This is a genomic window from Methylotuvimicrobium alcaliphilum 20Z (assembly GCF_000968535.2).
Lineage (GTDB): Bacteria > Pseudomonadota > Gammaproteobacteria > Methylococcales > Methylomonadaceae > Methylotuvimicrobium > Methylotuvimicrobium alcaliphilum.
On the sequence record NC_016112.1, the window covers coordinates 862,876 to 920,546 of the forward strand.

At 48.5% G+C, this 57,671-nt stretch carries 47 protein-coding genes (2 of these 47 only partly in view); 27 read left to right on the plus strand and 20 right to left on the minus strand.

Annotated features, from left to right (window positions below; translation table 11 throughout):
• The 7 genes from rmuC to MEALZ_RS03845 all read left to right on the plus strand — a co-directional run.
• Positions 1-1,409 carry the 3' portion of a DNA recombination protein RmuC gene (rmuC, locus tag MEALZ_RS03815; RefSeq protein ID WP_014147284.1) on the plus strand. The gene continues 394 nt to the left of window position 1, outside the view, so only the last 1,409 of its 1,803 coding nucleotides appear in the window; its start codon lies off the left edge, out of view; its stop codon occupies positions 1,407-1,409.
• 80 nt (positions 1,410-1,489) lie between these two features.
• On the plus strand, positions 1,490-3,352 hold the full coding sequence (gene zorA, locus MEALZ_RS03820) for an anti-phage ZorAB system protein ZorA (RefSeq protein WP_162472912.1): 1,863 nt from the start codon (positions 1,490-1,492) through the stop codon (positions 3,350-3,352).
• Complete coding sequence (locus tag MEALZ_RS03825) at positions 3,349-4,107, plus strand: OmpA/MotB family protein (RefSeq protein ID WP_014147286.1); 759 nt, start codon at positions 3,349-3,351, stop codon at positions 4,105-4,107. Before zorA ends, MEALZ_RS03825 begins: the two co-directional genes overlap by 4 nt.
• 1 nt (position 4,108) lies before the next feature.
• Positions 4,109-5,605, plus strand: a complete 1,497-nt coding sequence (locus MEALZ_RS03830; protein ID WP_014147287.1) for an EH signature domain-containing protein — start codon at positions 4,109-4,111, stop codon at positions 5,603-5,605.
• 8 nt (positions 5,606-5,613) lie between these two features.
• The gene (locus MEALZ_RS03835) at positions 5,614-8,625 is read left to right on the plus strand and encodes a DEAD/DEAH box helicase (RefSeq protein WP_014147288.1); all 3,012 of its coding nucleotides are present in this window, start codon (positions 5,614-5,616) and stop codon (positions 8,623-8,625) included.
• 53 nt (positions 8,626-8,678) lie between these two features.
• Positions 8,679-9,569, plus strand: coding sequence for a hypothetical protein (locus MEALZ_RS03840; protein WP_014147289.1), 891 nt, complete (start codon positions 8,679-8,681; stop codon positions 9,567-9,569).
• Between the two features lie 313 nt (positions 9,570-9,882).
• The gene (locus MEALZ_RS03845; RefSeq protein WP_014147290.1) at positions 9,883-10,545 is read left to right on the plus strand and encodes a metallophosphatase domain-containing protein; all 663 of its coding nucleotides are present in this window, start codon (positions 9,883-9,885) and stop codon (positions 10,543-10,545) included.
• A 220-nt stretch (positions 10,546-10,765) separates the two neighbouring features.
• Here the strand turns inward: MEALZ_RS03845 and MEALZ_RS03850 are convergent, their stop codons facing one another.
• The 6 genes from MEALZ_RS03850 to MEALZ_RS03875 form a co-directional block, all read right to left on the minus strand.
• On the minus strand, positions 10,766-12,034 hold the full coding sequence (locus MEALZ_RS03850; protein ID WP_223842347.1) for a type II toxin-antitoxin system HipA family toxin: 1,269 nt from the start codon (positions 12,032-12,034) through the stop codon (positions 10,766-10,768).
• Positions 12,021-12,359: a helix-turn-helix transcriptional regulator gene (locus tag MEALZ_RS03855; RefSeq protein ID WP_014147292.1), complete on the minus strand. Its 339-nt coding sequence runs from the start codon at positions 12,357-12,359 to the stop codon at positions 12,021-12,023. Before MEALZ_RS03855 ends, MEALZ_RS03850 begins: the two co-directional genes overlap by 14 nt.
• Before the next feature lie 1,032 nt (positions 12,360-13,391).
• Positions 13,392-13,802: an HNH endonuclease gene (locus MEALZ_RS03860; RefSeq protein ID WP_014147293.1), complete on the minus strand. Its 411-nt coding sequence runs from the start codon at positions 13,800-13,802 to the stop codon at positions 13,392-13,394.
• Between the two features lie 533 nt (positions 13,803-14,335).
• Positions 14,336-14,620: a tyrosine-type recombinase/integrase gene (locus MEALZ_RS03865; protein WP_332881503.1), complete on the minus strand. Its 285-nt coding sequence runs from the start codon at positions 14,618-14,620 to the stop codon at positions 14,336-14,338.
• Between the two features lie 209 nt (positions 14,621-14,829).
• A complete protein-coding gene (locus MEALZ_RS03870) occupies positions 14,830-16,083 on the minus strand; it encodes a glutamate-5-semialdehyde dehydrogenase (protein ID WP_014147297.1) in 1,254 nt (417 codons plus the stop codon).
• Between the two features lie 432 nt (positions 16,084-16,515).
• Positions 16,516-16,818, minus strand: a complete 303-nt coding sequence (locus tag MEALZ_RS03875; protein WP_014147298.1) for a DUF5710 domain-containing protein — start codon at positions 16,816-16,818, stop codon at positions 16,516-16,518.
• Between the two features lie 1,120 nt (positions 16,819-17,938).
• Between MEALZ_RS03875 and MEALZ_RS03890 the strand changes: the two genes are divergently transcribed.
• From MEALZ_RS03890 to MEALZ_RS03905, 4 genes are all read left to right on the plus strand, one after another.
• Positions 17,939-19,969, plus strand: coding sequence for an HDOD domain-containing protein (locus MEALZ_RS03890; RefSeq protein WP_014147300.1), 2,031 nt, complete (start codon positions 17,939-17,941; stop codon positions 19,967-19,969).
• Between the two features lie 64 nt (positions 19,970-20,033).
• Positions 20,034-20,804 (plus strand): ceramidase domain-containing protein, encoded by a 771-nt coding sequence (locus MEALZ_RS03895; protein ID WP_014147301.1) that lies wholly within the window; start codon positions 20,034-20,036, stop codon positions 20,802-20,804.
• A gap of 116 nt (positions 20,805-20,920) precedes the next feature.
• Positions 20,921-22,057 (plus strand): lytic murein transglycosylase B, encoded by a 1,137-nt coding sequence (mltB, locus tag MEALZ_RS03900; RefSeq protein WP_014147302.1) that lies wholly within the window; start codon positions 20,921-20,923, stop codon positions 22,055-22,057.
• Between the two features lie 301 nt (positions 22,058-22,358).
• Positions 22,359-23,171 carry a DUF3530 family protein gene (locus tag MEALZ_RS03905; protein WP_014147303.1) on the plus strand — a complete coding sequence of 271 codons (813 nt, stop codon included), beginning with the start codon at positions 22,359-22,361 and terminating at the stop codon, positions 23,169-23,171.
• A gap of 966 nt (positions 23,172-24,137) precedes the next feature.
• Here MEALZ_RS03905 and MEALZ_RS03910 read toward each other — a convergent pair.
• The 3 genes from MEALZ_RS03910 to MEALZ_RS22570 all read right to left on the minus strand — a co-directional run bounded on the left by MEALZ_RS03910 (position 24,138) and on the right by MEALZ_RS22570 (position 27,559).
• A complete protein-coding gene (locus tag MEALZ_RS03910) occupies positions 24,138-25,289 on the minus strand; it encodes a hypothetical protein (protein ID WP_014147305.1) in 1,152 nt (383 codons plus the stop codon).
• 308 nt (positions 25,290-25,597) lie between these two features.
• A complete protein-coding gene (locus MEALZ_RS03915; protein ID WP_014147306.1) occupies positions 25,598-26,344 on the minus strand; it encodes a hypothetical protein in 747 nt (248 codons plus the stop codon).
• Between the two features lie 945 nt (positions 26,345-27,289).
• On the minus strand, positions 27,290-27,559 hold the full coding sequence (locus MEALZ_RS22570) for a hypothetical protein (protein WP_162472913.1): 270 nt from the start codon (positions 27,557-27,559) through the stop codon (positions 27,290-27,292).
• A 124-nt stretch (positions 27,560-27,683) separates the two neighbouring features.
• Between MEALZ_RS22570 and MEALZ_RS03920 the strand changes: the two genes are divergently transcribed.
• From MEALZ_RS03920 to MEALZ_RS03935, 4 genes are all read left to right on the plus strand, one after another.
• Complete coding sequence (locus MEALZ_RS03920; RefSeq protein ID WP_014147307.1) at positions 27,684-28,187, plus strand: TlpA family protein disulfide reductase; 504 nt, start codon at positions 27,684-27,686, stop codon at positions 28,185-28,187.
• Positions 28,188-28,442: 255 nt separating this feature from the next.
• Complete coding sequence (locus MEALZ_RS03925; protein WP_014147308.1) at positions 28,443-28,667, plus strand: DUF4266 domain-containing protein; 225 nt, start codon at positions 28,443-28,445, stop codon at positions 28,665-28,667.
• The gene (locus MEALZ_RS03930) at positions 28,654-31,344 is read left to right on the plus strand and encodes a DUF3570 domain-containing protein (RefSeq protein WP_048481321.1); all 2,691 of its coding nucleotides are present in this window, start codon (positions 28,654-28,656) and stop codon (positions 31,342-31,344) included. Before MEALZ_RS03925 ends, MEALZ_RS03930 begins: the two co-directional genes overlap by 14 nt.
• A gap of 602 nt (positions 31,345-31,946) precedes the next feature.
• A complete protein-coding gene (locus MEALZ_RS03935; protein ID WP_014147310.1) occupies positions 31,947-32,825 on the plus strand; it encodes an FAD:protein FMN transferase in 879 nt (292 codons plus the stop codon).
• A gap of 307 nt (positions 32,826-33,132) precedes the next feature.
• Here MEALZ_RS03935 and mltF read toward each other — a convergent pair whose 3' ends face one another.
• The 4 genes from mltF to MEALZ_RS03960 are packed head-to-tail and all read right to left on the minus strand — an operon-like array spanning position 33,133 to position 40,527.
• The gene (gene mltF / locus MEALZ_RS03945; RefSeq protein ID WP_014147311.1) at positions 33,133-34,497 is read right to left on the minus strand and encodes a membrane-bound lytic murein transglycosylase MltF; all 1,365 of its coding nucleotides are present in this window, start codon (positions 34,495-34,497) and stop codon (positions 33,133-33,135) included.
• 20 nt (positions 34,498-34,517) lie between these two features.
• A complete protein-coding gene (locus tag MEALZ_RS03950) occupies positions 34,518-38,261 on the minus strand; it encodes a translocation/assembly module TamB domain-containing protein (RefSeq protein WP_014147312.1) in 3,744 nt (1,247 codons plus the stop codon).
• Positions 38,258-40,081: an autotransporter assembly complex protein TamA gene (locus MEALZ_RS03955; protein WP_014147313.1), complete on the minus strand. Its 1,824-nt coding sequence runs from the start codon at positions 40,079-40,081 to the stop codon at positions 38,258-38,260. The genes MEALZ_RS03950 and MEALZ_RS03955 overlap by 4 nt, the downstream gene beginning before the upstream one ends.
• A 44-nt stretch (positions 40,082-40,125) precedes the next feature.
• Entirely contained in the window at positions 40,126-40,527 is a 402-nt protein-coding gene (locus MEALZ_RS03960; RefSeq protein ID WP_014147314.1) for a hypothetical protein, read from the minus strand.
• 599 nt (positions 40,528-41,126) lie between these two features.
• Here MEALZ_RS03960 and MEALZ_RS03965 point away from each other — a divergent pair.
• The 7 genes from MEALZ_RS03965 (at position 41,127) to MEALZ_RS03995 (ending at position 46,406) form a co-directional block, all read left to right on the plus strand.
• Complete coding sequence (locus tag MEALZ_RS03965) at positions 41,127-41,732, plus strand: S1 family peptidase (protein WP_017842439.1); 606 nt, start codon at positions 41,127-41,129, stop codon at positions 41,730-41,732.
• 106 nt (positions 41,733-41,838) lie between these two features.
• Entirely contained in the window at positions 41,839-43,080 is a 1,242-nt protein-coding gene (gene zigA / locus MEALZ_RS03970; protein WP_014147316.1) for a zinc metallochaperone GTPase ZigA, read from the plus strand.
• Between the two features lie 12 nt (positions 43,081-43,092).
• Complete coding sequence (locus MEALZ_RS03975) at positions 43,093-43,761, plus strand: DUF1826 domain-containing protein (RefSeq protein WP_014147317.1); 669 nt, start codon at positions 43,093-43,095, stop codon at positions 43,759-43,761.
• A gap of 184 nt (positions 43,762-43,945) precedes the next feature.
• On the plus strand, positions 43,946-44,185 hold the full coding sequence (locus MEALZ_RS03980) for a hypothetical protein (protein WP_014147318.1): 240 nt from the start codon (positions 43,946-43,948) through the stop codon (positions 44,183-44,185).
• Complete coding sequence (gene hisI, locus MEALZ_RS03985; RefSeq protein WP_014147319.1) at positions 44,182-44,628, plus strand: phosphoribosyl-AMP cyclohydrolase; 447 nt, start codon at positions 44,182-44,184, stop codon at positions 44,626-44,628. The genes MEALZ_RS03980 and hisI overlap by 4 nt, the downstream gene beginning before the upstream one ends.
• Positions 44,625-45,623 (plus strand): CobW family GTP-binding protein, encoded by a 999-nt coding sequence (locus MEALZ_RS03990; RefSeq protein ID WP_014147320.1) that lies wholly within the window; start codon positions 44,625-44,627, stop codon positions 45,621-45,623. The genes hisI and MEALZ_RS03990 overlap by 4 nt, the downstream gene beginning before the upstream one ends.
• Positions 45,624-45,629: 6 nt before the next feature.
• A complete protein-coding gene (locus MEALZ_RS03995; RefSeq protein ID WP_014147321.1) occupies positions 45,630-46,406 on the plus strand; it encodes a ZIP family metal transporter in 777 nt (258 codons plus the stop codon).
• Between the two features lie 17 nt (positions 46,407-46,423).
• On the opposite strand, the gene MEALZ_RS04000 is transcribed toward MEALZ_RS03995, so the two are convergent.
• Together MEALZ_RS04000 and MEALZ_RS04005 are read right to left on the minus strand one after the other, a co-directional pair.
• Complete coding sequence (locus tag MEALZ_RS04000; RefSeq protein ID WP_014147322.1) at positions 46,424-46,837, minus strand: type II toxin-antitoxin system VapC family toxin; 414 nt, start codon at positions 46,835-46,837, stop codon at positions 46,424-46,426.
• 13 nt (positions 46,838-46,850) lie between these two features.
• Complete coding sequence (locus tag MEALZ_RS04005; protein ID WP_014147323.1) at positions 46,851-47,078, minus strand: type II toxin-antitoxin system Phd/YefM family antitoxin; 228 nt, start codon at positions 47,076-47,078, stop codon at positions 46,851-46,853.
• Between the two features lie 109 nt (positions 47,079-47,187).
• On the opposite strand from MEALZ_RS04005, the gene MEALZ_RS04010 reads away from it, so the two are divergent.
• The 3 genes from MEALZ_RS04010 to folE2 are packed head-to-tail and all read left to right on the plus strand — an operon-like array spanning position 47,188 to position 50,695.
• Entirely contained in the window at positions 47,188-48,861 is a 1,674-nt protein-coding gene (locus tag MEALZ_RS04010; RefSeq protein ID WP_014147324.1) for a formylmethanofuran dehydrogenase subunit A, read from the plus strand.
• Positions 48,862-48,863: 2 nt separating this feature from the next.
• Positions 48,864-49,826: a CobW family GTP-binding protein gene (locus MEALZ_RS04015; RefSeq protein ID WP_014147325.1), complete on the plus strand. Its 963-nt coding sequence runs from the start codon at positions 48,864-48,866 to the stop codon at positions 49,824-49,826.
• 56 nt (positions 49,827-49,882) lie between these two features.
• Entirely contained in the window at positions 49,883-50,695 is an 813-nt protein-coding gene (folE2, locus tag MEALZ_RS04020) for a GTP cyclohydrolase FolE2 (protein ID WP_014147326.1), read from the plus strand.
• A gap of 357 nt (positions 50,696-51,052) precedes the next feature.
• Here the strand turns inward: folE2 and MEALZ_RS04025 are convergent, their stop codons facing one another.
• The 5 genes from MEALZ_RS04025 to MEALZ_RS04045 form a co-directional block, all read right to left on the minus strand.
• Entirely contained in the window at positions 51,053-51,742 is a 690-nt protein-coding gene (locus tag MEALZ_RS04025; protein ID WP_014147327.1) for a hypothetical protein, read from the minus strand.
• A 350-nt stretch (positions 51,743-52,092) separates the two neighbouring features.
• Positions 52,093-52,812 carry an arginyltransferase gene (locus MEALZ_RS04030; RefSeq protein ID WP_014147328.1) on the minus strand — a complete coding sequence of 240 codons (720 nt, stop codon included), beginning with the start codon at positions 52,810-52,812 and terminating at the stop codon, positions 52,093-52,095.
• Positions 52,800-53,492, minus strand: a complete 693-nt coding sequence (aat, locus tag MEALZ_RS04035) for a leucyl/phenylalanyl-tRNA--protein transferase (RefSeq protein WP_014147329.1) — start codon at positions 53,490-53,492, stop codon at positions 52,800-52,802. The genes MEALZ_RS04030 and aat overlap by 13 nt, the downstream gene beginning before the upstream one ends.
• Positions 53,493-53,780: 288 nt before the next feature.
• Positions 53,781-54,734, minus strand: coding sequence for a thioredoxin-disulfide reductase (trxB, locus tag MEALZ_RS04040; RefSeq protein ID WP_014147330.1), 954 nt, complete (start codon positions 54,732-54,734; stop codon positions 53,781-53,783).
• Positions 54,735-54,879: 145 nt separating this feature from the next.
• Positions 54,880-55,527 carry a DUF2959 domain-containing protein gene (locus MEALZ_RS04045; RefSeq protein WP_046061357.1) on the minus strand — a complete coding sequence of 216 codons (648 nt, stop codon included), beginning with the start codon at positions 55,525-55,527 and terminating at the stop codon, positions 54,880-54,882.
• A gap of 151 nt (positions 55,528-55,678) precedes the next feature.
• Here MEALZ_RS04045 and MEALZ_RS04050 point away from each other — a divergent pair, with 151 nt between their 5' ends.
• Together MEALZ_RS04050 and MEALZ_RS04055 are read left to right on the plus strand one after the other, a co-directional pair.
• Complete coding sequence (locus MEALZ_RS04050; RefSeq protein WP_014147332.1) at positions 55,679-57,259, plus strand: peptide chain release factor 3; 1,581 nt, start codon at positions 55,679-55,681, stop codon at positions 57,257-57,259.
• Positions 57,260-57,421: 162 nt separating this feature from the next.
• Positions 57,422-57,671, plus strand: partial view of a hypothetical protein gene (locus MEALZ_RS04055; protein WP_162472915.1) — the start only. It continues 584 nt past the right edge of the window; only the first 250 of its 834 coding nucleotides appear in the window; the start codon lies at positions 57,422-57,424; its stop codon lies beyond the right edge, outside the window.

The following is a 57,671-nucleotide window of genomic DNA, read 5'->3' on the forward strand; positions in this document are numbered from 1 at the left end:
TTCTGGCTTCCAGCGAGTCGTTGAACAAAAAACAAGATGAATTTAGGGAAAAAACGTTGGAAAAATTGGACGCTTTTGAAGAAAGCATCAAGACCGATGCGAAAGAGAACCGTCAAGAACTCAATGCCGGCTTAAAGTCGTTTGAGGAAAAGTCCGCGCAATCGATCCGACAGTTAAGCGAACAACTGCAGGCGCGGTTTTCCGAGTTCAATAAACAGCAGGAGTCCTTCGGAGAGAAAACCATCGGCCGATTGAACGGATTTCAAGAAGGCATTCAAAACGACGCAAAAGACAATCGCAAAGAGCTCAAAGAGGCCTTGAAATCGTTCGAAGACAAGTTCGGCGAAGGCCTCAAGGATTTCAACGAACAGCTTCGCTTACGCTTTGCCGACCTGAATAAACAACAACAAGAATCCGCGCAACAGGCCAAAACCAGCATCGCGGAAATCAGAGAAACGATCGAAAAACAACTGAAATCGATCCGCGAAGACAACACGACGCAGTTGAATGAGATGCGCAGAACCGTCGATGAGAAATTGCATGAAACACTGGAAAAACGCCTGGGCGAATCCTTCAAGCATGTCAGCGACCGTTTGGAGCAAGTTCATAAGGGGCTGGGCGAAATGCAGAATCTGGCCGTCGGCGTCGGCGATCTGAAAAAAGTGCTGTCGAACGTCAAAACGCGCGGCATTTTGGGCGAATATCAATTGGGCAACATACTCGAACAGATTTTGTCGCCGGATCAATACGACATCAATGTCGCGACCAAAAAAGGCAGTCAAGCCAACGTCGAATTTGCCGTCAAGTTGCCCGGCAAGGCCGACGACAAGACGGTCTGGTTGCCGATCGACTCCAAGTTTCCGTTGGAAAGCTATCAATCTTTGTTACTCGCTTTCGAGGAAGGCGATACGGTCAAGATTAACTTGGCGCAAAAGCAACTACTGAACGCGGTCGAGAGCTTCGCCAAGGATATCAGCAGTAAATATATCGACCCGCCGAATACCACCGATTTCGCGATTATGTTCCTGCCGGTGGAAAGTCTTTATGCCGAAATTCTACGGCACCCTGAACTATTTGAAAAACTGCAACGGACCTACCGAATCACGATTACCGGCCCGACCACGCTATCGGCCTTATTGAACAGTCTGCACATGGGCTTTAGAACCCTGGCCGTACAAAAACGCAGCAGTGAAGTGTGGAAAGTGTTGGCGGAGGTGAAGACCGAATTTTTGAAATATGCCGATCAATTAGAAAAGGTGAAGAAGCATCTGCACACCGCCTCCAATTCATTGGAAACCTTGCAAACCACGCGGGCCAACGCGATGGAAAGAAAACTACGCAACGTGGAGACGTTGGAGATAGATCAGGATGTCGAAACACTTGTATTGATTGGAAACGATTCAGAATAAAGGATACCTTAGAAATGAATAAAACCACTTTTGATTTATCGAGTTTACTGCCCAAATTTTCATTCCTTTTTAACGGTGGTATGACTGAAGGTGAAGGTTTAAGTGCTTTTTTTGTGCTGTTACTTTTGATTATTGCGGGTTTGTTTTTTGGATATGCGGTTTATGGCTATTTTTCCGCAGCTAAAAAGATTCGGTTCTATAAAGACTTGTTGGCAAATGTCGATCAAAATGAGTTGGCAGGTAAGCAAAGAGATATACGCAATAAAGCATTGGAACATGAGGGGTATGGTCGACTATGGCGTGAGTTTGATGAGTCTCTGGTTAAATCAAGCGATGGTAAACGCCTTTTCAATACACTGGATGCGGCTCATTTTTTTAATGTATCGACTTTGGCGGGTAGGCTTACGCAAAATCGATTATTGGCCGCCGTTCCAGGATTTTTGACGGCTATCGGCGTAGTGGGCACTTTTGTCGGCTTGCAGTTGGCGTTATCGCAGTTACAACTACAACAAAATGCCGGTGTCGAGGAGCTTCGCGATGGCATCGGCAGTTTGATCAATGGCGCTTCAATTGCTTTTATGACTTCGATCTGGGGGATAGGAACCAGTTTATTGTTTAATTTTGGTGAAAAACTTTTGGAAAGAGGCGTACGGAAAGATATTTATCAATTGCAAAACCAGATCGACTATTTATTTCCAAGAATCAATGCAGAACAATCGTTGGTAGCGATAGCCGATCACAGTCGTTCATCAGACGAAACTTTACAGGGGTTAGCCGAAAAAATTGGCGACCGTTTGCAAGAGGCTTTGATTCAAACGACGTCGTCTATTCAAGTCGGTTTGGAAAATAGTTTGAATCAGATCATGGCGCCGGCGATTCAATCGTTAGTGGATAATGCCAATAAGGGATCTGAACAGGCATTGGAAAGCCTGTTGACCAAGTTCATAGACGGTGTCGGCGAAGCAGGTAAGTCTCAAAAAGATATGATGGAAGAGGCATCGAAAAGCGTCGGTAGTGCCGTAAACGAGATGGGAAGCCAAATGCAGAATTTTGTCGGGCAATTGGAACAACATCAGAAAAATAGTCAACAGTTGGCCAGTGCTCAGGTTGAGCAGATTAAAACGCAACTTCAACAGATTACCGATGCGAGTCAACAGACCTTGGCCCAGACTGCGGAAAATACGCAGGATATTTTTCTGGGTTTGCAACAACGGCTCCAGCAACAATACGATGAGCAACAAAAGACCGATCGACAGCGGCAAGAGGTTTTCGAACAGGGGGTGGAGAATTCCAAACAAAATCAGCAACAAATCATGGATAGAATTGAGCAAATGCTTACCGTGCAAAATGCCGCTTCAGCTCAAATCCATGAGCAACTGGAATTATTGTTGGCATCATTCAAACAAGTCACTTCCGAAAATTCGGCGGCAAGTAAAAGTCTGATGCAATCGAGCCAGCAAATGACCAGTGTCTCGAATCAATTAGGCCTGCTTTCAACCAATGTCAAACAAGCGGCCGAGGCTATTTCGGAACCTGTTTTACAATTGCTGGAAGCCAATCGACAAGTCAGCGCCGAAAATAAAGCGGTATTGGAGCAAAGCCAAGTTATATTTGCCGATTTAAGTCGTTTAAATGTGCAGTTCGACGAGGTCGGCAAGACCCTATTGCAAGCCAGTAAGCATGCGGAAACCGGATTCAACGCATTGGATCAGCATTTGGAAGCGTTTAAAAATGGACTAAAAACGCATATCCAGGATTTGGAAGATGAATTGTCAAAATTGCTTAATAGTTATTCCGAGCAGGTTCAAGATCAAACTTATGCTCGCTTGAATCAATGGAACGAGCAAACCCGGGAATATGCCACCACCATGAAAGATGTCGTTGAGTCCATAGCTTCTGTTGTGGATGAAATTGAAACCAAAGCATCAGGAAACTATGCATGAAACTAGGAGCGCGTTCTCATTCCGAAAATGTCGATGAAGAAAATCCTTACTGGATTTCTTTTTCCGATATTATGGCCGGCCTTTTGGTTATTTTTATCATGGCGTCTTTGGCGTTGATTCTGGAATTGATTCAGGTTCAGGAAAAACTGAAACAAACACAAATTGAAGTCACGGAGGCGATAAAAGAGATTGCGAAAGCGGAACAAGTCAGGCGGGATATTCTTTATGAGATCAAAGAGGAATTGATGCAAAAAAATATTCTGGTAGAGGTTAGCGACAACGATAGTGTGCTGAGGATTCCGGATCAACAGCTCAGCTTTAAAACCAATGAATACACGATTCCGCCGGAAAAATCATCGCAATTGATCGTAAAAGCGATCGGCAATGCTTTGCATCGTTCCATTACCAAGGAAAGCAGATTTCAATATTTGGATACGGTTTTTGTCGAGGGCCATACCGACAGTCGGCGATCTCCAAGACATATGGGCAATTGGGGACTTTCGACATTCCGGGCCATTTCAATCTGGAATTTCTGGAATGAACAACTCGATCATGAAGATCCGCTCGCCGGTTTGAAAAATCATGATGGCAAACCGTTGTTTTCGGTGAGCGGTTATGCCGAGACGCGTCCGGTCAATTTGCTGGAAAGAACCGAAGCCGAGTTGCAACAAAATCGCCGAATCGATATCCGTTTTACCGTCAAACGGCCTACGATCCATCAATATGAACAAGTCAATGCGTTGATGGCCGAATGATATGTTAAAACTGCCTGCAATGAATTTTAGCTTGCCTGAATGGGAGCCTAAGCGCGATTTCGCTCCGTATGAAAGCCTGACGGAATCATTGATGCAGATGAGCCGAAAGACGGGATTTCAATCAAAAGCGTTTTTAAAGAGTTGCAATGCTATTTTTACAAAAGCAAAGCAGGGAAAAGTATCGGAAATCCCCGGGTTGATCCGAAAACCATTGGATGTCAGAGCGTTGACGACGTTGTGGTTATCGGAGCTATTTTTCGAGATGTGTCCGGTAACTCAAGAATTGATCAATGCCCTGTATCATCCAAGACCGTTTTTGAGCAAATTAGTTATCCAGCAACTATTGCGTTTATTTTTTCAGCGCTTCGAGCAAGCCGGTGATCTAAATGCGTTGCTTCATTGTTTACATCAGGAGCTCGGTCGCAGTGCCAAACAATTAAAATCAAGCAGTTTAGGGAAGCTCATCAAACATAAAACTAAAATAATCAACGTTGAAGGGCCTTCCTGGGTGGCTAAAACTGCCATTTCCAAAAAGACGGATCTCGATATTTTTATCGAATCGATCGGCTTAAAAAGTTTTGCCGAATCCCGTTTTTATTCGCTTTGCCAAAATCATTATTACCTTGAGCAATTACGAAAGCTCGAACCTTGGCACCCCGATCCTTTATTACAGGAAATTATCAAACCATCTGTGTATGAATCTCCCTATAATCAAACCGAAATGCTGGGGCATGAAATTTTAAGGATATTGATTGATCGATCGCCGAAAGAAAAGGTTGATGAGCAATGGCAAGGCATTATTTTGACGATTGCAGGCGATCCCAGAATGTCAAAAAGTTCACCACGCTATCAACGTTGGTGGACTGCGTTAAGTACACAGCAAATACAGAAAGTCAGGGGCTGGTTGTCACGGTTTGATCTGCTGTTGTTTTTAAAGGTTCTGGAAGATTACGCTGATATGAATGGAAAAGAAGACATGAACCGGATGTTTCCAGCCAGAAAAAAATTTTTGGAAGGGTTGTTTGATTTGGGATTGGTAGAAGATAGTCGATTATTTATCAATAAGAATGCCGAGTACTATTTGAAGAAAAATTATAAAAAAGATGAATTACCTTATTACTCAATTGTTGCCGACCCTAATAGGTCAATGATTTACCTAAAAGTTAAAGGCAAGCATATGATTGAAGGGACGCATAATTTTAAGCTATGGATTTATGAAGATCTTCCGCCTGATAGCCAAATATTTAATCTTGAGGAAAAATATTTTGCACCGAAAGAATTGACTACAAAGCTTGAGTCTAATTTTTACAAATACTTTAATGGTTTAAGTATAAAGTCACCTGTATCAATAACTCATAATGGTGATTGGCAATATAAGGCAATTGACGCTTTTGAATCTTTCGGTGTAAGAATTAACCCTGAAAAAGTTCTCACTGAAAAAATGTATTTACAATATAAAAGAAAAGTCGGATTACAGAGTAATTTCAGAATGTTGTGAAAAATTGAATGAGTTTAAAAAATCTAATAAAAAAAGTTCTAATCAATGGCTCGACTACCTCATTTTCGGTTTTGCCTGACAGTGAAGGCCTCAATCTTTTTATCGAATACGAGCTATTTAAAGACTGTGCAGTAGGAAACGCGGATTTACTGCTTTTGAATCAATATGCCTGCTTGCAAATGCTGGTTGAAGAAGGATTGGCGGAGTCGATTCGAAATGGTTTTGTGATACCCAGTGAAAATGCAGTATGTTTGGATGAGGGTGTCAGATATTTACTGAAACTTCCTCCCGTATTTGAAGGCAGAGTGTCTACACGAGTAGAAGGCCAATCTTCTCAGGCCGCTTTTGCTGTGCGTTTGGTTTTGAACTATTTAGGCGAAGATATCTATCAGTATGAATTAGTCGGACCGTGTTTAAAACTGAGTGAAAAAGAAATTTTTTTATTGAATCAGGCGCAATGGTCGGCATTCAAGTGCGTGGCGATGCATCAGCAACTGTCAACGGCCGATAAAAGCGAACAACAAAATCTGTTATTGATTCATCGATTACAACAAGCTCAAAAGGCGGGCCTCGATATCGATTTATCGCATTTCAACAAGCTGTATATTCTGCACCCGGAACAAGTCGGTGTGGCAGCCGAGCAAGATGATAATGGTGATTTGATTCTGACGCCCACTTTCGGCGCAGGTATAGATCCGCGCGATACCTCCATTCGTTTAGGACAATTAAAAGGCGCAAATGATGTCGCTTCTTTGCGCATTCGTGATGATATCGTCTTGCTTGATGAAGATAGATTTAAAGCTACGCAGGAAATATTGACCAACCGGCGCATTGCAAAAGATCAAGTGAAACATTTTTTGGCAACGCCTTCCGCATTTTTGAATGCCGCCTTGGTGGATTTGGATACCGGCTTTTCATTACGGGTTAAGGGGGCGACGGCATTTCATCATGGCTATTTTGGAGATACCGACGAATCGGGGATTGATTGGTTCGGATCCTTGGCCGAAAAAACCATTCATGCGCCACTCGCCGATCAATTGCATGATCTTGAAGAAGTCGAGGCGTTCGAGAAAAAGTTTCATGACGCGAAGGCTCATGGTGCGGATTCAATGGTTTTTAACGGACAAAACATTGATATTTCCAATCCGCAAGCGATCGAACAACAGATTAGACAGTTGAAAAAGGAATTTAGCCGGACAACTCGGCAGCACGAAAGTCCAGCCCCCATCGAAACTGAAGCGCCAATGGAAAGAGCGGTCGTCGATATTGTAACTAATGATGAGATTTTGGAGTTTGGCGGTCTGGCGCTGCTGAACCGGGCCGAACAATCGATATTTACCGAAAAAATTGATTTTACTGTTTACCGTCGTCAACCTTATCCACATCAAGAAGACGGGGTTCGTTGGCTATTGGGGTTGATGCAATGTGCCTTGAAACCATCCGGTTCTAAAATTGAAGGCGCTTTATTGGCTGACGACATGGGTTTAGGTAAAACCTATATGTCGTTAGTGGCTTTGTCTGAGTTTTATAGGTTAACCGAGTCATCAGGAGACACAAGAAGACCGGTATTGATTGTTGCCCCTCTCAGTTTGGTTGAGAACTGGATCGATGAAACGGATAAGACCTTCATGAAAAGCCCATTCAAGGATGTCGTTGTGTTGCAGTCGGGCAAAGACCTTAAAAAATACAAAATACAAGGAGCTTCAACCGAAACCAAGCAGGCCGTTACTGACGATTCGTCATTGGATTCCGAAAGTATCAGATATTCATTGAAAGTCGGTAAGTATTATGGAAACGATCGCCTTGATCTACCGCAACGTTTGGTTGTGACAACTTATCAAACACTCAGAGATTACCAGTTTTCTTTGTGCCGTATCGATTGGCAACTGGTGATATTCGATGAGGCGCAAAACATCAAAAATCCGAATGCCTTGCAAACCCGTGCTGGCAAGGGCCTAAAAGCACGATTTAAATTATTGGCGACAGGGACGCCGGTGGAGAATTCGCTTTCTGACTTTTGGTGTCTTATGGATACGGCTCAACCGGGTCTTTTGGGTTCTTACCAAGAATTCAGAACGCAGTTTATCAAGCCGATTAATCAAGTCGGTGACAATGAAGACGCGGCCAGGGTCAGGCTGGAAGTCGGCAAAAAACTGAGGCAGCAAGTGGGCACTTTTATGTTGAGGCGAATGAAGGAGGATCAATTAGACGGCTTGCCTGAAAAGAGAATATTCGTTGGTGCCGGCAATAACAATCAATCGGGTTGGCAATACGAGCCCCGTTTGGCTTCAGTTATGAAGAATGGACAGTTAAATGCTTATGACCAAGTGCTTGCCGATATTCAATCGATCAAGAGTAATGGCGGGGACGCCCGAGGCGCAATTCTGCAAGCGTTACAGGAGTTACGGGCAATTTCTCTTCACCCTGTATTGATGCAAAAGTCTGAACATCCGAATGATCTTGAACCGAAAAAGTTTTCTTCTCAATCGGAAAAGATTTTGTGCGCTCTGCAAGTCTTAAATGAAATTCAAAAGAGGCAAGAAAAGGTCATTATTTTTATCATCAACAAAAATCTGCAGCGCTTACTCAAGCTTTGTTTGTCCCAGTTGTATCGCGTTCCCGTCAATGTCATCAATGGCGATACCAAGGCGGTTGTTAGTACCAAAGGCGCCGAAACCAGAAAACAATTGATTGAACAGTTCGAGGCTCAAAAAGGATTTGGTATTATTATCATGTCCCCCATTGCAGCCGGCGTCGGTTTAACGGTCGTAGGCGCAAATAATGTCATTCATCTTGAAAGACATTGGAATCCGGCAAAAGAGGCTCAGGCAACCGATCGTGTTTATCGAATCGGGCAGCAAAAGAACGTCAATATTTACATTCCAGTTTTGTTGCATCCTAAGCATACTTCCTTCGATCTAAATTTAAATAGCCTATTGCAGAATAAAATCGACCTGAAAGATGCAGTCGTTACGCCTCAGGTAGTCACGCCGGATGAGATGTTCAGTGTTTTTCAATAATCTTTATTCAACCCTCCATGCTCTCGTAATGTTCATGAATTTACTTGCTTTTCATGTCTAAACTCCGCAACTTCAACTGGCGTCAAGAATCCGTATATCTGATTGATACCCAGGATAAGCAAGTTTGGCGAGAACAAAAGGCCAAGAGTTTTAGCGACTGGCTGAAAACCCGTGCCGAGAAGGAGGGCGTGCGGATTTCAGTGCTTTGGCGCTATCTGAGGGTTGGGCGTTTTGCCGTCGAATTGCAAACGGGCGGATGGGAAAACGTAAAGACACCGCTGGATATTCCGGAAGGCATTAATGCCGACTCTATCGAATTGTTGGAAAAAATCAATCGAGTTGCGACCGAGAGCGATTTCAACGGTTTGGCTGAGGCGCTGTACCAAAAAAAAATCAAACGACCGCAACTCCTCAAAACCTGGCAGATTTACCGTGAAGCCATTCCGGAAGGTCAAACCGCGAGAGGGCGGGGTACCCAGCGTCCCGTTGTAGACGAAAAGAATCGGTATAAGCAACAGTTATCATTCAAACATAATGTATTACGCCGGCTTGAAGCTACCGATCCTGTTGAATTGGGCTATGAAAGTGGCGCTGCTTTGCGGATTTTTAATCCACTCAGCGAAGGTCAAAAGAACTCTGGTTACGATGCCATCATGGTCGTATTCAATGAGCACCGAGTCATAGACGTGGCTGTTATTGTAATTCAGGTAGAAGAGGCGGTTGATCGCGAAATGGAAGACCACTTTTCGAAGGAAAGGACTTGGCTGATCGCTCAAGAGTCAATCTTGGCCAAAGCTGCCAAAGGTTCTCGAAATACTTACCCGGATCAGTGGGGCATCATGGTTGCGGCGGCGAACGAATTGCGCATCGAACGGAAACCACCTCAGAATTCAGCGCCAATGGCATTTTCTGTCAGCGAGTTGCTGCTAGATTTCGTGAAATGACAAGAGCAGTTCATAAATGTTCCTGATTAGCAAGATGCTTCAGCTTGCCGAAGTCAACTGTCCGAGCAGTGGCCAGTCGTAGCCACTTCTGCGGGACGGGTTATTTAACCCGTCCCCAACGTTTCGGTTTGCCCTAAACAATTCGGCTGACTTCGGCCAAAGCCAAAACGTTTAGGACGGGGTTGCAAACCCCGTCCTGCTAGGGATATGCTGGTTTTTGGGCTTTAGCTGAAGAAACTTGCTAATCAGGTAAATGTTTGCGGAAGATCGTTTTTAGGTTAATATGTCTAGCAACAAGACATAAGGAGAGACAATGGCACCGATCGACAATCAAAATAAACCCGCTTTACGCCTGGTTTGCCTGTCAGACCTGCATGATGCGCAGCAAACAGTGTCGGTGCCGGATGGCGATGTACTGATCGTCGCCGGCGATATCTGTTTAGAAGGAAGGCTAGCCGAGGTCAAACGTTTCGACGATTGGTTAGGTACGCTGCCGCATCGGTGCAAACTCGTGATTGCCGGAAATCATGACTGGCCGTTTGAAATAGTGGGGAAGGGCGCGGCAATAAATCTGCTCAAAAACGCCATTTATCTTGAAGACGCAGGCATTGAAATCAATGGCGTGAACTTTTGGGGATCGCCCTGGCAGCCGGAGTTTTGTGATTGGGCGTTCAATCTACCGCGCGGTCCTCGATTAGCCGAGATTTGGGATGGCATTCCGAGTAATACCGACGTATTGATAACGCATACGCCGCCCTATGGTATTTTGGATGAGGTGTTTGGTGAACATGTCGGCTGCGAAGCGTTGGCTGTCGCTGTTCAACGCGTTCGGCCAAAATTTCATGTTTTTGGCCACATTCATGAATGTCATGGCGTGTTAAAGCAAGGTGAAACGACCTATGTCAACGCCAGCCTGCATGATGAAAGATTTTGTCTCAGACATCAACCGATCGTCCTCGATTTGCAGGACCCATGATTCGATCAAGGTTTTATGATCGCGGCCGGCCTGCTGCCGCAACTGGAACAGTTGGGGGAATGTTTTTGAGGCTCACGGATTCAATACAACAAGACTTGTGGCTCATGAATTTAAAAAAATGAGCCACAAAATGATCGGTTCATTTGACGAGTATTCCAAGTGTCGCTACCCATGCGATTATCAAAGAATTGAGCATCCAAAACCGATGGGCGAATGCGTATTACTCTTCAAACACTGACGGGTTCAGAAACTGCCGTTTCCAAAATAGTTTTCGATCAATCTCACTGAGCTTGGCCTCATCGCACACGTTGTTCCAATTTGCTTCAATGGCTTCGCGATGCCTATCGAAAATGGCTTTCGCTTCATCCTGCGGGAGTTGAAAGTGGGGTGCTGCCGTAAGGCACGACTTGAGTTTGCTCAGATTGTTGTTCCCGGAAATGAGCATGGCTTGTGAGGCTTCATTACCGGTACGGTTTTGCGGGCAAATATCGTAAGCAGGTGTAAGGCTGAGTGTTTTGCCGTTCCAAAAGGCCGCGTGATTGCGTGCGTGGTCATCGGTATTGCCGCACAAGATGTTAAAGACGAGACGAGAAAACAGCTCTTCGAGCGTTTTTTTGGGGTTGTCGAAGCGATGTCGTATGATTTCTGCAAACGTTTCATAGCTCGCGTAACGCACCATCATGTCGTCGAGGCCAAACAGCGTTAAGGCGGAAACCATGGCTTTGCGCGTCCAGCCATGGTCGGTTTTTTCGCGATCAAACCGTTCGATCAGAAGGATGTCCTTGTTTGCGGCTTGAACAAGCTTTACGGGGGCAGCTTTCACCCCGGCTGCGACCGCCAGCCGCATGGCGATGAATTCAGCCTTTACGACACTGTAGAGGTCGGAACTCGATGAAAATTTGGCGATGTATTTTGTTCCTTGGTCTTCGATCAAGGCCTTGGGGCGTGCGCCACCGATAGAGCTTCCATGGAAGAGCGCTTGATCCAGCTCCGGCGTGAGCGGAATACCTTGCTCGACTCGTTCGGCGGATTTAAGCAATTCTTCCAGCGGGACATTTCTTGCGGAGCGGGGGATGTATTCACTTGGCGAGCGCTGGAAATCCAGAGCGCCGATACGATCAGAGCCCGATTCCAGTAAATAGGTCAGTTCGCCAAGCGCATCGGTATCCGTATCTTTGCCTTTCCGTCCAAGCTTTATATTGATGATGACGCGTCGTCCCCATGCGTCCGGAGCGGCATCACGAATACAGCCAGGCATGCTCAGCCCATCCGGTAGTGGCAATATCCCCTTCTTGAGCGGTAGCTCCGGCAGGTAGATGGGAATAGCCGGGGCCGTATCCTTGACGCGCTCCAGATAGCTTTTGCCGTAGTTGAAATGAATATTGCCCTGATCGTCGGCTTCAAGCTTGCCCGCGACGACCGGCTCGGTTGCCTCAGGCAACCATATCCAGACATAGGCTTCTTTATCGGCGTGATTAGAAGTCATCATCAACGACTTTTACTTTCTTCCGCACAGACCTCGGGAGAAGCGCGAGCTTGTCCTCGGTTTGACGAATATGCCCATTGAGCGTCGTCGCTTCGATATCAAAAAGTTTGATGCCGACTAGGGCGGCAACTTCAAAAGTTGCCCCGAGTTCGCACTTGGGATCTCCTTTTTCAATGCGCTGCAAAAGTCCGCGCGAGATACCGGCGCGTTCGGCAACCTCTTGTGCGGTCATCTTACGCTCTATTCGTGCGGCGCGGATGAGCTTGCCCAGAAGCGTCATCGCTTCACGGCTATAGCGGGAATAGGTGCGTGCCGATACTTTGGCCATAGTTTAACTGTTGGTTTATAAATGGATCGCAGGGCTATCTTGTGATCGGCATGCGAATCACATTAGCAGTTCCCAAGCGCTTCGGCAAGTAAGAAAAGGTTTATATATGACTCATAATAATGCTTTATGTTTTATATATAGATCATAGTTTTGGATTTTTCAAGGGCTCACGCTACGAGCCAAGTAACAAAAAACCGCATATGGAAAACATTAAGAAACAGGTCTGCTCTTTTTAGGTGTTAACGGACCTGAATATTTGTATGTACGGGCGAATTCATCACACTGCGTCACCCGAGGATATTGCTCAGCTATCAGCCTGGCTACAACATCACGCAGGTACGGAAAATTCTTTGTATCGTTGAGTTGGAAGCCAGGTCGTTGAAGGCGGTCAATTTATTCTGGAGATTGGCGCCATCCTAGTAAAAAGGCACGAAAACAGCAAAACGACCCTTTCAAAACTGACCGCTCACGGCCATTATGTGAAGTTTCCTTTTATGTGCAGCGGTTTTGCTTAACCATGATGAAAGCTGGCTGTAAATACTCTATCGCGCTCGCAATCTTTGCATAATTTCCATGATTTAAAACAAGCTTTCAAATACACTAAAAGGGAGCAATATCAGCTTTTATTCCAGTCGATGTCATCTGGCCATTTGAATTATCATTTTTTATCGACATGACGGATAAATTCCGCATGATTGTTTTCCTGTTTAGAACTAATTTAAGTAAAAAAAGTTATCTGTTGTACTGAGGGTTGTTTTCTGAATTGAACAACAGATAATCTCTCCCTGAAGTTTGCAAAAATTATGACCAACTTTTTATCTGGATGCCTTGCTAAATCCGCTTGATTCCTAATGTCAGTTATTCGAAACTAAGAAACTGTGCATAAAAGGAAACTTCACATAACGGCCAACTTCCGACCTTCGAGGTTGATTTCTGAATGACCGGTTTATGTTATAAATTGCTCGTTTAATGCTGCAAATATCCGAACGTAAAAGCGAGTAGCGGTTTTTGTAATCCGAGTTAATTTGTTTGTTAGCCAAAGTGCTTTTCCTTATGACAATTGGGACAAAGAGCTTCCGCATTTTCAACTGTGTCATCGCCACCATTGGATAGGAACACTTTATGATGGACCTCTAGGTAAGGCTTATCATCTTTACGTCTTTTAAAAGGGGCTGGTTTTCCACATGACTCACACTTTCCTTTTGCCCTTATTAGCACTTCAGCTACCACATCCGGATTTCTTTTAAAAACAGTTACTATAGTTTCCATCTTAGATGGTGTTTTGTGCGAAGATGCCAATCGGTTTTGTCGTTGTGTGGCATCACTATCCAGGCTTTGCTTAACTTGAAGCTCAAACTGTGACGAGTAATGCTCATAGGAAAAACAAAAGCTCTTAAATTGATGTTTTTCCATAAAGGCTATAACGGTATCGAACTCATCCAAGCTGTTTACGATGAATTTGTTCCATACGCCATTGCCTAATAAAAGCTTTAGTTCGACACTCCCATCGCCTCTTGCACTTACAATAGTGTAATCGCCTATCTTGGTGTCATTGTATCGATATTGCGGACGTACAAAATATCAAAGTCACCAACATAGAATGTGTTCAACTTATTTAGTATTTCTAGGAATAGTTGAGATTTTTGCTTATTGTTTTCCAGCCAGTTTTTAGCTTTGGGTTTATCGTCAATATTTCTTGATCTTGGTGATGGCATATAGTTTTCCTGCCTGTATAGGCGTTGGTGACAATAAATCCGGCCGCTAAAGTTCTAGTTTCAGCCATTGCATCAAATCAATCAACAGTTCGCAAAGGGTCGATACCGACCATAATATTTAATTATCGCTAAAAATCCCATATTTCGGACAAAAAATCCGGTCAACGAGCCGCGCATTACAATAGGAGTAATTATTCAGATCCCCTGCGGTATTTGGATGCTTTTTCATCCGGATTTCTTGGAAGGTTTCGGTCAATAGTTTTAAGCGCTGTTTTTTGCCGCATTCAACATGGCCGCCGTTGCACGACTGGCCGACTCTCTGACGGGGCCGAGATCGAGTCGCGCATAAATCGCGGTGGATCGGGTGCTTTTATGATTGAGGCTTTTGCCAATCGTCAACAGACTGGCTCCGGTTTTCGCTTGCCAACTGCCTAACGTGCGGCGCAGATCATGAATCCGTAAATCGGCGCGCCCTGCGCGTTCAAGCAATCGTTGCCCAGCTTTTTGTGCAGAGCAGACATTTCTACAGAAGCGATTTTGGATAATTTGCGTTTAAATAAAAAAAGAGCTTTAGATCGTTTCGATCTAAGCTCTTTTTTTGGTCAACCTAAAACAATAGTCATATACCTTTCGCGCTTCAAATTGTAGTAGTGTCTGAAGAGGGGTGGTTGCGGCAAAGGTTTTACGAGTATTGAGCTGGCTTAGATCCTATATAGACGGCCCTCGGTGCCGAATTTGATCTACGCTGGTATAGGTTAATTCCTCAAATGGCCATTGCCATAGGCTACCCACTTATAGGTTGTCAGTTCATCCGGCCCGACCGGGCCGCGGGCGTGTAGTTTGTCGGTGCTGATGCCGACTACCGATCCCAAGCCGTAATCGCCGCCGCCCGATAATCTTGTGGAAGCATTGATCAATACCGAGGCCGAGTCAACCTGATGCTCGAATTGTTGAGCCATGTTTAGGCTTTGCGTAACAATGGCATCGGTATGTCCCGATCCATAGTGATTGATATGATCGATCGCTTCATTAATGCCGTTAACGATTTTTATTGAAAGTATCGGCGCCAGATATTCGCTATGCCAATCTTCTTCTGTCGCAGGGGCAATACTTGGTAAGAGCTTTTGTGTCTTTTCGCAGCCGCGTAGCTCGATATTGTTTGCGTCAAATGCTGCCTGAAGCAGCGGTAGCATTTGTTCCGCGCATTTTTGGTCGATCAATAAGGTTTCAAGTGCGTTACAGACTTGAACGCTTTGGCATTTCGAATTGATCGCTAGATCGACCGATTGAGCAGGGGCCGCGTCTGCCGCGATATAAAGATGACAGATGCCGTCGTAATGTTTGATGACAGGAATTCGGGTGCCTTCGGCGATACGTTTGATCAAGTCTTTGCCGCCGCGCGGAATCAATACGTCTATATAATCATCCATCTTGAGCAGTTCTCCAACAGCCTCATGACCGGGCGTGCGGATAATCTGTATCGCATGTTCCGGAAGACCGGCGGCTACAGCGCCTTCAATCATCGCATCTGCCAGGAGCATGTTAGTTTGCAGTGCTTCCGAACCGCCTCGCAAGATGACGGCATTACCGCTTTTGATACAAACTCCGGCGGCATCGGTGGTGACATTAGGCCGCGATTCGTAAATGATGCCGATGACGCCAAGCGGAACCGATTTTTTAAACACCTGAAGTCCGGCGGGATTGGTATGGCCTTCAAGTACGCGATTTAACGGGTCCGGCCGTCGAGCGACTTTATTTAGCCTCGATATCATATATTGAAAAACTTTGTCGTCGATCGTCAAACGTTTGACCAGTGCATTCGACTGTCCAACTTGCCGAGCTTTTTCGACTTCTTCGGCATTGACTTCCAGAACCCGGTGTTTAGCTGATTGAAGCGAGTCGACCATTTTTGAAAGCGCAAGATTACGCAGTGACTCGGATGTCGATGATAATTGACGTGCCGCAAGACGGCTTTGTTTGGCAATGGCTTGAACGGAACTGCTATTCACAATGGATCCATGGTTACTTTTTAAAGCCTGAAGGTTAGCAGTAAATCGATAGCGGCACAAAATCGGTCAATTTGATTACGAGCTTCGAGTGGCTTTATTTGTTGTTGTCTTCCGAGTTTCTTTGTTCGGTGGCGACAAGTGAAAAGAATGACAAAGTTCAGTGTTGCGGGAGGTTGTGCCTTTTACACTTCAAATTTCGGCGATGCTTAAGGAGGCGCCGGGGTGATCGGTCCCTCACTTAACGCTAGGTGAGAGACTGGCATAGAGTCTATATGGATGTATTCATCCAGCACCTAAATTCCATAGCCCATTGGCTATGGTTAATGTCTTAGATAATTTAGGTGCTGGGTTCACGGCGTCCTTTGACGGTCATCCCGGTGCCGAATTTTGATTTTTCGATGAGTATATTTTGTTTATTTTCACAAGATAAGTTTATTCCCATGGCGGCTCATCACCGCTATAGGCTACAAAGTCTTTATCTGTTGCATAGGTAATAACGCCCGGGCCGACGTTATTAGTTGTGTGGCTTCTTTTGATGGATGAAGCCGATTCAGCATCGGAAGCCAAAGTCGACTTGGGTGTTTCGTCTTGTGATTGCCATTGCGCAAAAAGTGATATGTCCTTATTGCCTGGGACATACCATTTCTTTTGAGCAGGATCCCATCTTGCGCCGAGCGCTTTAGCCGCATCTTTTTGCGCATACGGCACATTCAGGTAAGTTTTTGATTCGGCCATTTATTAGCGGTAAGAACTTAATGCGTTGCTTTATGCGAAGCTTGTCGGTTTAAAGTTGATTAAATTAAAGAAACGATCGCGTAGATTTGCATACGATTTTTGTATAGGCGACCAAATGCCTGGTAAGACACGAAGGCAAAATGCTGCGATGTTTTCCCCTTCGGCCTCTTTAACCACAAAAATAAAATAAATAACGGTTAACACATAAATAAACTCTGACATATTTTCGTCCTGATAGCATTGATTGTTGTTGTAATTTTCCGTCTGAAAATGATGATTCGGAATGTGCTTTCATTTCTTGTTGGCGAGTGAATATAGCAGAAGTTACTCAAAAAAGGTAAGCGAATGTAATTCAGTTCATCGGGAAAATCAGAGCGGAGGGCGAAATATACCTTTCGCATTTCAAATTTCGGCAGTGCCAAAGGAGGCGCCTGGGTGTCCGGTCGATTTTCGCTCCTGCAAAATCGACATTCACGCCATCCATGGCGCTCATAAAGGCTTTGCCAGCATGGAGCTGGCATAGAGCCTACATGGACGTATTCACGGCGTCCTTTAGCGGACCCCAGGTGCCGAATTTTGATCTACGACGGGTATATTACTGGACAATTGCTTTATATTTGGATGTCTTTTGCTTGATACGTTTCATAGTTCTCAAATATCTGCTTGAAAATCATATAACCTTTATCCTAATTCTGTCGGTTGGATCCGGGGGGGCTTCCGAGTCGTTCAAGAGATCGCAGTTCGTGGTGTACTTAAATCAAGGCATAATGAGTTTGAGAAATGTATAGGTGTTAATGCCGGATCAAAACGCATTTCGACAAGCTTAGGATTTAGTCATAAATAACTTCCTTATTATTTATTCAGGGTAGCTAGGATGGGTAACTGGATTGACATGTGTTGGTGGCTGTCAAGTGAGTTGCCGAATCCGTTCCTAAGTACATAGGTTCAGAAAGTTATTTGTCACGAAATCCTTAGTACGAACAGAAGGTGTTAAAACTATTGAATTTTATGTTCTAGGGTAGAGGTTATGGGCAATTGCGCATTGCCGGCTTAATGTTTTTCACATAATCTACCTGCATTCTGCAATTTTTAACGATAATCGATATAAGCAGCCACTATTATGGATAACAATACCGCTTCAGCAAGCGAAGATTTGCTTGGCTATCCCGCAGGGATTGCCAAGGCGGCTCGCGCGGTTCTAAAAAAGGAAGTCAGGCATTTGCAGTTGATCCCGGCTGCAGCGATTAAATTACTTAAACTTACCAACGATGAAAACACCCGGGCAAAAGATCTATCGAAAGTGATCGAGACGGAGCCGGCGTTGGCGGCTAAAGTGCTAAGGATAGTTAATTCGGCGGCATTTTGTCTGCCTAAAAAAATCACTTCGATCAAGCATGCGGTCAATATGCTTGGGTTTTCAGCCGTTAGGCAGGCTGCTTTGGATCAGTTATTTTATAATCGGCTAATCCGGCATAAATCGAAGCAATCGTTCAATCAGATGTTTTTTTGGCAACATTGTTTGTTCGTCGCATCGATGAGTAAGGCGATTGCCGTAACCTTGAAACATCCCGATCCGGATATGATCTACACAGGCGGTTTGTTGCACGATGTCGGCAAAGTCGTATTGGAAAGTTATGGGCGTGTGTCGTATAGCGATTATTTAACGGCATACGATAAAAGCGATCAATCGCTGATGGAAAGCGAGAAAACTTTTTTCGGCTTAACGCATACCGAAATCGGTTTAGTTTTCTGCTCGACCTGGAACTTACCGCCTGCGATTACCGCAATGATCGGCTTTCATCACGAAATGCCGCCTACCGATTCCCCGTATGCTCAATTTAAAACCGAGACCGCGATTATTTCATTTGCCAATTATATTGCATGGGTTCAGGGGGTGGGGTCTAGCGAAAAAATTTGTAGTCCGGATTTACAAGCAGAAGTCTTAAAAATTATCGATATCGATAAGTTGAATTTGGAGCAGTTACTTGAACATGTCGATCGGGAAATGGCCAATACCCGAGAGTTTTACGGTATTTCATTTCCTAATATTCATAAACTTAGAGCGACACTGGTGCAGGCGACGATTAAACTAAGCGTTATCGGTAACAAAACCCGACATGACAAATCGGATGGAGGCAATGCTGGGGTGGCCTCGAACGGTTCAATTTTAACGATCCCTCACCGGAGTCTCGATCCGGAAGAATTTTTACCGTGGACTTTAGAGGCGATTCAAAGCGATTTCGGTTTCGATCGAGTCATCATGTTAAATATCGACCCGAAACGCCGGGGCTTGATTGCCGCGCATTGGTGGCCGGAGTCGATTCTTAAAGACGAATTGCAACCGTTTGAAATTCCAATCGGTGAAGTCACCGGTAAATTATTGGATTGCCTGCGGAACAAAAAGCCGGTCTTGATAAGAAAAGATGATAATCTCGACCGGCAGATGCTTCATAGGATCAATGTCGACGAGTTTATCGCAATGCCTGTCTTGCGACATAACAAGTTGGTTGGTGTGCTCTATGCCGATAATTCGTTAAGCGGACGGGCAATGGATGAAAAGATTCTCGGTGAAATGTTGCCGATCGTTAATGAGCTAGGTATCGCGTTGATGAATGCCAAGCAGTATACCTTGGCTAGAAAGGAGTCTCAGGTCGACCCGTTGACGCAATTATTTAACAAGCGTGTAATAAACGAGTTTTTGGCGCGTCTTTTCGAAAGCGAACCGCAAGTATTAACAAAAATCGCGGTAGGTTTTATCGATGTCGACCGATTTAAGCATTTTAATGATGTGTGCGGTCATCAGGCGGGTGACGATGTATTGAAGATCGTTGCAGATATTTTACGAAGCATGACGCGCCCTGGCGATTTGATCGGCCGCTACGGCGGCGAAGAATTTTTATTTGTGTTGCGCAATACCGATCAAGCCGGCGCATTGGGTTACGCCGAGAGAATACGAGGTGAAATCGAGCGGCGTGGTAAAGTCATGAGCGAGCGTTTCCACAATCATGAGCTAACGGTTAGTGTCGGATTGGCCGTGTATTCTCCGGGGTATAAAAGTTATCCCGCGATGATCGAGGCGGCCGATAAGGCGATGTATCGAGCCAAACATAGCGGACGAAATAGAGTGGTTGTTTATCAAGATGATCTGTAGCCACATGAAATATATCAGAAACTATAGGATTTAATTCGTTTTTGCAATTCTTGAAGGGTGCTTGATGATGACAAATAATCTCGACTATCGGGCTTCGATATTGATTGCTATCGCTTCGGCTTCTGTGATCGTGATGTTTTTTTTTCCGGCAATTCCCCAAGATCGGTTTTATCATGAGTTTGCCGATCAAAGAGAAATGCTTGGCATTAAACATTTTTTCAATGTTGTGTCCAACTTGCCTTTTATCTTGGTAGGGTTGTTCGGCGTTAAGACCCTTTTGTCCGTAGATCGCTCTAAAATCGTCGATGTTATTTTACCGTCTTATATGCTGTTTTTTAGCAGCGTGGCATTATTGGGAAGCGGTTCGATTTATTATCATCTGGACCCGAATAACCGCACGTTGATTTGGGATAGATTGCCCATGACCTTGGCTTTTATGTCATTTTTTTCGGTGATTGTCGGCGAGTATATATCTAAAGAGGTCGCGTCGAAGTTACTGTACCCGCTACTGTTGACTGGGCTGGCTTCCGTTCTTTACTGGCATTATACCGAGTCGCAAGGCCATGGCGATTTACGTTTATACGGTCTAGTTCAATTCTTGCCGTTATTGTTGATGCCGTTAATATTAGTGATGTATAAACCCCGTTTTACCCATGGGCGTGCCTATTGGATTTTTTTGGGTTTATATGGTGTGGCGAAGGCTTTTGAGGTCGCGGATAGTCCTGTCTACCATTGGTTATATGGTATTAGCGGGCATACTCTTAAGCATTTACTCGCGGCGTTAGGGTGTTATGTTTTTCTTCGGCAAATCGCAGAAAGGCAAAGGTTGTTTTAATGAAGCGCAAGCTAAGCGCGCTATTCTAGATTGGAATAAATTTTTTAACTCTTAATTTGAATTTAAGGACCCTATAATAGATCTCCGAATCGAGTTTTTCCGCAAGGTAACCTAAGATGTATAAAAAAATAGCCGTCGTCATTTTAATGCTAACCGGATGTTCCTCAACGGCTCAACAGCACCCGCCGTTTCTAAAGTCTGCCGACAAAGCGTCCGTTCCGGTTGTTGCCAAACCGGTTACTAAACCCTCCTTACAGCCTAAACAAATCGGTCCCTATCGTGCCGCGTCAGTTTCCGGAGACTATGCGGGGTATAGCGATTTGCAGCGTTTCATCGATGGCATGGTTCAAAAGCATGGTTTCAGCCGGGATTATTTAAATGGCTTGTTTTCACAGGCGAAACGAAAACAATGGACCTTGGATTACTTGCATAAATCGGATCAAGCCGCAAAACCGGGGGCGAAGCCTGCGCCGGGCGGTTGGACGCGTTATCGCGCGAAATTTTTGGACGAGCGCCATATCAATAGCGGTGTTTCGTTTTGGATGAAACATGGCGAGACTTTGCGTCGCGCGGAGGATAAATACGGCGTTCCGGCAGAATATATTTTAGGCATTCTCGGTGTTGAAACCTCCTATGGCGGTTATATTGGCAATCACCGTATCATTGATGCTTTGACGACATTAGCATTCGACTATAAAAGGCGCGGCGACTATTTTCGGGGCGAACTCGAAAACTTTCTGATTATGGCCGGCAAGGAAGGTTTCGACCCGGCCAAGCCGGTCGGTTCGTTTGCCGGCGCGATGGGCTTGGGACAGTTTATGCCGACCAGTTTTTTAAAATGGGCTGTCGATTTTAATGGGAATGGTCGCAAGGATTTATGGAACCCTGAAGATGCTATCGGCAGCGTGGCCAATTATTTCGCGCAACACGGTTGGCAATCGGGGCAACCGATTGTGACGCCCGCTAAACTGAACGGTGCGCAAGCTCATACGCTTGAAACCGGTGTCAATCATCAATATACCCTGCCTCAATTCAAGCAAGCAGGAGTGATTCCGGCGCGCTATTGCCAATGCGAGGGGCCGCTGCATTTAATATTACTGAGAAAATCTATTGGCGATGATTACTGGATTGGTCATCCCAACTTCTATGTCATAACTCGCTATAACCAAAGTTCTTATTATGCGATGGCGGTTCACGATTTGGCGATGGCAATCAAATCGCGTTACCGGAAAACGCAAATGGTTTCCCGATGATTGGCTAAGGAATATGTGCAAAATAAATTCTCGAAACAGTAAGCTTTGTAGAGTTTCGGCAGCAATTCCCAGTTTGAGCAGTTTCGCCGATTTTAGGGTGTGGGGTATGCCTGTCGAGGAACGCCGTAAACCCATCCATGGGGGCTTGGCGGCAGCTCGAACGCCAAGGATGGCGTGAATGCAGATTTTGCATGGAGCAAAAATCTGCCCTGCCGCCGACACCTGTCAACCGAGTCACCGAACTCCATTCCAGTATTTGAAGAAGGTATTTTATGCCCGTTCCTAAATGAGTCGTTAAGCGGTGAATAGGTTGAAATACTGGTTGGTATTGATTGGTGGATTCTGGAGCTTTGTTTGTGGTGCAACCGATGTCGCCCGCGAGGCCGATTTTGCCGAACGAATCGCCGCAACTTTGTATGCCGGTGAAATCGTTTGGCTGCAAGCGAATGACCGAAAGTTTTTAAGTATCTATACCGAGACCGAATATCCGGATATCAAAGAAGCGGCAATTATATTGCACGATAAAGGTGCGGATCCGGACAGAAAACCATTGATTCATGGCCTGAGAACCGAATTACCGAAACATCGTTGGTCGACGTTAGCGATACAGATGCCGTTAAGAGAGTCTGGGGCCAAGGCGGAAGATTATTTCGACTTGTTTGTCGAGGCGACGGCGCGTTTACGAGCGGCGGTAAAATTCTTGGAAAAAAAGGAATACGAAACTATTGCTATCGTCGGTCATGGTATGGGGGCATTGATGGCTTTGCAGGCTCAAAGCGCTTTGCAAGACGATATTAAGGCATTGGCGATGATCGATATTCCGGTGGCTGGTAATAGAGCCGCTAGCACATTGGAATGGATTAGGCAGGCCGAACTTCCGATACTTGACCTATTGGTTGGTCGCGAGACGCCGATTGTGGCTGTTAGCGCGGCGAAAAGACGTTTGGCGGCAAAAGACAATACGCATTATCGTCAAGTTAGCATTAGCGCTGATGAATCCATGATGGTCAAGCGGGTGTATAGTTGGTTAAGGCGCGCAATTGAAACCCTTGCATCAGCCGAGAATGACGAGGAAGCCGACGAAAAAGAGCCTGCTAAAAACAAAGCCGATTGATTTAACCGCTTGGCAAGCCGTCCATGGCTGTGGATACCTGGTTTCACAGGCATGTGGGAAGGGTTTGAAAGTTTAAAGTTAAGCGCTTCGAACCGGTTGATTAGCCAAAAGCCGTTGTTGTTTTCGGCAAAGACAGGTTTGTTGCGCCATAGGCCAAACAAAAAAGCTACATCAATTGAATTGCAACCAGTACGGTGACAGAAACAAGCTGTAACACCAGCATTTTGATTGAACCGCTTCGGTCTTCGCTTTTTGTCATTTGTCGAACGGCAACTTTTTTCATGATAATCCCCTTGAATAAGAGTAAATCGAAAATAACATGACCCTTTGAAAAGGAATCTAGAACAGATTACCTCGTAATCCCACAATTCCAAATTCAATTTAAATTAAGCAATATCGTTGCCAGTTTTATAGGGAAACATTGAACCAAGCGCTAATACCCTATATTCGGCATTCCATAGGGATTGAGAGTCTTATCGTAACAGCCTAATCGCAAAACCGAATGGGAATGCCGAGTATCCGGTTTGTCTTTTTTGCACCAACATAATGCGCTATTCGATACAAAAGCATTAAACTTAGGAATATGCGCAAAATAACTGCTACAAGTAATAGGCTTTGCGGCGATTCGGTGACTCGCTTGACAGGACGCCGTGAATACTTCCATGTAGGCTTGACGGCGGTGACTGATTGCCAAGGATGGCATGAATGCAGATTTTGCAGGAGCAAAAATCTGCCCTGCCGCCGACACCTGTCAATCGAGCCACCGACCCCCCTTCCAGAAGTTGTCGAAGTTATTTTATGCTCGATCCTTAACGATCATGAGGCAGTCGCCATCCCTCCTTCCTTGGCGCTTGCAGATTTTTGCTCCTCGGCAATTACCGAGGGGCAAAAATCGATCTAACATCCTAGCGCCTTATCAGGCGGAGCTAAAATTTGAAGTTTGAAAGGTATATGTGCATTCGCGCCTTAATTCCAGAATCTAGTAATCGGCAGGTTATTATCAATGTCTTGCGATGAAGGCTCAATCAGTACGTCATAACCTAGGGCGCAAGTTCCCGGTAATGGGTTGGCCGTTAAATTACGCTGGACGGTCAGTGTCGGTGCCTCTCCGATGCCGTGAATCGAGTTATTGTTGAAACGGGATGTCGTGCTCGGTATCCAAAGATTAGCCGTTCCCGGTTGAGGAGGGAATGCGTTGCCTCGGCAGATCTCGGCCACGGCCAGTTGAATAATTAGGTTTTTGGCGCACGATTCCGGCTTGAACTGAATGCGTCCCAGGCGAAAGGGAATAAGGCCTTCCAAGCCAGGAGCAATTCGGGTTCTGATATGGTTAAAACCGATGACATTGTTATTGGCATCCGTTTTTTCGCTTTGTCTGGCCGAGAGGCTGTTGCTTTGAATGAGTTGCGGTAGATTGGCTAGGCTGCCAATGGTCAAGACGCTGTCCAGAGAGACGTTTGCGGCGGTGTCAACTCGGGTCACGCGAGGGTTTTGCGTCGGAAATAAGACGCTATGCCCCATGACGCGGGTGTTGCCGGTTCCGCCTTGGCAACTATCGTGAACCCCAATGCCGCCATAGAAGTTTTCGCCTTCGCTAATAGTGGACTCGGTCAGTAAGTCAAAGGATGAGCTCAGATCGGGCGTTGTGTTTCCTCCGTCATCTCCGTTTGGCGGCGGCGTGCTCCCTCCATTGTCGCCGTTTGCTATAGGGCTGTTGGTTTTTACGGTCAAGAGCGAAGTCTCTGTGTGATCAGTTTCATTTTGGCAATGGTATTCGAGCGCGAAGAGGGAAAAGTCGTCGTCGAATTTTCTAATGCTTACCGTATAACCGCCGCCACCGCCCGGAATGGCAATCATCGGGCTAAAGCCGCTTGCGGGGGTGCTTGTTTCGTTCGAAAGTCCGTCTTTTTCTATGTGCAGGACCAAGGTCGGGCCTGATGTCGCGCGTAGCCGCGCCTCCATGCGGGTGGAGTTGTTTGCGCAGGTGACGGTATAGACGTTCTCTATTCCGGCTGGGCTTTCAAGGTTGCCGGTAAGGTCATGAGCCCATGTCGTATTACCGACTAAGTAGGCGGTCAAAACAGCGGTTTTGACAAAAAAAACAGATTTTGCATGCATGATAATTAATACCTCTGTTTGTTTGATGAATAAATGAGTAAGGGTTGGGGTGAAAAATTCGTTATTTTAGTGCTTGTGAGAATGGTTCGGTAGTGCCGCGCAGATTTTTTACCGAGCAGAAAGTAAGGCTTTTGAGTTTCCGTAAAATAGGAAAGTTATTTACGACCAAATCCTAAAGTGTGATTCTCGATGAAATGTCTGGGGCTTTTGAGAAAAAGGTAAGCCACAAGCACCCGAAGGATGTTTGTGGCTTTGCGCTATTCTGCAGCCGGGTAGCTAAGCGTAGGGTTGGCTTAGGATTTTAATGGTTATCGGCCCCATCTTCTTTGGATAGGCAAATTGGCATCGACGTCTTGATCGGACGGCCACATCACCACGGTTTCGCCTTCCGCGCAATTGGGGTTGTTGATCGTTAATGTCGCCGGCGCGCCGCTACGAAGACCGGACGTGGCGCCGTTCATTTCAGTAGTGAATTTAGAGGTGGTATTCGGTATCCATGTGTTTGCCGTGCCTTCGACGGGAGGAAATCTGTTTCTGCAAATATCGGCAATCGCGATTTTTATTTGCAGTCTTTGAATGCAGGCCGGCCCGACTATGCCCGTAGTGTCTTCTTTAAAGCTAATGCCGCCAGTGCGAAACGGCACTAAGCCATGTAAATTATGGTCGAGTCTGCCTCTGAATCCTTCGAAACCGATGACATTACCCTGGGCGTCGGTTTTTTCGCTTTGGCGTCTGAAAATGTTGTTATCCTGAATCAGCTGCGGCCATCCGGCCAAGGTCGATCTGTTCGTAATATCTTCCAGACTAATATCGACTGGTGCGTTATCAACGGTGAAATAGGGGGTGACTGTAGGAAATACCACGCTTTGTGCGGTGACAGGTAAAGGTCTTCCGTTGAGTGCGCAGGTGTGGCCGATGACAATATTGTTATAGGTAGTTCCCGTGCCGTTGATCTGGTTTTGAATTCCGGTGTGAGCGTAGGCGTTTGAGCCCAATCCGCAAAGCGCTAAGCTCAGCCCGGCAAAGAGGGTTTTTTTTATGGTGATGTTTGTCATTACTTTCCTCTAGTTAATTAATTGGCAGTTGTTATTTTCATTTCAGCTTTCTCGGCGAGAAAGATGAGGTTGAGTTAGAGTGTTTACAATAAGCATGCCAAAAATAAATAATGATTTAATATCCTACTGATAGGCTCAGTTTTTATTGAGGAGGTGCATGCTTTTTAATTAAACTATGTTATATAACATAAAAATAAAACGCATTTATCGGGCATTAGGCTATCAACCTAGCTTCGGCAGTCAGTTTACGAAGATCGCGAAAGTAATCATGGGGCTACATAAGTCTTTGAATCATACATTAGGCAGGTAGCTTGAAAAGTACAATTGATTGAATATTTTTGTGATTTTCGTGTGTGTTCGTGCAAAAAATGCTTTTTATAGGATCAAGTTAATTCGGTTGTAACCGAACGACGCCGGCTCGTGCCAAGTCTCCATGTTGAACGTTATACCCATCGTGGATCAAAATTCGGCGCCAGGGTGATCGTCAAAGGACGCTGTGAACCCAGCACCTAAATTATCCAAGACAATTAACCATGGCCAATGGGCTATGGAATTTAGGTGCTGGGTAAATACGTCCATGTAGGCAAAGCCTTTACCGATCACCCCGGCGCCTCTTTAAGCATCGCCGAAATTTGAAGTGCGAAAGGTATAAACGATTATTGTTAATTAGAGATAAAGCAAGAAAATCATGCTGTTAGTTTTCATGGTGAGTTGATGTTGGGCTAGATTGACGAATATTTGCGATTATCTGTTAGGTTTATCCGATATCCTTTGAATCGGTCGGAGGAAGGTGGCAGGTTTTAGGAGGGAGTTGTTCGGTTGATTTGGATTTTGTTGTCTTGGAGTATCGGTAATGTCGCGTGGCGCTTAAGGTTCTCGCTAGCTTACATTGTTTTTCGGTGCTGCCCGGAGAAGGGCGTGAGTAATTAAACTGTGTTATTTAACTCATGTAGTGTGTGATATCCCGCATTTTTTAAAGATTGCTCGTGCTGCGAAGATGAGGACGTCGGCAGAAGGGCAGATTTTTGCCCCTGCAAAATCCGCATTCACGCCATCCATGGCGTTCGGACTGCCGGTATTCGGTGTGCGGTGATGAAGAGAGATATCTTCAAAATAATGATGGCGGCTAATCAAGCTGATTTCAGTGTAGGCTTTAAATATGCAAACAAATGACAAATGCGGAGGTAAAATGGTCCTGTTATTGCATGCTTTCATTGTTTGGTATTGACTCAAAAATAGACTACATCCATACACAAATTTTAAAATTTGAAATGCGATGGCTATAGTTCAGCATAAAAACACAAAACTGAAAAATTGTTCCCACAACTAACGAATAAAAATGTCCCGTATAAAATTGATAGCATTGGTAGCCGGTTTTGCTTCGCTGATTTTTTTTAATCCCGCTAATGCCGACTTAACTGGCCAACCGGCTCCGCAATGTCAATTGGCGACAATGCAAGGCAATCCGGCAGTTTCCTGGCAAGAGCTTGAAGGAAAAGTGGTATATCTCGATTTTTGGGCTTCCTGGTGTGTTCCATGCCGGCAATCGTTTCCTTTTATGTCGAAAATGCAGCGCGAACTCAAGGCTCAAGGCCTTGAGGTGATTGCTGTCAATCTCGACGAGAATTTGCAAGATGCCGAGGATTTTTTGGCGCGAAATCCTGCGCAATTTTCAGTCGTCGTCGACGTTAATCAGCAGTGTGCTCAACAGTATGCTGTCAAAGCTATGCCGTCTTCTTATCTAATCGACCGGAACGGTATCGTTAGAAAAGTGCATCTTGGATTTCGCTCCGGTGAGGCTTTAGAGTTTAGAAAGGCGGTCGAACAGGTTTTGATGGAATAAGCGCTTAGGATTGGAGCATATATCCTCTGTAGATCAAGATTTGGCACCGGGTCTTCAGCAAAGGCTTCGCCAGCATGGAGCTGGCATAGAGCCTACAGGGATGTATTTACCCAGCACCTAAATTCCCTAGCCCATTGGCTATGATTAATTGTCTTAGATAATTTAGGTGCTGGGTTCACGGCGTCCTTTGACGAACACCCCAGCGCCGAATTTTGATCTGCGATGGGTATAAGTAAATAACAAGAACACTAAATCATGAACGTATTGACTAAATTAATACCTTGGTATTTTTTCATATGGGGTTTCGCATTGCAGGGCTGTGCGGCGGTCGAGCCGTGGGAGCGAGGCACTCTGGCCAAGCCGCAAATGGCATTGGATCGCCATCCGTTGCTAAACGATTTGCGTGGACACAATTACGGTAGCCGCGAAGCGGCAGGAGCGGGTAGTTCTGCAACTGGAGGCGGTTGTGGCTGTTATTGACGAATCCAAATCTGTCAAGGACGATGGCAAGCCGGCGCGAACCAGTTTACAAGCATTGACGGCCGCGGCATTGATTTTGCCTGGACTGGCTCCGGCGGCGGCGCAAGACAATGAGTTTACTTTTCAATACGGCCGTTATGAAGAGAGTCGACGCGATTTGGGTGAAGTGACCAATTTAGATGGTGAAGTTGTTCTCAATAGAAGCCAATTCAAACCAATAACTGTCGATAGTCTGCAAACGACCGCGAATGTCAGATTGGCCGACCGTATCAAATTCGCTTTCAAGTATGTGCAAGACACCTGGTCCGGCGCCACGCCGGTGAGTACCGCACCGGCAACTCGTCAAGGCAATGTCGCATTTGGTTCCGGTGCGACGATGGCGGGGGCTTCGCCGTTTTTAAATACGGGTGGCTCGGCTGCGGGTAGAGTCTTTTTTGACTCGCAGTTAAGACCGATTCGCACGAAGCTGGATATGAATTCATTTCAAGTGCGTAGTCTCGGAGTCGATGAAAGAAATGTTCATACGATGTCGGTTGCCTCTCCGGAAGTTCGCAAGGAAGGCAGTTTCAACCTGACTTATGAATGGGATGAGGCTACAGTCAGCGCAGGCGGAGGATTGTCCATCGAAAACGATTATGAGTCGCGCTTTGCCAATTTGGGCATGACGCTCGATTTCAATCAAAAAACGACTACGGTCAGCGGAGGCTTGAGCTATGCGAACAGCTCGACGTCGGCTCTGCTTAACCATGACGCGCAAAATTATATCAATACCAGCGCGTATGATGGCGCGTTGCCTGGGTTACAGCCCCGATACGCAAAGCTCGAAGCCGTTCCATTCGGTCAAAATGTGCTGCGCGGTAAACGCGAGGATTGGACGGTCAATTTAGGCTTGACGCAAATTGTAACCAAAAGCGCGTTGGCTAAATTCGGTGCTAGCTACACCCGCAGTACCGGTTATTTGAGCAACCCTTATAAAGCCGTCACGGCGATTTTTATCGACTCTAATGTTTCGGGACAATGCGATTTCGGCTTGGATTGCCCCGCCGATGTACGATATGTGGGTCAATCGAAGGCCTTTTTGGAGCAGCGGCCGGAATTGCGCAATCAATGGAGTTTCGATACAGGCTGGGTGCAATATATCAATCCGCTCGATGCCGCGTTGCATTTCGATTACCGGTTTTATTTCGACGATTGGGGTATCAATGCGCATACCTTCGATGCCGATTGGGTGCAGCCGTTGGGCTTGGGCTGGTCGGTCACGCCTCGGGTGCGTTACTATTCCCAAAGCGAAGCCGATTTCTATACGCCTTTCTTGATAGCCGGTCCGTCTGATGACCCTGGCAACGCAAGGGATTCCAGCGATAACAGCAAGCTGCCGACACAAACCTTTTCCAGCGATCACAGGCTTTCCGGCTTTGGCGCGCTGAGTGGCGGTGTGACGGTCAGTAAGCAATTTACTAAGGGTGTCAGACTCGATGCTTCCGTGGAATATTACATGCATCGCGGCGATTGGAAAATCGGCGGTGGAGGCGAGCCGGCTTATGCCGATTTTAACTTTCTCGTTGCAAATGCCGAACTCAATGTTAATTTTTCCGATTTGGGACGCAGTTTGACCGATGATCATAGTCATCATCACCATAATATGACCGAGCACGAACCGCTCATGCCGGCCGGCTTGATGTGTACCGGGGGGCACATGCTTAATGAGGAAGGCGACTTCATGGTGGGGTATGTGTATCAGTATTTTCGGGAAACCGGAAATATGCTGAATCGAGCCGGTAAAGCTAGCGATACGTCAATGGTCGCCAACGGTTATCGAACGGTGCCGACCTTTCATGACATGCATATGCATATGATCGATCTGATGTATGCGCCGACCGATTGGTTTAATATCATGGTGATGCCGATGTTTATGGATATGGGTATGAATCAACGGCCATTGACCGGTATCAATCCGCCGGTTAACGTAGGAGCCGACCACTTGCATGGCGGACATGAGACCGGGGGGATTGGCGATACCTTGATGTTCGGCATGTTTAAGCTGTTTAAGCATCGCGGTCACCATGTGAATTTAGGGATTGGATTTAGCGCGCCGACGGGCGATACCGACATGAAGCTCAATCGTCAACATACGCAAGACGGCGGTTTTATTCATTACCAAATGCAACTCGGTAGCGGGACCTGGGATTTTTTACCGAGTCTGACTTATCTCGGCCAGTACGACAAGTTATCGTGGGGCGCGCAAGCAAGCGGAACTGTCCGTATGCAGAATCAAAACTCATCCGGATATGCGCTGGGTAATATGTTTCAAGCTACCGCTTGGGGTAGCTATAGTATTTTCAATTGGCTGTCCGGTTCCGTGCGTGGTGTTTATACGACCGAAGGGTCGATCAGCGGTCGATTCAATCCGATAGCGGGTAATTGCTCGGTAAACTATTCTAATGCTTCCGAGCCTTGCGATAACGTCAATCCGACAGGGTCCACATTGGATGACCCGCGAAACTATGGCGGCCGATTTTGGGATGTCGGTTTCGGTTTGAATGTCGTAGTGCCGGGCGGTGAGTTTTCCGGTAATCATTTAAGCGTCGAATGGCTGCAGCCTGTCCATGAAGATGTCAACGGCTTCCAATTAGAGCGTAAGGGCTCTCTGTTTGCATCGTGGAGTTATATGTTTTAATTCTACCCTCGTAGATCAAAATTCGGCATCGGGGTGGGTAATTATTCAGACCCCCTGTATTTAAAAAAGCGCCGTAGGATGGGTAGCAAGCGGAAACCCATCGCTTTGTTTGAGCGCAGGTTCGCTCGTGATAGCGTAGCCACTAACCCCCTCGCTTTGTTGCAATGGCTCTCGTTACGCTCCATGATCCTAAATTCGGCAGTTAGGCCACTAAAATCACGAAATATACAAAAGTAATCATAAGATTACATAAATCTTTTGAATCAACCATTGGGTGAGTGGCTTCGAGAGTATAACTAATTGAATATTTTCGTGATTTTCGTGTGTTTCGTGGACAAAATGCTTTTTATACGATGATGGGTTTCGCTCCGCTCTACTCATCCTACATTCGTTAAAAATTAATGAACGGTAGTATTTCGGTTTTGGGTGTTGCGACATCAAGTTTTTGCCTCATACCCCGATACCTCTTCAGGCAAGGCCGAAAATTTTTAAAGTGTGAAAGGTATGATTCCAATCAAGCCCTGTCTCTATTTTTTACGCCTCACTGAAACTTCGATTTGAAAAAGCCATCCCTAAACTATTTTCGATTCAACTTCAAAGCCATGGGTACGCCCTGCGAGATACAGTTGTTTGCTCGCTCGCGGCAGTCCGCCCAACAAGCAGCGAATATCGTTATCGCCGATGTGCAGCGTTTGGAGCGTTTATATTCGCGTTACCGATCGGATAGTTTCTTATCCGAAATAAACCGTACCGCCGCTCGGGCGGGATCGATAAGTGTCGACGACGAAACGGCCGGCTTGTTGAATTATGCGCAAACCTGCTACGAACAAAGTGACGGCTTGTTTGATATTAGTTCCGGTATCTTGCGCAAGGCTTGGCGTTTCGACCGGAATATCTTGCCGGATGAAGGGCAAATTCAAGCGCTATTGGATAAAATCGGTTGGCATAAGATCGGCTGGCAACAGCCGAAATTAAGTTTTTCTGTGTCCGGTATGGAGCTTGATTTCGGCGGTATCGTTAAGGAATACGCGGTGGATCGCGCTGCCCGGTTGTGCCAGCAGGTCGGTATCGAGCATGGTCTGATCAATCTTGGCGGCGATATTAAAATCGTCGGACCCCGGCCGGACGGTTCGCCTTGGCAAATCGGCATCGCGCATCCGCGGCGTAAAGGCAAGGTCATGCAATCATTGGGTTTGGCAAGCGGTGCCTTGGCGAGCAGCGGCGATTACGAGCGTTGTTTAGAAATCGCAGGTGTGCGTTATGGCCATGTTCTAAATCCTATAACAGGGTGGCCGGTGCGTTTTTTAGCTTCGGTTAGTGTCGTCGGCGACTTTTGCGTGGTTTCGGGTAGTGCTTCGACCATTGCGATGCTGAAAGAAGAGCAAGGCCCTGCCTGGCTAGAGACTTTGGGGTTGCCCTATCTTTGGGTCGATGTCAACGGCAATGCAGGCGGCCCGCTTATGGAAAATTCGTCCATGTAAGCTCTATGCTGGCCTCTTACCTAGCGTTAGGTGAGGTGAGGGATCGAACGCTTCGGCGCCTCCACGGGTACGGCCAAAATTTGAAGTGCGAAAAGTATAATCACGAAATCTTAAACCTAAAAAGAGCAGTTGAGAGTCTCAAACTACCGTTCGCCCTGAGCCCTTCGGTTACGCTCAGGAGAGCCATGTTAAAGGGTGAACGGTAGATTGAGGCTTCACCAGGCCGGTGAACGTGTTGTAGACCCTTCATGCTTCGACTTTACTCAGCACGAACGTTCTACAACACATGCCAACTGCTCTTTTTAGGTTAAACCGACTCCGGTGTTTCCGTTTTGCGCAGGAGGTCGTGATATAGCCGGATGCGGTCTATGTATTTAACCGAATCCTTGCCTGCTGCATAACCGTATTTTAGGTTTTTGAAATGTCGCCTTTCCGACAGCAGCGGCAGCACTTGTTTGATATCGGCCCAGACATTCGGGTTTTTGCCCATCTTTTTGGCCAGTTCGCGTGCATCGTACAGGTGGGCGATGCCGATATTGTAGGCGGTCATCGCGAACCAGATGCGGTCTTCTTCGGCAACTTCTTGAGGAATTCTTTTCAGCAATTGCTGCATATATTTCGCACCGCCCCGGATGCTTTGTCTGGGGTTGAGCCGGTCATTTACACCCAGCGATTTTGCGGTATTGTTGGTTAGCATCATCAAACCTCGTACGCCGGTCGGGCTTTTCGCGTCGGGGTTCCATTCCGATTCACCGTAAGCCTGAGTTGCCAGTAATGTCCATGGAATGTTGTAGTCGGCCGCGACTTGTTTGAAATAAGATTTGTATTTGGGCAGGCGTTTTTTGACGCGTTGCAAAAAAACCGCAGCATCATGGTAGTCGAACAATTCGGCGTAGCCGTAATAGCGTTCGTTAATCGCTTTTAGCGTCGAGTCGCTTTGTATGCGCGCGAGCCAATTTCCGATGTATTGCCTGAGAGTTGAGGAATTGTTCGGCAATGCCCAGGCCAGTTTTTCTTCGGATAGCGTATAGGCGTTGATTAGATTAGGAAAATGCAGGCGGTTGACTGTAACGATATTCGATTCGACGACCGTGCAATCGACTGCGCCGTTGGCGACTTGTTCGAGAACTTGCTCGGTCGATAACGTCGTGGTGCTTTGCCATGATAGTTCAGGGTGCTGCTGCCTGATTTCGGAGAGTTTTTCATCGCTACGGCTGTCTGTAATGACCAGCAGTGAATGATTCAACAGGTCTTCATTAGTCTTCGGCAGTTTGCTGCGTTTGTTGCAAACGACCTGTTGTTCGACCGTTTTGTAACTCGGCCCGTACTGGAAATGTTTCGCGCCGTACTCGCTAGGGGTCAATCCGGCCGCGGCGATATGGCCTTCGCCGGCCGCCAGCGCTGCCATGATGTCGAAAGTGTTGTCGTAGACCTTGTATTCGACGTCGATATTCAGCGACCGTGCCAATTGCTGCGTCAGTTCGTATTCGAAACCTTGTTGCGTGGCGTCGTCGTGGTAATACGTCGTCGGCGCGTGGCGGGTCAAAACGATTAGCTTGCCTTTTTCGCGAATGTCTTCCCAGACACTAACGGGTTTTCGATTCAGGTCGGTATCGTGTACCGGCAGTTGGACGAATAGCGGGATGAACAACGCATGTAACGTCTTTTTCATAACAGTACCTTTAGTAGTAATCAGTCCTTTTCCAACCGGTATTTTAAATCGATCCTTTGCGATTCCCCGGCTCGGGTCTGCAGACTAAAATGTTGAGTCAATGTTTGTTCCAAAATGACGGCATAGGTATTGGAAAACAGGCCTAATGAAAAACCCAGATATAAATCGGGATTAATGTATTTGCCGAGGCGCACTGCGGTGTCTTCGAGGCGCTGGGCTTCCTCGACCTCGAACTGATCGAAGCCTAGCTGGTTGCTGAGCCATGAAAGTTCGCCTGCGCCGTAGTTGATTGCGGCCTTGGCTAGCATGTTGGCTTGCGATTCGCCGGTACGTTGCAAGGAACGGCCGGTCAGCAGATAGGCCAGCGCATCGGATTCCGGCATCGGCGGCCGGCTCGATACTTTGGTTTGCGGCGATTTGACCGGCCCGGTCACGGTCAATATTGCGGTTACATCTTCGCCGATGGCTTTACGCGTTGCTTCGATGTTTAGCCAAGGGTTGTCCACCGGTCCGTTGAATAAAAATTCGCCTCTGGTTATCGTCAAATCTTGTCCGTAAGCCTTGTATCTCGCATCTTGCATCGCAACTCGGCCTTGCATGCGTTGCGTGCCGGGCGAGGAAGTATAACGGAGGTTGCCGGTCAGCCGGGTATCCATGCCGTAGCCGGAGAAACGCACCTGTTCGCTCAACAAGATGCCGATATCGGTTTGTACGTTCAAGGCAGTCTCTACTTCCTCGATGATTTCCCGACCGATGATGATTTCATCGGCGCTGGGTGCAATCGCGGTTTCCGGTAGTTCGACTAGCTTCAATTCGGCGCTGTCGACGGTGACATCGCCGGTGACCTGAACAGATGCCTCACTTTGTTTAACCGTCAAGCGCGGCGATACGCTAATTTCCGCTTCGGGTAAGCGAGCTATTTCGAATTCGCTGCCGGTGATCGTCAGTTCAGCAGGAAAACCGGCTTCCGGATTCAGATCGAAGGTGCCGTCGAGATACAGCGATCCTTTGCCGGAATCGATGCGTCCGGACAAGGTCAACTGTTCGGGCTGTCCCAGCTGCCCCGATAATCTGAGGTTGATGTTGTGCGGATGAATGCCGATTTCAGGCACATCGAGTTCGGCATTGCTGAGTTGCAGCAGGCCGCTGAGTGCCGGTCGTTCGGTGTCGCCGGCGAGGGTCAGATCGGCCGTGATCCGGCCTTTGAGATTTTCGATATCCTGCACTAACTGATCTATCAGGCTTAAGTCGGCAATCGATGCTTGCAAGTTGCCTGTCAAAGACTGTGCGTTTGTTGCGGCGAGCGGTGCGGTTTTGACTTGCGCACTGATAAAGTCCCGGCCGGTCAATCCGATTCTCAACTCGGCATCGAGCCGCTCATCGCCGTATTGCGCTTTCAGCCGAGTTTCGGATAAAGCAAAAATAAGGGGTTTCTCGCCGTCTCGGGAAAGTTGTAGCGATGCATTTACGACCGTGGCGCCGGCATCGGCCGTCAGGCGTTCGCCTCGTTTCAGGAAATTGGCGTTGGCATTGAGCGCACCGTCGAGGCTCAAGTTTTCGGGCAACCACGGTTTAATCATGGCCAAGTCGATATTGCGCAATTCGGCAGTGGCGTTCAGGCGGCTCTCTAGTGAGCCGTCGGCGCTCAGGCAGATCGCCGCACCGGTCTGAACGAGGCAATTTTGCGGCAGGTTGACACCGATATCGTCGCCGGCGAAATCCAGCCGAATCGGCCAAGGCCGGTCGAGTCGCCATTGCTTTATTTGCGCTTGGTCGATGTCAAGACGTTCCAGCGTCGCAAGCCAGCGTTGATTTCGTAAACTGCCGTTGAGTACGGTATCGAGCTTGACGATTTCGGAACTCAATTTCGCGTCGAACCGGTGATCGTTTAACGATCCCGAGCCTTGCAGCGTTAATTCATCGATCGCTTGCCCGTCCAACTCTACGCCTTGCAAAACCAGGTCGAGTTGCGAACGTTGGCCCAAGGCTTCGGCATAGTCGAGATTCAGCGTCAACAGGCCGATACTGAAATCTTGGTAACTTAGTTTGTTGGCATTCAATTGAGCTTTGACGGCAGGGGCCAGGTAATTGCCGCGTACGGTGCCGCTGCCTTTGATCGAGCCGGAAAGTCCCGGCCAAACGGCCGCGAGATTGGGTGCATCGATCGAAAAATCGAGATTGGAGCGGGTTTCGGCCAGAATGCCGTCGGCCGTAAGGCGATTCTCGGACGATTGCAGCAGCAGTTGGTCTATGGTAAGGCGTTGCTCGGCGAAAGCCAGTTTGCCATGACCTTGAATCGGGCTATCGAAAAGCGTGCCGTGCAGTTTTTCGATAGTGAGCGTGGCGGTCAATTGTTCTTCGGCAAAGCGTCCTGATGCAGCGGCTTGAAGATTCAACGAGCCGCTGATGTCGGGCGTAAAGTCGCCCGGATCGAGCTGTTGGGCATTCAGGTCCAGCGCGAAATCTATCGCGTCGCGCCACGAAACTTTGCCTTTCAGATCCAGCCGTCCTTGTTTCGGACGTAGAGACAGTTGATGTATATCGATCGCTTCGGTACTGCCTTGTCCATTGAAAAGCACGTCGAACGGCGGTAATTGTTCCATTGCCAGCTTGGCGGTCAGATCGATTCGGTAATCGTCCAAGGTTCCGCTCAAATCGAAACGGCCTTGGTCGGTTTCGACCTGGGGAGGGCCGGAGAGCGGCCATTGAAGTTTTTTCCAGTCGCCGGTCAAATTCACGCTGATCGGTTCGTCGGCCCATATCACACGGCCCGCCAACGTAAGGCGGCCTTGCTTCGGCGCCAGTTCCAACCGTTCGAGCGTCAACGAATCGCTATCGCCATAGCCGGCCAATTGCAACGCAAACGATTCCTGCTCGGCCGACAGTTGTGCGGCCAGATCGATACGGTAATCGTCCGCGTTGCCGTCGATCGTGAACTCACCCTCCGGGCTCGCAATATCGGCTTCGCCGTCCAGCGGCCATTGCAATCGTTGCCAGCGGCCGGAGACCGAAAAAACCGGCACACTTTCGGCCAAATTGAGCCGGGCTTCATGATAAAACCGAAAAGGGCCTTCGGCATGGCCCGTCAGCATGAGTTCCTTTAGCGTGCCCAGCACCGTCATTTCACCGTCAATCGCCGGCGTTTCCGGTAGTTTCAATTGCCAGGCCAATTGCGCCGATAACGGAAAATGCGGTTGAAGTTCGATTTCCGCGCGCCCGTAAACGGTTGCCTCCGGCATTTCTAGCGCGAGGCCGGTCAGGCGCAACGTATTATCGATCAAGGCGGCGCGCAGGCGAAAGTGGTCGATCGCAATGTCTTGCTCGCCGCTTCGGAAACGCGTCGCTTGCAAGTCGATATCATCGATTAGGATAGCCAAAGGAATGTTCGGCATCGAAAAAGGCTCGTCATCGTCGGGCTCGGGCGCTTCGTCTGTTATCTCGACCGATAAGCCGTTCGCTGCAAGCCTGTTGATATGCAGCGTGCCGCTCAATAATGCCGAAGGCTTCCAGCCGAAAACGAATGTGTCCAGCGTGACTTGTTCGGTTTCGCTACGATAGACGAGTTTGTTCAGGGTTAGCTCGCCAAGCAGCGTGCCGTCGATGCGCTTGATTTCGGCATCGAGTTCGGTGACGCTGATCACGGTTTGAATCAACCAGCGGCTGCCGGGTTCAGTGCCGAGTATCGCCAACAGTGCGATCGGCAGGCTCAACAGCGTTCCGCTCAGCGTCAGCACGAGCGCCTTGAAAAAAGCTTTTGCGTTCACAGCTGCGATCCTGCCGAGAAATGCACCTGAAACGACGAACCCGATTCATGAAAAGGCACCGCGAAATCGATTCGCACCGGTCCGACCGGCGATATCCAGCGAACGCCGAGTCCCGCGCCGATTTTTACATCGATATCGCTGAAATCGTTATGCGCGTTGCCGCCGTCGACAAAAGCCGCGACACCCCATTGATCGCCGATGAATTGTTCGTATTCGAGGCTCAGCACGGACAGCATCTTGCCGCCGATCACCTGTCCGGCCGCATTGGTCGGGCCGAGTTCTTTGTATTCGTAGCCTCGTATCGATTGCGCGCCGCCGGCGTAATAACGGTAAGTCGTCGGTAAGTCGTCGAAGTTGCTGACCAGACTAGCGCCGACGTCGCCGCGCATGATGAAGCGCCCGGACCACGGCACGCCGGTAATGAATCGCGCGCCGGCGCCGGCTTGCACGAAACTCAGAGTCGAGACTACCGATTCGTGCGCACCGGCCAGGGAAAAATTCAAATGATAACCTTCGGTAGGTCTGAACGGTGAGTTGCTGCGCGTGTATTGCAGGCGAACGCCGGGTATCAATAGCAAGGCGCTGCTATCGACATCGACATCGGCAGATCGGAACGATTCGTAAACGAGATCCAGAAAGCCGATTTGTTGCCAGCCGCTCGGGGCTATGCGTTGACGCTGTGCCGATAGTTTGAACATATTCGAAGTGAATGTATCCGGTTCTTCATGCTTGAATCCCGCGCCGAAACTGAAAAAGTCGCTGGTCGGTTGTTGCAGCGGAATGTTGTAACGGCTTTCCGCGGTCGACAGCACTGGCGACAGGTCCAAGGCCGCGTTGAACGTGTGTCCGCGCCTATTTAGCCGCCGATTGGTATAACCTAAGCTGAACAGCGGGCCGAAATTCGTGTCGTAACCGACGCCGACTTCGTAGCTGTGTTTCTTTTGAGGATAGAGCGCGATGTCGACCGGCACTTTTAAATCGACCGCGTCGTCGATACGAGGCCGGATTTCTATGGTCCTGAAATAACCGCCTGCGGTTAGATTGTTGTAGGTGTCGGCCAGTTTTCGGCTTGAATAAGGCTCGTCTTCTTCAAGCGGGATAAAGCGCTGAACGAAGTCCGGATTCAGGATGTCTTGGTCAATCTTGACTTCGCCGAAGAAATAACGCTGTCCGGAAGCGAAGTCGAGAATAATATTAGCGCTGTTGCGTTCGGTATCGACTTTGATCGCGCTTTTCATAAAGCGGGCGTCGAAATAGCCGCGTTCCTGGGCGAGCGATTGAAAACTGCTTTTGAACGATTCGTAGCGTCCATGGTGCAGAATGTTACCGGTTTTAATGGGGTTCCCTGCGAGCAATTGGTTATAAGCCGTATCGAATTCCGCTTCCCCCGAGACGCTTATGGCGAGTTCTTCGATGCGCACCGGCGGGCCTCGGGTGATTTTGAATTCGGCCTGCCAGCAGTCTTCATTGAAGCCCAGGTTTTTTTCGACGCGGGTGTGATAGTAGCCTAGCGCCCGCATCGCTTTGTCGATTTCGGTGTCGGACTGCGCGAACAAGCGATTGATCCGCCATTGTGGAGCGTCACAAGCTTCTTTCGATAGGCTCAAGAAGGCGCGCACATTGGCTTTTTGCCCGCTGCTGACGCCTGAAATGACGATGTCCGGCGTATCGGGTTCGAAGACGTCGAACGGCAGCAGACGGCGCAGCATGGCTTGAAAACCGCTTTCGCTTTCAGGTGTCGTAGCGGCGATGCCGTTGCAAGAAACAAGCAACAATGCCGGGAGACAGAGACTTTTTCGGCACTTGAAGATGCTTATCATAACAGTGAAGGCCAAAAGTTTCGGCCCATGCTGTCAGGGATTTATTAATCTGACAACGGAAAGACTTCGATCGACTCGGCAGGTTGGGGCGCCGGGTAAGACGGATAAGCGCTTTCTTGCGGTCGACCGGTTTGGTAAAGCATTTCGCCTTCCTCGAGTAGTTTTTTGCCTTGTTCGATCATGTTTTGGCCATCTTTGACCTGAAGTTCGCCCTGGGCAATTATTTTCTTGCCTTCGTTAATCGTATCGCGGCCTTCGGCAATTCTTTTATTGCCGTCCTTGACCAGGCGGTTGCCTTCATTCCATTTAATGCCGGCTTCGATGAATGGACCGCCTTGTTTTATCATCAGATCGCCTTTGCTTGGTGCGGGCGTGTTGCAACCGGCCAATTGAGTAGCGAATACCGAAAGTACCGGTAATAGGATCGATAATTTGGTTTTAGACATGACTGGGCCTTTTGATTGGAAAAAACGAGCCGATATTATAACGTAATTAAGGAATTAGCGGGTTTCAGGAGAGTGATTCATTCGGAGGGGGAGGGGGGGAAATCATTTGAAAGCGATTTTGGGGTTGAGCTCGGATAGGGAAATGAAAATCTACTTGATGATTGTTACAGTAACGTTCATGAAGACCTGGCAAGAGCCCGGCAAATGAAAGTGCGAGGTTTGTGGAGGGTGCGGTCACTCGCCCGACAGGACGCCGTAAATACGTCCATGTAGGCTCGACGGCGGCTCCCTGCCGCCGACGCCTGTCGATCGAGCAATCGCCCCCTCTCCGGAACCGGCATTGCCAGAACGGAGTTTTGCATATCGAAAAATTAGATAATTAATCCAAATTTACGATCTTTCACAGTAAATAACACTAATTCGATTGACTTTAAACTTTATTGCGGTAAAAAATTTCAGATAGGTCGCGAAGCAGTTGACCGAGTTCTATTCGTGTACGCTAGCCGGGAGGAAAAATGAGCCGGATTCGAAGTGTCGGATTATTTTGGTTTTCAATCGGGCTTTTTTGCTCGTCCCAGGCTTGTGCCATAGAGCCCGACATGCAACTTTCGCTCAGCGTCGTCAAAGTGATCGCCCGAGATGCAGCCGGAAAAACTTATATGGGATCCGGCGTCATTATAGCGCCGGGCAAGGTTGCGACCAATTGTCATGTCACGCGAAATGCGGAGCAAATCGTCTTATTTAAATCGGGCCATGCTTATCCGGTATTGAAACAGGCGGCCCTGACGGAATTGGATGCTTGTATTCTCGAAACCGATTCCATTCCTTTACCTGCTGCGAAGCTGGCTTTATCCGCAGACTTCGCGGTTGGAACGCCGGTTTACATGTATGGCTATCCTTTCGCCTTAGGGATGCGCTCCAGGCCGGCCTCGATCGTTGCCTTTCATCCCTATCGTGCCGGTCATGTGCTCGAAATCGATGCCGGTTTCATGCAAGGAGCCAGCGGCGGCGGTATTTTTAACGAAGCGGGCGAATTGGTCGGTTTGATGACCTTTATCGGAAAGGACGGCAACGATTTCCATTATTATGTGATTCCCGCCGACTGGTTGCTCAAAGCGGCGCAAGCGCCTTTTGTCGCGGTCCATGCTTTCAAAGGACTCAGCTTTTGGGAGAGCGGCTCTTTCAAGCCTGAAACCAAATATTGAGATAAGGTATCGATTTGGTTTCCGACTTGTTATAGCGACACTGAAATTGCGATATCTTAAAGATATGTTATATTGTAACAATTAATTCAATACAAAGACCTTCCCAATGTTTATCGAAGACGCACCATCCAAGTTGCCAGTAACGGTTTTGTCCGGGTTTTTAGGGGCCGGTAAAACCACTCTGCTCAATCACATTTTGACCAATCGGGACAACCTCAAGATCGCCGTGATCGTTAACGACATGAGCGAAGTCAATATCGATGCCGCGACGGTCAAGAACGAGATCGAACTCAACCGTTCTGAGGAAAAACTGGTTGAAATGAGCAACGGCTGCATCTGTTGCACGCTGCGCGAGGATTTGCTAGTCGAAGTCGGACAAATGGCTCGCGAAGGCCGCTTCGATTATTTATTGATCGAATCGACCGGTATTGCCGAACCGATGCCGATTGCCGAAACCTTCACGTTTCGTGACGAAGAAGGCCGGAGCCTATCCGATGTCGCGCGGCTCGACACCTTGGTGACCGTCGTCGATGCGGTCAATTTCATGCGTGATTACATGGAAGCCCAATCCTTGAAGGAAGTCGAAGCCGAATTGGGCGAGGACGACGAACGCAACATCGCCGATCTCTTGGTCGATCAAATCGAGTTCAGCAATGTCATTCTGATTTCCAAGGTCGATCTGATCAGCCGCGACGAACTGGCCAATTTGACCGGAATACTGACGCATTTGAATCCCGATGCGGAAATTATCCCGATGATCATGGGACAAGCTCCGCTCGCCAAAATTTTGAATACCGGGAGATTTGATTTTGACAAAGCGTCGCAGGCACCCGGTTGGCTCCAAGAGATGCGCGGGGCGCATACGCCCGAAACCGAAGAATACGGCATCGCCAGTTTTGTTTATCATGCCCGCCGTCCGTTTCATCCGGGGCGTTTCTATGACTATCTGCACTACGGCGATTGGAATAACGGGACATTATTGCGCTCGAAAGGCTTTTTTTGGCTCGCGTCGCGGCCCGAATGGGTCGGTACCTGGTCGCAAGCCGGCGGCATCATGCAGCACGGCTGCGCGGGCCGCTGGTGGGCTTCAGTGCCGAAAAGCGAATGGCCCGAAGCCTATCAATCTGATATCGAAGCGCAGTGGCAGCCGCCGTTCGGCGATTGTCGCCAGGAATTGGTGTTCATCGGACAGAATGTCGATGCCGAACAAACTCGGCGCGAGCTCGATGCCTGTTTATTGACCGATGAAGAGCTCGCGGCGGGAGCCGAAGCTTGGCAACACTATCAAGACGATTTTCCGCCTTGGCTGGAAACGGCTGCAACGGAAGTCGAAGAAGTCATGTATTGAACGAGGTAAATCATGTCCGCCTTAGCCCAACCTCTATTTCGCGCGCCTTATTCGGAAGCGGTTCAGTCCGACGATTTGGCCGATTTAAGCAGAATCTATCAGGATGAAGTCAACCTATGCGTGATCGAGCGAAGCATCGATCCGCGTATCGAGTCGTTCATCGATTCATTGCTCGCAAGCCCTCAAGAAATCAGCGAGATTCATAATCTTTCGATCGCCGATTTCGATTTTAGCGGCTTGATTCCTCATGCATCGACTATCGACGGCTATCTTGAATTTTATCGCGACGCGGCGATGCTGACGACGCTGTTTTGCGATTTATTCGAGCTCGAGCGCGTCGGCTTGCGTTTGCGAACCCTCGACCGGCCGATGTGCCCGAAATTCCATGTCGATCATGTGCCGTGCCGCATGGTCTCGACTTACGGCGGTATCGGTACCGAATGGCTCGAAGACCGAGCGGTCGACCGCGCCAAATTGGGTATCAATACGTATGGCTTAAACGATAGGCAAGCCGGCGTAATTTTGGACGAATCCTCGATTCATCGAATGCCCGCATTTTCGGTCGGTCTGCTGAAAGGCAGCAATTGGGCCGGGAACGAACAGCACGGCGCGGTGCACCGTTCGCCGAATCCGAGCGAAGATTGCCCGCGACGGCTGTTATTGACATTGGATTTTGCCTAATGAACTTTACTGAGGAATATGCACACAATGACTTATACAAGTAATAGGCTTTGCGGCGGTTCAGTGACTCGCTTGAAAGGACGCCGTGAATACCTCCATGTAGGCTTGACGGCGGCTATCCCTGCCGCCGACACCTTTCAATCGAGCCACCGCCCCCCCTTCAACCAGTTGTCGAAGTTATATTATGCTCGTTCTTAACGGTATACCGTCTACCTACCAAGAATGGCGCCATTGCATCACCGTCGATTGCAATATTGCACTGACTGAGCCGTTTGTCGGCGAGCGGATTGCCATATTGAGCAATGCCGGATGCGAAGAAACCCGGCGCTTCGAGCAACTTTACGGCATAGAGCACCGAAAAGCCGTATTGGGTTGGTTCAGGCAGGCGCAACAAGAATCGACAAAGAAAATGCTGCATTCATGATCGAGCAAAACGAAAATCGTGATGTAGGCGAGGCGCTTCCGTGGGCCGACGTGTTAACCGGTCTGCCGTTCAATGAACAAGGCTTGGTGCCGGCGATCGCGCAACAATACGATACCGGTGAAGTCTTGATGATGGCCTGGATGAATCGGGATGCGATACTCGAAACCTTGCAGCACGGGCACGTCTGTTATTGGTCCCGGTCGCGGGCGAAATTGTGGCGCAAAGGCGAAAGCTCGGGGCAAATTCAAATGCTGAAAGAATTTTATTTGGATTGCGACGGAGACACTTTGTTGCTGAAAGTCGACCAACAAGGGCCTGCCTGTCACACTGGGCGGCGCAGTTGTTTTTACAATAGGGTGAGCGGTGATCGTGTTGAAGTCGTCAGCGCGCCGCTTATAGCGTCCGATCAATTATACAAACAGCCCCATGGAGCCGAATCATGAACGAAGCGAACGCATTCAATCCCGTACCTGTAACTATTTTGACCGGTTTTCTCGGAGCCGGGAAAACGACATTGCTGAACCGCATCTTATCGGAGGATCACGGTCACCGGATTGCCGTGATCGAGAACGAGTTCGGAGAGGAGGGGGTCGATAACGACTTGCTGATTCAAGGCGAAGAGCAGATCGTCGAAATGAACAACGGCTGTATTTGTTGTACCGTGCGCGGGGATTTGGTGCGCATACTCGGCGAATTGGCCGACAAACGCACGGCCGGTGGGGCCGAATTCGATCGCGTGATCATCGAAACGACCGGTTTGGCCGATCCGGCACCGGTCGCGCAAACCTTTTTCGCCGACCGGAATATTGCCGACTTTTACACGCTTGATGCGATCGTGACCGTGGTTGACGCAAAGCACGCCTCAAACCAGCTTGACGACCATCACGAGGCGCAAGAGCAAGTGGGTTTCGCCGATCGTTTGTTATTATCCAAAACTGATTTGGTAAGCGCTGAAGAGGTTGAAAATCTCGAAAACCGTTTGCGGGCGATGAATTCGCGGGCGCCTATTCGGCATGTCCATTTCGGTTCTTGCGACATCGACGAAGTACTCGACATCCGGGGATTTAATTTGCAGGCGATTCTGGAGGTCGAGCCGGATTTTCTCGAAGACGTCACTCACGAACACGACGATGACATTTCGTCTTTCGTTTATCGTAGCGACCGCGCTTTCGATGCGGCCCGGATCATGGCTTTCTTCGATGTCATGGTGCGAGTCTACGGCGAAGATTTGTTGCGCTACAAAGGCATCCTGCAGATCGAAGGCCAGGAAAACCGGATCATCTATCAAGGCGTGCACATGATGATGAATGCCGATTTCGGTAAACCTTGGTCGGCGGATGAAAAACGTGAAAGTGTGATGGTGTTCATCGGGCGCGATTTGCCGAAGCAGGCCTTTATCGACGCGATGGACGAATGCCGGGTTCCTGCCGTAGCGTAACTCCGTATGCCGATATCTGCCGAAGTCATTTTCTATACGCTGAGCGCATCGTTACTGGTCAGTCTCGTATCCCTGAGCGGTGCTTTCGTTTTTTACCTGGACCGGCAACTGCTCAAGCGGCTGCTGCCCTATCTGATCGCGTTGGCGGTCGGCGTTTTATTGGGCGACGCCTTCATTCATTTGATACCCGATGCGGCGGAACGCCAAGGGTCGATAGCCACGGTTTGTTTGACGACCTTGGCCGGCGTGTTTTTGTTTTTCGTGCTCGAGAAAATCGTACGTTGGCGTCACGACCATACCGTATTTGCCGACGACTCGATCAAGCCGATGGCGAAGATGAATTTGATGGGCGATGCGGTTCATAATTTTGTCGACGGTATTTTAATCGGCGGCAGTTTTTTGGTGGATCCCGTTATCGGGCTGACTACGACGCTTGCCATCGTCGTTCATGAAATACCGCAGGAGATAGGCGATGTCGGCGCACTGGTTTACGGCGGATATAGCCCTAAAGATGCCGTGCTGTATAACTTTTATTGCTCTTTGACTGTGGTCATGGGTGCGGTGTTTACTCTGCTGCTTGGGCAGTTTGCCGAGGCTTCGTTGATTTTGCTGCTGCCGATAGCAGCAGGGGGATTTATTTATATTGCCGCGACCGACTTCATTCCGGTATTGCATGAACATTCGAGCCTACGCAATCTTTGCGGACAATCGTTCGTGTTCGCCTTAGGCATCGGTTTTATGCAAGCGATCGTCGTACTCGAGGGGAATTTATTGATGCCGTGAAAAAGGTAGGCCAAGCTTTAAACCTGCTCTACGCGCAGGCCTGCTTGAATGGCGGCGGCGATCTGTCGTTTGTCGGAGGAAATGAAAACATCGGCTTGCAAGACGATGGCGCTGCCGATATGTATGGCATCCATTCCTCGAGGTGTGTTGTTTTCCAAGCTGGAAACGGCATGCATCAATACTTGCGGAGACAAATCGCAAATCGCTGCGTCTTCGATGTCGGCCATTAAAAGCGATTTTAGTTGTCGGTATTGAACATCGGTGATTTTGTTGTCACGGTATAAACGACAAAATGCCGAGATGATTTCCGGCAAGGCAATGCCGGATAAACCGATTTCTGTTGCTTTGTCGCACCATTGCAACACGCTATCGGTTCCGTGCTCGCTGATGTAGCGCTTTACAAAAGCTGAGCTATCGAAAAATACGCGCATGATTAAAGTCGATCTACAGCCCGGCTTCGCGCTCTTCAATAATCATCCGGCTGATCGAAACGCCATCGAGCACTAAGGGTTGGGCTTTTCGACGTCGCCAAGAAGGTAAATCCGCTGTGATCGGGATGATGTCGGCGATGGGTTTGCCGTTACGTAGGACCCGAACCGATTCGCCGGCTTCGACGATATCGAAATACATTTTTGCGTGGTTTCGAATTTCGGTGAAGTTTGCTTGTTTCATGGTTACCCTTATGAATAAAACGTACAAAATAATGCACAGTATAACGATGCTTGACCAAATGACTCAACCCTTGATTTCTTCTTCAGCAATCATTTAAGGAATTCACACCATGCTGATTCGACTCAAAGGCGGGAAGGTTTACGATCCTGCGCAAGCGCTCGATGGCGAGATTCGAGATATTTATTTCCGAGACGGCGTCATCGTCGACAAACCGGAAGCCGGAGCCGTGATCGATGCCGATTACGACATCGCCGGCCGTGTGGTCATGGCCGGCGCGATCGATATTCACAGTCATATCGCCGGCGGAAACGTCAATACCGCGCGGTTGCTGCTGCCGGAACAACACCGCAATTTCGTGGCACGCAAACTCGGTCACCGGTTCAGCACCTCCCGCTGGTCGGCGACCGAAACCGGTTACCGTTATGCCCGCATGGGTTATACCACCGTCGTCGAACCGGCCATACTGCCGATCAATGCTTTGGATGCGCATTTGCAGATGGCCGACATTCCGATCATCGACACGGCGGGACTCGCGATTCTCGGTAACGACGATTATTTGTTGCGCTTGATGCGGAGCGGCGCGTCTCAGGCGCAAATCAACGATTACGTCGCCTGGACCTTACATTCGACGCGTTGCCTCGGCTTGAAAGTCATCAATGCCGGCGGAGCGAATGCATTCAAGTCCAATGCCCGCAGTTTCGATCTGGACGACGTCGTTCCCGAATACGGCGTGAGCTCGCGTCATATTTTGCAAACCTTACAGCGTGCCGCGTGCGAGGTGGAAATTCCGCATCCGGTGCATGTGCATTGCAACAATCTGGGCATACCCGGTAATGTCGATACCGCATTAGCAACGATGGAAGCGGCTCAGGGCCTGCCGATGCATTTGGCGCACATTCAATTTTACGGCTATGGCAATGAAGGAGACCGGGGCTTTTCGTCGGCGGCCGCAAAACTGATCGACGGCTTCAAAAAGCATCCGAACATCACGATGGACGTCGGCCAGGTTTTGTTCGGGCAAACCGTTACGATATCCGGCGATGTGATCGCGCAATACAGCCGCAGGAACGATGCTTCGCCGAATAAATGGATCGCTTGGGATGCCGAATGCGAAGGCAGCGGCGGCGTCGTGCCTTACCGTTACAAAGAAACGAGTTTCGTCAACAGTCTGCAATGGCTGATCGGCCTGGAAATCTTCTTGTTGGCCGAAGATCCGTGGCGCCTATTTTTTACGACCGACCATCCGAACGGCGCGCCGTTTACGATGTATCCTTACCTGATCCGCCTGTTGATGGACCGCGATTACCGCTTGCAATGCCTCGAACAACTGAATCATGAAGCGGTATCGATGAGTCTGCTGAAGGATCTCGACAAAGAATTTACACTCTATGACATCGCCGTGATGACCCGAACCGCCGCCGCCCGTTTGCTAGGCTTGCCGGACCGGGGGCATTTGCGGCCCGGCGCCGTGGCCGACATTGCCGTATACCGCGAACAAGCCGATAAGGCGGCGATGTTTGCCGATGCCGAACTGTTGTTCAAAAACGGCCGGTTGGCCGTGCAAAACGGGACGGTCGTCGAGCGGTACAACGGAACGGCACAAGTTGTTCAGCCGCTTTTCGATCACCGCATCGAACGCGATTTGCAAAATTATTACGACCGCTTCTACAACCTTGGCCTAGCTAATTTTATGGTTGGTGACGTCGGTGCAGGGCAGACCGATAGCGAACGTTTCCGTGCGCATGCCTGCGGACGTCCTTATTTAGCAGAGAGTGCCGGTTGATCATGGTTTCTTCGAAAACGATTGAACGGATACCCGTGATCGTGATGAGCGGTTTTCTCGGCAGCGGCAAAACGACGCTATTAAATCATCTGCTCCGCGCCGCACCGCATTCGGCTGTGATCATTAACGAATTCGGCTCGACACCGATTGATCAAGAATTGCTCGCGGAGCATAAGATCCCGTTAACGACGTTGTCGGGTGGTTGTTTATGCTGCCAAGTGCGCGGCTCGTTGGCGCCGATGTTAAAAAATCTGCGCATGGCCTACGATGCAAAGCCGGTCAAACCGTTTAGCCGTATTTTTATCGAAACCAGCGGCGTGGCGAGTCCCGAGCCGATTCTCGATACGCTGTTGAACGAACGCTGGCTGGCGCCGCGCTATCGTTATCAAGGCATGATTACAACCGTTTCCGCGTTGGCCGCCGAAACCTATCTGACGCGCTTTCCCGAAGCTCAAGCGCAGATCGTCTGGGCCGATAAGCTCGTACTGACCCAAGCCGATTTGGCCGAGGCGGCGCAAGTCGAACGCGTGCAAAACCGACTGAACGAATTGGCGCCGTCGATTGCGCATCTCGAATCGGCACAAGACGCAGGTTTGGCGGAGGCGCTACTCGAGTTCGGCAGCTTATTTCGCCCGATTGCTCAACCTCGGTCCGGTGATTTACTCGAGCACGGTTTCAATAGCGTGTCATTGCAACTGGAACAGCCGGTTGCTTGGGCGCGCTTGCAAGCGGTGCTTGAAATACTGCTCAGCGACCCGCAAAGTCATATCGTCAGAGTGAAGGGCGTGATTTTTACCGAAGAACACGATGGGCCGATGGCGGTCCACGGCATTGCCGGCCATTTGTTTCCGCCGGCGCCGATGCCGCTGCGGGAGAATGTCGATAACCGAGGGCGTCTGGTTTTTATCGCCGGCGGCGATATCAAGACCCTGGCCGAAACCGTAATGAACGCGTTGCGGCAATGAGGTGTCGAAAGTTTAACCGATCCGGGCTATCAATATTTATTTCAAGGAATTCATCGATGAACAATCAATCAAACATCCCAACTTCGGAAAATGCCATCGTCGACGTACAAGGCATTGCCGATTCGCGGCGTATTGCGATCGACAAGGTCGGCATCAAGGCGATTCGCCATCCGATACGGGTCAAGGATCGGTCGGTCGGCGAACAGCACACGATTGGTCTATTCGATATGTATGTTAATTTGCCGCACGACTTCAAAGGCACGCATATGTCGCGCTTCGTCGAGATTTTGAATCAACACGACCGCGAAATCAGCGTCGAATCGTTCGGTTTGATGCTCGAAGAAATGGTGCAGCGCCTGGATGCACAGTCGGGCTATATCGAAATGCAATTTCCGTTTTTTATCGACAAAGCCGCGCCGGTCAGCGGCGTGCGCAGCTTGCTCGATTATCAAGTGAGCTTGATCGGCGAAATTGCCGGCGGCGAAGTGCAAACGCGCATCAAAGTTGTTGTTCCGGTCACCAGTCTTTGCCCGTGTTCCAAGACCATTTCGGACCGGGGCGCGCACAATCAACGTTCTCATGTGACGTTGACAGTACTGATCAATGATTTCATCTGGATCGAAGAGTTGATCGACCTGGCCGAACAAGAAGCGTCCTGCCAAATTTACGGTTTATTGAAACGCCCCGACGAAAAATATGTCACCGAATACGCTTACGACAATCCCAAATTCGTTGAAGACATGGTGCGCGATGTCGCCGCCCGGTTGGAAGCGGAGCCGAGGATCAGCGCCTATATCGTCGAATCGGAAAACTTCGAATCGATTCATAATCACTCGGCTTATGCATTGATCGAGCGGGATAAGCGGTAATTTTTTGGCCGTTAGGAATATGCGTAAAATAGCATCTACAAGCATTACGCATTGTGACGGTTCGGTGACTCGCTTGGCAGGACGCCTCCCAGTACCTAAATTCCATAAATCATTGGCAATGATTCAAAATCATGGCTTATTTAGGTGTTGCTGAAACTTGAAGCGCGAAAAGTATATATTCTTGCAGGTAGGGCTGTATTGGGTGGAAAAATATTGGCTCGTCAGCAGGGGGGGCACTGAGCCTGGAAGGGGAGGGACATAGCTTTGCCTTAACGGTATTTTAGAAAATCGTTGGGTTGCTTGTGGAGTATTATCAGGCTGCCGGTTGTTGTTCCGGCAGCCTGCCAGGTATTGGGTCTACTTGGCCATTGTTTGTGCTTGTTTTAGCATTTTAATAAATATTTGACCGAATGTTGAGGGTTTGGTGTTTTTAGGGTCTTCCTGATCATCTTGTATAGCGGCGCTAGCCGAAACAGGTTGGGGGCAAGGCTGTAGCGATTGTCTTTCACCTGTGAATCGGCCTGCGATTCTTACTCGTGCTCTGCCGGGCATTCCTAGGTCTTGCATTGGAACAGTAAGTCCCAGTAAAAAATTGCCTCTGATCACATTGCCGTCGTTGGAAACGTTGCCGTTGAATCTTTTTGTCAGATTGTACGGTAATCCAAATTCGTCAAGCATTCCAGCCAATTCGTCCATATCATGGACATCAACACTAAATCTCCGGCCTCTTGCCATTTCCCATGTGCCGTTAAATCCGGCGGGTACCTCGATATCCTCTCCTCCGAAATTTTGTAATAAGTCTAAAAGCGGTAGCGGCATAAAATAATCGCCACCCCAAGTAAAACTATGCTCCATTCCCAAAAGACCCGCGCCCGGTAAACCTACATTGACTCTCACCAGGCGAGGGATATTAATTGCTATCGACAAATTACCCGTATCCCAACTATAGCATCCTTCGGGGTAGGGTTGCTCCGTTGCCGACGCTGTACTGCTTAGCCCTAAGATGATTGCGAATAGGGCTGCTTCGATTACGCTTTTGAGTTTCATAACAGATCTCCTTTATTGCTTTATGTAAATACCATTACGGCATTTATTTTCATCCGATTTAAGTAGTCTATTACTCTTATTATCTGAGAAAGTCAATGTAAATATTAGTTCGGGTTGCCATGGTACGCGCAGCGTAGCCTCCGGGCTTTGCCTTCTGCGGGACGGGTTATTCAACCCGTCCCCAACGTTTCGGTTTGCCCTAAACATTTCGGCTAACTTCGGCCAAAGTCAAAACGTTTAGGACGGGGTTGCAAACCCCGTCCTGCTAGGCTTTGCCTACGGTTGGAATCTATGTGCAAATCGAAATTATCGATAAAGACCCGCAGGATACCACCTTTAATATTCCGGGTTTAGCAGCTAAAATCGAACGCTTGCCAGACATTATCGATCAGCAGTTCTATCGGTTGGTATTCGATCTTGTAGGCCATTTTTCGGCAATCTTTGATCCAAAAGCCCAGATACAGCCAGTCCAGTTTCAATTGCTTGGCCCATTCGATCTGCCAGAGCACGGCATACATGCCGGGGCTTAAATGCGAGAAGTCCGGGTCGAAAAAGGTATAGACCGCCGATAGCGCGTTATCTAGCCGGTCGATAGTCGCGACTGCGATCAATTGTTCGTCAATCAAGAATTCCACGAAAAAAGTATTGCACCAGCGGCTGCCCAAAAAATTTAAATATTCCTCCGGGCTTGATTTCGCCATGCTGCCGTCGCTATGGCGGCTGTCTTGATAGCGCAAATACAGGTCGTAATGCGCTTGTTCGAACCGAGCCGGTTTAATGACGGTTTGCGTGTTTTGATTTTTCTTTAAGCATCGTTGTTGATTGCGTTTGGGTTTGAATTGGGCTACCGGAAGCCGGGCAGGGGTGCAGGCTTGACACTGCGGACAGCGAGGGGCGTAAACATAATCGCCGCTACGGCGAAAGCCTCGTTCGATCAAGCGTGAATAGAAGGCGTTGTTGAGCTCGAAGGAAGGATGCACGAATGCCGAGCAGGCAATCCGGTCGTCCAGATAACTGCACGAATGCTTTTCGGAAAGAAACAATGGTATCGTGGTCGTCAGTTTTGCCATGCGTCTGTCGAAGGTTTTGCCGGGCAATAGCGTTTGAGCTGCGCGGAAAATTCGGAGCGGGGGATTTCCTCGGCGCCCAGGCTCAGCAAATGCTGAGTTTGTACTTGGCAGTCGACGAGTCGATAGCCCCATTGTTTTAATTGTCTGGCCAAGGTCACGAAGGCAACTTTGGAGGCATCGGTTCGTTTGTGAAACATCGATTCGCCGAAAAAAACTTGGCCGATCGCGACGCCGTACAAGCCCCCGGCCAGTTCGCCGTCGAACCAAGTTTCTACCGAATGAGCCAAGCCTTGATGATGTAGGTCTTGATAGGCTTGCATCATTTCATCGGTGATCCAAGTCCCTGAAGACGCTTGGCGCGGCTCGGCGCAGCAAGCCATGACTTGATCGAAGGCACGGTCGAATGTAACGGTGAATAGTCCTTTACGCAAGGTTTTGGCAAGGCTTCGGGAGATATTCACCCGGTCCGGAAATAAAATCAATCTGGGGTCGGGCGACCACCAAAGGATAGGCTCGCCGGGGTTGTACCACGGAAATATTCCGTTTCGATAGGCATTGAGCAGGCGTTCGGTAGATAAACATCCGCCTAGCGCCAGTAAGCCGTTAGGTTCTTCGAGGGCTTTATATAGCGGGGGAAACGGCTGATTCGAACGAAACGGGTCGAGTACGGTCAATTGCATGGTTTCATGGCTTTATCGAGTGATTGTCCTTAGGGTTCCGCCGGTTTTGCATTGTTCCCATGTTCTGCGCTCATACTTCTTATAGTTGTAGGGTACGCTGCGCGTACCTTCATGCTGTTAAGCGCCGAGTCCTACCCGGATTAAACCATAAGCGCTTGTTTGGCATTGGTGGGCTTGTCAGGGTACGCATAGCGTACCCTGTGCCGGTCTTTAATTCGCCTCGAAAGCCTGTCTTCCATGGCGGAAGACGGGTTGCCCATTAATCGAATGAAATCCAAGGTTGCCGTATTACTCCATTTCATCCAAGTATTTCTCGGCATCCAGCGCTGCCATGCAGCCCGCACCAGCCGAGGTAATGGCTTGTTTGTAGACGGCATCCATCACGTCGCCGGCCGCGAATACGCCCGGTACGCTGGTCGCGGTCGCGTTGCCTTGCAGGCCGGTTTTAACCTTGATGTAGCCGTGTTCCATCTCGAGTTGGCCTTGGAAAATGTCGGTATTGGGCGTGTGGCCGATCGCGATGAATACGCCATGCACATCCAATTCCTTGGTTTCTTCGCTCTTGGTGCTTTTTATTCGGATACCGGTCACGCCCATGTCGTCGCCGAGCACTTCGTCGAGCGTATGATCCCATTCGATCACGACATTGCCGTTTTTCGATTTTTCGATCAGTTTCTCGGACAGAATCTTTTCCGAACGGAATTTGTCGCGGCGATGCACGATCGTCACTTGCGAGGCGATGTTGGACAGGTATAGCGCCTCTTCAACGGCGGTATTGCCGCCGCCGATGACTGCAACGGGTTTGTTTTTATAGAAGAAGCCGTCACAGGTCGCGCAGGCGGACACGCCTTTGCCTTTGAAGGCTTCTTCGGATTCCATGCCTAAATATTTCGCCGAAGCGCCGGTGGCTATGATCAATGCGTCGCAGGTATAAACGCCGGAATCGCCGGTCAGTTTATAAGGGCGCGCCGATAAGTCGGCAGTATGGATATGGTCGAAAACGATTTCGGTGTTGAAGCGCTCGGCATGCTGACGCATTCTTTCCATCAGGTCGGGGCCTTGCAATCCTTCGACATCGCCGGGCCAATTATCGACGTCGGTCGTCGTCGTCAATTGGCCGCCTTGCTGCATTCCGGTGATCATGACCGGGTTGAGATTGGCGCGCGCCCCATAGACGGCTGCGGTATAACCGGCGGGGCCGGAACCCAAAATCAAAAGGCGGCAATGTTTAGTGTCGGTCATGAAAATGTCTCCTGCAATTGAGCTGTATCGAAAATAGTCCGATTATAACTGTCCGAATAACTTCTGTCTGTAATGCTAATTGGTTAGCAGTTAGCAGTTAGCAGTTAGCAGTGAATAGTGAATCGGCGCTTCTATGTATGGCCGGCTATTTGCTTTCCATTGTCTTGATGAAGGCGTTTGCTTCGTTGATCGACTTTTCCATTGCGGTAATCAGTGCCGAGACGTCCGATTGTATCGATCCTAATTCGCCTTTGAGTGAGGCGATTGCCTGTGCGTTAAGATTGTGCTTTAAGTACAATACCTGGTCCTTGAACACCGACAAGACCGGTTCGATTCGGGATTCGGCTTGTTTCATCGCATTGATGAGCTGTTGATAATGCACTTTTGTCGCATCGAGTTTTTGCTGGCTGTTTCGTTTTAGCGTAGCGCTGCTGTATTCTCCGATCTCCTGTTCCCACTCGCGGAATAGCGCACCGGATACGTCCTCGATCTCGCGGATACGTTTGTTGACCTCGTTGGCTTTTTTTACGCTGGCTTCGTATTCGCCGTTGAGTTTCTTGTAGGTTGCTTCGAGATTGCCGCCCTTGAAATCGGTCAATGCGGTAAATTGTTCCAATGCGGTTTTGAACTGTTCCTTGGTCTCTTCTTGCGTGTCACGGGCTTTCTCGACACGATAAACCATGAGGTCCCGTTTCGGAATGCCAATTTTTTCGAGGCCGCTGTAATACAGACTCGAGCAGGCCGACAGACTCATGAATACTATAGCGGCGATCAAACGATATAAAACGGTCATAGTTTTTTCCATTAATGAGTTTTTCCGATGTTTCATTTAAGGCTACCTCTACCGGCCAAGCCAATTTGCGCCATTATATTGAAAATACAAAGGAATTGATAATACGGTATAATTTTCCGTTTTTATCCCATCTTTCATTTATTGAACATCCATGTCAGAGTTACTTTCAGAACTGAACCGCAGACGCACTTTCGCGATTATCTCCCATCCCGACGCCGGTAAAACCACGATCACTGAAAAGTTATTGTTGTTCGGGGGCGCGATTCAGTTGGCCGGCTCCGTCAAAGGGCGAAAAGCCGAACGTCATGCGACTTCCGATTGGATGCAGATGGAAAAAGAGCGGGGCATCTCGGTTACCACCTCGGTGATGCAGTTCGAGCATAAAAACAGCATCATTAACTTGCTCGATACGCCAGGGCACGAAGACTTTTCCGAGGATACCTATCGCACCTTGACTGCTGTCGATTCGGCGTTGATGGTGATCGACGTCGCGAAAGGCGTCGAGGATAGAACGATCAAGTTGATGGAGGTCTGCCGTCTGCGCACGACGCCGATTTTGACCTTCATTAATAAGCTGGACCGGGAAGGGCGCGAGCCGATCGAATTGCTCGACGAAGTCGAAAGCGTCTTGCAAATCGAGTGCGCGCCGATGACTTGGCCGATCGGCATGGGCAAACGTTTCAAAGGAGTTTACCATCTGTACAAGGACGAAATTCATTTGTTCAGTCCGCAGCACGCCGGCAAGATCGCTCAGGCCGAAGTGATCAAAGGGCTCAATAATTACCACTTGGATGAGCTGCTGAAAGATCAGGCCGACGAATTGCGCGAGGAAATCGAATTAGTGAAAGGCGCGAGTCATGCATTCGATATGGATAAATATTTGAAGGGCGAGCAGACGCCGGTTTTTTTCGGTTCGGCGATCAACAACTTCGGTATTCTCGAATTGCTCGACGCGTTCGCCGAGTATGCGCCGGCACCCTTGCCGCGAGAGACCGAGCAACGGGAAGTGCGTCCCGACGAGGATAAGTTCACCGGTTTCGTTTTCAAGGTTCAAGCTAACATGGACCCCGCGCACCGCGACCGCATAGCGTTTTTACGCGTTTGTTCCGGCAAGTTCGACAAAGGCATGAAGATCTACCATGTCCGTGCCGGTAAAAATGTCCAGGTCGCCAATGCGCTGACCTTCCAGGCCGACAGTCGCAAAAACGTCGAAGAAGCCTATCCGGGTGATATCATCGGCCTTCACAATCACGGCACGATACAGGTCGGCGATACGTTTACGCAGGGTGAAACGCTCAAATACGGCGGTATTCCGTATTTCGCACCGGAGCTTTTCAGGCGCGTCGTGCTGAAAGACCCGCTACGTGCAAAGGCGCTGCAAAAAGGTCTGGTGCAATTGACCGAAGAGGGCGCGACGCAGTTGTTCAAACCGCTCAAGAACAACGATTTGATTCTCGGTGCGGTCGGCGTGCTGCAGTTCGATGTGACCGCGCACCGGCTGAAGACCGAATACAATGTCGAATGCGTCTACGACAACGCGCCGATCGCAACGGTGCGCTGGGTCAGTTCTGATAAGCCGGCAAAACTCGAGGAATTCAAGAAAAAAGCCTTCGAGAACCTCGCCGAAGACGGCGGCGGTTTCTTGGTTTACGTTGCCAGCAGTCGCGTCAATCTGCAATTGACCGAGGAGCGTTGGCCGGATATCAAGTTTAGTGCGACGCGGGAGCTATGAATACAATTTCAATCGACATTTAAATAGCCTATATAACTCCATGTTTTGCCTTTTATTATGAAACGCCTTACATCAATTATTGGGATGCTTTTCGCTTTGATAGGCTTCACCACGCCCGTTTATGCGTGGGGGCCGGCCATACATGCCTATATAGGCAAAAGGATGGGTGAAAAGGGTATGCTGGGGGCCAATGTCGTGTATGGTCAGATGGCGGGGGATGTTTTCAATTTAATGTATGACACACCCATAGAGCAGATGCTACATCTTTATCATGTCACTCACGGATTGACCGAACAAGGGCTTGATACGGTTTTGCCGGTGCTCGACCTAGCCGAAACGAAACGCGAAAAAGCCGTTGCGTTGGGTTTTGTGGCTCATAACAATGTAAATGGTGCCGATGTTTATGCTCATG

Bases quoted from the DNA above. Each gene is read 5' to 3' on its own strand.
- zorA (WP_162472912.1), top strand. From the start codon at position 1,490: ATGACTGAAGGTGAAGGTTTAAGTGCTTTTTTTGTGCTGTTACTTTTG.
- MEALZ_RS03825 (WP_014147286.1), top strand. From the start codon at position 3,349: ATGAAACTAGGAGCGCGTTCTCATTCCGAAAATGTCGATGAAGAAAAT.
- MEALZ_RS03830 (WP_014147287.1), top strand. From the start codon at position 4,109: ATGTTAAAACTGCCTGCAATGAATTTTAGCTTGCCTGAATGGGAGCCT.
- MEALZ_RS03835 (WP_014147288.1), top strand. From the start codon at position 5,614: ATGAGTTTAAAAAATCTAATAAAAAAAGTTCTAATCAATGGCTCGACT.
- MEALZ_RS03840 (WP_014147289.1), top strand. From the start codon at position 8,679: ATGTCTAAACTCCGCAACTTCAACTGGCGTCAAGAATCCGTATATCTG.
- MEALZ_RS03845 (WP_014147290.1), top strand. From the start codon at position 9,883: ATGGCACCGATCGACAATCAAAATAAACCCGCTTTACGCCTGGTTTGC.
- MEALZ_RS03850 (WP_223842347.1), bottom strand. From the start codon at position 12,034: ATGATGACTTCTAATCACGCCGATAAAGAAGCCTATGTCTGGATATGG.
- MEALZ_RS03855 (WP_014147292.1), bottom strand. From the start codon at position 12,359: ATGGCCAAAGTATCGGCACGCACCTATTCCCGCTATAGCCGTGAAGCG.
- MEALZ_RS03875 (WP_014147298.1), bottom strand. From the start codon at position 16,818: ATGGCCGAATCAAAAACTTACCTGAATGTGCCGTATGCGCAAAAAGAT.
- MEALZ_RS03890 (WP_014147300.1), top strand. From the start codon at position 17,939: ATGGATAACAATACCGCTTCAGCAAGCGAAGATTTGCTTGGCTATCCC.
- MEALZ_RS03895 (WP_014147301.1), top strand. From the start codon at position 20,034: ATGATGACAAATAATCTCGACTATCGGGCTTCGATATTGATTGCTATC.
- mltB (WP_014147302.1), top strand. From the start codon at position 20,921: ATGTATAAAAAAATAGCCGTCGTCATTTTAATGCTAACCGGATGTTCC.
- MEALZ_RS03910 (WP_014147305.1), bottom strand. From the start codon at position 25,289: ATGCATGCAAAATCTGTTTTTTTTGTCAAAACCGCTGTTTTGACCGCC.
- MEALZ_RS03915 (WP_014147306.1), bottom strand. From the start codon at position 26,344: ATGACAAACATCACCATAAAAAAAACCCTCTTTGCCGGGCTGAGCTTA.
- MEALZ_RS22570 (WP_162472913.1), bottom strand. From the start codon at position 27,559: ATGAAAGCATGCAATAACAGGACCATTTTACCTCCGCATTTGTCATTT.
- MEALZ_RS03920 (WP_014147307.1), top strand. From the start codon at position 27,684: ATGTCCCGTATAAAATTGATAGCATTGGTAGCCGGTTTTGCTTCGCTG.
- MEALZ_RS03925 (WP_014147308.1), top strand. From the start codon at position 28,443: ATGAACGTATTGACTAAATTAATACCTTGGTATTTTTTCATATGGGGT.
- MEALZ_RS03935 (WP_014147310.1), top strand. From the start codon at position 31,947: ATGGGTACGCCCTGCGAGATACAGTTGTTTGCTCGCTCGCGGCAGTCC.
- mltF (WP_014147311.1), bottom strand. From the start codon at position 34,497: ATGAAAAAGACGTTACATGCGTTGTTCATCCCGCTATTCGTCCAACTG.
- MEALZ_RS03955 (WP_014147313.1), bottom strand. From the start codon at position 40,081: ATGATAAGCATCTTCAAGTGCCGAAAAAGTCTCTGTCTCCCGGCATTG.
- MEALZ_RS03960 (WP_014147314.1), bottom strand. From the start codon at position 40,527: ATGTCTAAAACCAAATTATCGATCCTATTACCGGTACTTTCGGTATTC.
- MEALZ_RS03965 (WP_017842439.1), top strand. From the start codon at position 41,127: ATGCAACTTTCGCTCAGCGTCGTCAAAGTGATCGCCCGAGATGCAGCC.
- zigA (WP_014147316.1), top strand. From the start codon at position 41,839: ATGTTTATCGAAGACGCACCATCCAAGTTGCCAGTAACGGTTTTGTCC.
- MEALZ_RS03975 (WP_014147317.1), top strand. From the start codon at position 43,093: ATGTCCGCCTTAGCCCAACCTCTATTTCGCGCGCCTTATTCGGAAGCG.
- MEALZ_RS03980 (WP_014147318.1), top strand. From the start codon at position 43,946: ATGCTCGTTCTTAACGGTATACCGTCTACCTACCAAGAATGGCGCCAT.
- hisI (WP_014147319.1), top strand. From the start codon at position 44,182: ATGATCGAGCAAAACGAAAATCGTGATGTAGGCGAGGCGCTTCCGTGG.
- MEALZ_RS03990 (WP_014147320.1), top strand. From the start codon at position 44,625: ATGAACGAAGCGAACGCATTCAATCCCGTACCTGTAACTATTTTGACC.
- MEALZ_RS03995 (WP_014147321.1), top strand. From the start codon at position 45,630: ATGCCGATATCTGCCGAAGTCATTTTCTATACGCTGAGCGCATCGTTA.
- MEALZ_RS04000 (WP_014147322.1), bottom strand. From the start codon at position 46,837: ATGCGCGTATTTTTCGATAGCTCAGCTTTTGTAAAGCGCTACATCAGC.
- MEALZ_RS04005 (WP_014147323.1), bottom strand. From the start codon at position 47,078: ATGAAACAAGCAAACTTCACCGAAATTCGAAACCACGCAAAAATGTAT.
- MEALZ_RS04010 (WP_014147324.1), top strand. From the start codon at position 47,188: ATGCTGATTCGACTCAAAGGCGGGAAGGTTTACGATCCTGCGCAAGCG.
- MEALZ_RS04015 (WP_014147325.1), top strand. From the start codon at position 48,864: ATGGTTTCTTCGAAAACGATTGAACGGATACCCGTGATCGTGATGAGC.
- folE2 (WP_014147326.1), top strand. From the start codon at position 49,883: ATGAACAATCAATCAAACATCCCAACTTCGGAAAATGCCATCGTCGAC.
- MEALZ_RS04025 (WP_014147327.1), bottom strand. From the start codon at position 51,742: ATGAAACTCAAAAGCGTAATCGAAGCAGCCCTATTCGCAATCATCTTA.
- MEALZ_RS04030 (WP_014147328.1), bottom strand. From the start codon at position 52,812: ATGGCAAAACTGACGACCACGATACCATTGTTTCTTTCCGAAAAGCAT.
- aat (WP_014147329.1), bottom strand. From the start codon at position 53,492: ATGCAATTGACCGTACTCGACCCGTTTCGTTCGAATCAGCCGTTTCCC.
- trxB (WP_014147330.1), bottom strand. From the start codon at position 54,734: ATGACCGACACTAAACATTGCCGCCTTTTGATTTTGGGTTCCGGCCCC.
- MEALZ_RS04045 (WP_046061357.1), bottom strand. From the start codon at position 55,527: ATGACCGTTTTATATCGTTTGATCGCCGCTATAGTATTCATGAGTCTG.
- MEALZ_RS04050 (WP_014147332.1), top strand. From the start codon at position 55,679: ATGTCAGAGTTACTTTCAGAACTGAACCGCAGACGCACTTTCGCGATT.